Source organism: Maribacter orientalis (assembly GCF_900109345.1).
Taxonomy (GTDB): Bacteria; Bacteroidota; Bacteroidia; order Flavobacteriales; family Flavobacteriaceae; genus Maribacter; species Maribacter orientalis.
The window spans coordinates 1-57,671 of sequence record NZ_FNZN01000012.1 but is presented as its reverse complement, the minus strand read 5'-3'; the positions used below and the strand labels follow the sequence as shown (position 1 = coordinate 57,671).

Sequence of the window (57,671 nt, the reverse complement as noted above, 5' to 3'; positions counted from 1 at the left end):
TTTCATTACCACCATCAAAACCTAAAGAAACTCTACTTTGTGGAGCAATTCGAGTAAGTTCTTTGTACCAATTTGTTCCAGCTAAATTAGGTCGAATTAAGAATGTATTTTCAGGATCTGCTTCGTAAGCTGCTCTTACAGCAGCTAAATCAACGTCACCAGCACTTACTCCATTTTGGCCATTTGCATGCAAATAGTCAGGTATGGTAGGCGTTGCGTTAGTTCCATATTGAGGGTGGGTGTATTGTACGGCTGTACCATTGGCAGCTGCATTGTTCTCATAGCCAATATGAGTGTATCTTGCCATATCTAATGGACTAAGTTGATCAGGCGAACCAGCAACATTTGGATCCACAACACCACTATTTACGTTCAAGGTCATCGAAGTTTTTCTCTTCGACCTAGATCCTTGTTTAGTAGTATAGACAATTACACCGTTTGCTGCTCTTGCTCCATAAATGGACGCAGCTGCTGCATCTTTAAGTACTGTAGCAGTCTCAACATCGTCTGGGTTTATAAAGTCAACATTTCTTGTTGGTACACCATCTACAACATATAAAGGTGAGTTATCTCCAAAAGAGTTGAAACCACGTACCCTAATTTGACTAGTAGTTCCTGGTTGACCGTTTGTAAGAACAGTTACACCAGCTACCCTACCTTGTAATTGTTGTTCAATGTTACCAGAAGGTACTGCAGCTAAATCTTCAGCAGCTACTATAGATACTGCAGCTGTAGTTTCACGTTTTGTAAGTACTTGGTAACCTGTTACTACAACCTCGTCTAAAGCAGAAGCATCTTCGGCTAACGAAGTATTAACTACCGATTGACCATTAACAGCAACTTCTTTTCTTTGAAATCCTATATAACTAAATACCAATGTAGCACCCGGCTCTACATTTAAGGTATAGTTACCATCAAAATCTGTTTGAGTACCATTAGTAGTACCCTTTTCTACCACGTTTGTTCCCGGTAGTGGTGTTCCTAAATCATCTGTTACAGTACCTGTAACCGTTGATTGTACAGTTTTAACCTTTGCTTCAGTTGAAGTGTCAGTCATTTCATTTGCTTGGGCCAGTTGGGCTCCTAAGCAAACAAGCATCGATAAAATCCCTGATTTAAAAAAGGAAGACCTTTTTTTGGATTTGATCGACTTGTAATCACGTTTTTGACTCATAATCGTTGTTGTTTGTTAGTTTAAATTAATTTGCGAGATTCTGACCTTTCTTATCATTCTATAAAGCTGTCAAATGTTAAAAAAATCAAAATCCGGTATAATAATAGCAATTTTAACGCATATAGTAATAATTCAAATGCAATATTTTACGAGATCTTTAATTCTATTTGTTGAAATTGTATTTAAAATATTCTCTTTGAACAGCCGTAATCGTTGATATATCAATAATTTAGACCCGTTTTAATTCACATATTCCAATGTTAATAATTTTAACATCTTAAGCTTAAATTGTAGTAAAATAACACGATAAAATGTCTCTCTATATCGTTGTAGTGGTAAGCTGGATCGAGGATTGAATATTAATTTAAGAACTAAATATCTTAGCAAGTTATTCGAAGATTTGGGTGCAATTGATTACAATATGTTTTTGGTCTTTATTTGTCGTAAAAAATAAATAGGTATGTCCACCATCTTTAAGATTTAGTTTTTTTCTGATTTTTTCGACTGAATCAGGAAAATTTCTTGCTGTAATATTAGCCTTAGAAATATCTAGGTTCTTTAAAGATTTTTTACTGTAGTCAAGTATATTTAAAATTTTAAATACACGGCCTGGAAATGAAATTAATTTGTCTGAAGTATATAAGTGGGAGTTAGAATGTATTTTTTTTAAATTATAATACCTACCTACATATTCAAAGGAGCCAGATTTTAAAATAGCAGCGTTTGGCTCATACAAATATGCCAATGGTATAGAATATGTAGATATTGCAGACCGTTCTTGATTCAAATAAAAATCAAAGGTTTGTTTATTTTCATTCTTAAAGTTTATTGTCTTTATTAGTGGCTCTTCGCTATAATTTTTTTCTAAAAGCCATAGTACTTCTTTTACATCGTTACCAATAGCCACTATGTGTATTTCTTTTACACTTCTCAATTGTTTTAATCCGTTGTTTAAATCAAGCAATGGACCTGTTTTAATTAAAATGTTATTTGACTTAGTGAATAAGAAAATTAAATGCTCGTTTACATCAGGTTCACAATCAGATAAATAATATACTTTATTGTTATTCTTATCTCTTCTTGAGGGGTCTAGGTAGATCCAATCAAATGTTTGTGAATTATTCTTTAAAAAACATATTCCGTCCGCAGATATACACTCAATTTTCGTTGCTTCTAACTGAATGAAATTATGTTGTGCAATGGCAGATAATTCTTCATTCTTTTCAATATGAATTATTTTATTTATGTTTTTGCTAAAAGCAAAAGAATCAATTCCAAGACCAGCAGTAATATCGATTAGGGTTTTACCTTGTACTAAAGAAGATTTATAATGTGCTGCTACTTCGGATGATGTTTGTGAAAGATTAATTTTATTAGGGTAGAAGATGTTTTTTGTGGCAAACCAAGTTGGTAGCTTGTGTTTAGACTTTGACTTAGACTCTATTTGCTCTACAAGCTCCTTAGATGTTACTTCAGAAAAAGGTGAATTCTTTAAAAGAATCTTATGAATATCTGAAGCTAGATTTTCATTGATAAACTGTTGTACTTCATTAGATAAAATTTTAAGATTCACTTAAGTTTTATAGATTTTGGGTCAATGATTTAACGATTTGGTTCTCTGATAAAAACTCTTTCAAAATAACCTTTATGGCAGTATAACCTGGTACTGCGACAATCATACCTACTACACCGAAAAGTAAACCTGCAATAATGATGATCAAGAAAATCTCTAAAGGATGTGATTTTACGCTATTTGAAAATATAAAAGGTTGTGAGAAGAAATTATCGACCAATTGTCCGAGTAATAATCCTAAGAAAACATAACCTGTTTTAGGAAGAATTACTTCACTAAAATTAAATCCTAAGTTACTGGTCATGGTTAATGTCAGCATCATTACGCCACCGATAATTGGCCCTATATAGGGGATGATGTTAAAAAGTGCACAAAGAAATGCTATGACTACGGCATTTTCAATACCTACTATTAGCAGAACAATGGTGTAAATTAGAAAGAGAATGAATATTTGGAGCAGTAATCCAACAAAGTATCTAGATAACAAATTATTTATTTTTTCTATTGAATTTGTTGTACGCTGTTTTTTAGTTTGGGGAATAAATATTAAAAGGCCATGTTCAAAAAGCCTTCTGTCCTTTAGAAAGAAAAAAGAAATGAATAGAACTGAAAATAAACCAATACTTGCAGAACTTAAAACTGTTAAAAAAGAGTTTAAAAAGTCAGGAATAAACCCTATGTCTAAACCTTTCAAAATGTTTTTCTCTAGCGCAACATCGTCAATGACATCATCTACAATATGTGATGACAGGCCTAGGTAGTTCGTAATTTGATGGTATAGCGTGTTAAGGCTTTTTTGTAATTCCTCAATATCAAGAAGAGAAAGGTTTTTACTTTGCTCCGATAGAAGTGGGATGAATAAGGCAACTATGCCGGCTAAAACCCCAACCATAATTAACATTGTAGCAACAACAGCTAGAATATTTGGGAATTTAAGTTTCAACCTTAAGAACTTAACTAACGGTCTTCCAATTAAGGCCACAACTGCAGCGATGGCCAAATATGCCAATACTGAACGTACGGTAAATAGAAAATAAAGCAATAGGGCAACGCCAAGTATGAAGCCTATGGCTCTAAGAATGCCTTTTGAAATAGTCTTTGAAGTCATTACTTAACTTTTAAATACATAGGTGATAATGTTAGCGCCCATTTTTAGAGCTTTTTCTCGTATTTCGGCAGAATCGTTATGTACTGTGGGATCTTCCCAGCCATCTCCTAAATCTGATTCTGAGGTAAATAGCAATACAATTCTGTTATTAATTGTAATCGCGAAAGCTTGTGGGCGTTGACCATCATGCTCATGTATTTTAGGTAACCCTTGTGCAAAACGGTAGCTATTTGAAAATATAGGATGATCTGCTCCAAGTTCTTCTAGATTAGAATCTGGGAAAAGTCTTTTTATTTCCCTGGTGATATAAGGTTTCATTCCATAATTATCATCAATATGCAGAAACCCACCAGCTAAAAGATAGTTTCTTAAATTCTCTAGCTCTTCTTCAGAAAACACCACATTGCCATGGCCTGTCATATGTATAAATGGATATTGAAAAATAGAAGAACTGCCAACCTCTACAGTTTCAGGTTTATCGCTCAAAGTAGTGCCGATATTGTTATTGCAAAATTTAATTAAATTGGGTAATGCAGTTGGGTTCGCGTACCAATCACCACCGCCTTGATATTTTAAAATTGCAACTTCTTGCCCCTTTACTGAAAGGCTTGAAATTAAAATGCAAAAGAAGAGCAGGCGGATAAAATTTCTCATAATCAAATCTACGAAATTAGTAGATGAAAAATTATTGGAGTATTATTTTCAATTTGTTGTAAAGTCATCGATAGATATTTTATTTATCCATTATTGATGGAGGCAACAATGGTACATGCTACAATGGCTGCAGTTTCTGTTCTCAATCTAGTTTTGCCCATGGTAACTGGTGCGTACCCTTTTGCCATTGCACTTATAATTTCAGATGAGGTGAAATCACCTTCAGGACCAATTAAAATGGTTATATCTTGATCGGCAACAACTCTTCGCTTTAGTTCATGACGTTCGCTGTCTTCGCAATGGGCAATAAACTGTAAACCGGTAATAGGTTTTTCTAAAAAATCTGATAAACTTATTGGCTCATTTAATTTTGGTAAATACGTTTGAAGTGATTGCTTCATGGCAGATTCTATAACCCTTTGCATTCGGTCTAACTTAAGAATTTTACGTTCAGAACGATCACAGATTATTGGTGTGATTTCATCAACACCTATTTCTGTGGCCTTTTCTAAAAACCATTCAAAACGGTCATTCATTTTTGTAGGTGCTACCGCCATATGAAGCCAATATAATTTAGGATGTGTTTTTTTAGAAGACATGAGTTCAACCTCACATTTCTTAATAGAATCATCTATAATTTTGGCTCTAAATAAATAACCTTCACCATTTGTAATCCATAATTCATCACCTTTTCTCTTTCTAAGCACTTTGATAATATGTTTACTTTCATTAGTATCAAAAGTAAAATGGGTATCGTTAGTTTTTACATCAGAATTATAAAATAATTGCATATAATTTTTGGTTAAATCAAGAAATTAAATATCTGGCTTTTGCGGTCACATCTTGCTGCGCAAATACTTCATTTTTATATTTATAATACCCAACTATACCAATCATGGCAGCATTATCTGTGCAATATTCAAACTTAGGTACATAGGTTTTCCAACCGTATGTAGTTTGAGTATCCATTAAAGCTTTTCTAATGCCAGAATTTGCAGAAACCCCTCCACCTATAGCTATCTCTTTAATACCTGTTAGTTTAACCGCTTTTTTAAGTTTTTTCATTAAAATGGTTATAATGGTATATTGAATGGATGCGCAGATATCTTCAAGATTATTTTCTATAAAATGTGGGTCTATTTTGGTTTGTTTTTGAATGAAATACAGGATGCTGGTTTTTAATCCGCTGAAGCTAAAGTCGAGCTCTTTCACTTTTGGAATCGGGAATTCAAATTTATGCGAATTTCCAGTAGCGGCATATTTGTCAATTAAAGGTCCCCCAGGGTAGGGTAAACCTAAAATTTTCGCACTTTTATCAAAAGCTTCACCGACAGCATCATCTAAGGTTTGTCCTATAATTTTCATGTCAAAAAAATCATTGACCTGCACAATTTGAGTATGTCCACCACTTATTGTTAATGCCAAGAAAGGAAATTTAGGCGGCTTCATGCTATCATCGTTAATAAAGTGTGCCAAAACATGAGCTTTCATATGGTTAACCTCTATGAGAGGTATTTGTAAACCTAAGGACAATGACTTTGCGAATGAGGTGCCTACGAGAAGGGATCCCATTAACCCAGGTCCTCTTGTAAATGCTATGGCTGATAATTGTTTTTTATCGATATTTGCTCTGGCTATTGCTTGATCGACTACGGGGACTATGTTTTGTTGATGCGCTCTTGATGCCAGTTCTGGTACAACACCTCCGTATTCTTTGTGAATTGCTTGGGTGGCAACAACATTACTAAGCACTTTATCGTTCATTAAAACTGCCGCAGAAGTATCATCACAAGAAGATTCTATAGCAAGTATATAAATTGTTTCGTTTTCCAACATATTTGGAATAAAATTTGAATAACAAAGGTAAAACATATAGCCCTATCAAAAAACTTAGGAAAATATTGGTTAGAATAGTATTGGTGCTTTTGCTGATATGTGTTTTAGGTACCCTAATTTTTTCGTTGCCAGTAGTTCAAACTTTATTGGCACAATATGCTACGAAGAAAATTAATAAGCAGTATGGCACTCATATTAATATTAATCGTTTAAAACTTTCATTGATTTCTTGGGATACTGCATTAGAGGGTGTTTTTATCGAAGATTATAAAAAGGATACGCTTTTCTATTTAAATGAACTCAAAACATCTATTCTTAGTATTGGTAATTTGGCTCAAGGAAATTTAGAGTTTGGCGATATTTCTGTCGACGAATTGAATTTTAAATTGAAGACCTATTTTGGTGAAGAAAATACTAACCTTGAAGTCTTTGTAGATAAACTTGATGATGGAAAGCCTAGAGCACCTGGTACGCCCCCATTCAAGTTATCGTCTTCTCAAGTTGATATAAAAAAAAGTAGATTTAAATATATTGACGAGAATTTAGAAAAACCTACTATTTTAAATTTTGATAGTCTGAATATAAGCGCTGCTAACTTTCTTATTCTTGGACCAGAAGTGACTACTGATATTCGAGATATGTCGCTTTATAGTAATAGAGGTTTAAAGGTGAATAGGTTGGCCACTAATTTTAAGTATACGAAGCAGCAAATGCGTTTCGATTCCCTTAAAATAAAAACTCCTTTATCAGAATTAGATGGTAATCTGGTCTTTAATTATAATAGAGAAGATTTCCGTGATTTTTTGAACAAAGTAAATGTTGTTGCAGATTTTAAAGAGTCTAAGGTAGCTTTTGATGAGATTAATATGCTCTATAATGAGTTTGGAAAAGGTAAAGAGGTAACCTTCAGTGCTGATATAAACGGTGTTTTAAATGACCTTAACACAGATAATCTGTTTCTTTTTTCTGATAATACCGGTATTCGTGGAGACTTCAATTTTAAAAATCTATTTAGCAAGCAAAAACCTTTTAGCTTAAATGCTGAAATGAAAAATGTAACAAGTAGTTATTATCAATTAAATGCTTTATTACCTAATTTAATTGGTAATTCATTACCATCAACTTTTAGTAAGCTTGGTCAATTTACGATTCGTGGTAACGCATTAATTACGAATTCATCAATAGAGGCTAAAGTCAACTTAAATACAGCAATTGGTAGTAGTTATGCTGATATTGTATTAAGTAATTTCAATAATATAGATAATGCTACTTATAAAGGATTTATTTCTTTAATCGATTTTGATTTAGGCGATTTTGCTGAAAACAAAAGTTTAGGTAAAACTACCCTAGATTTTAATGTAGAAGGTAAGGGTTTCGTTAAGGAAAGATTGAATACCGAAGTTATAGGACAAGTATATTCAATCGAATTTAATAAATATAATTATCAAGATTTAAAAGTTTCGGGTATTTTAAAAGATCAATTATTCGATGGGTCTTTGATAAGTAATGATGAAAACTTAAAATTTAACTTTAAGGGTCTAGCCAACTTTGCCGAGACTAGGAATAATTTCAATTTTATTGCCTCAGTAGATTATGCCGATTTAAAGAAATTGAATTTCATTAACGATAGCGTTTCCATTTTTAAAGGTAACGTGAATATGGATATTACTGGTACAAGTTTAGATAATATTGTTGGGGACATTAAGTTCACGCAAACGAATTATCAAAATGTAAATGACACCTATTATTTCGAAGATTTTGCTATTACATCTAGTTTTGATGAAGAGAAAGCACGTATTATAAATATTAATTCTCCAGATATTATTACCGGTTTTATGAAAGGTAATTTTAAAGTTCGGGAATTAGGTAAGCTTGTTCAAAATTCATTAGGAAGTATATATACTAACTATAGGCCATTTCAAATTTCTGATGGTCAAAATCTTTCTTTTAATTTTAAAATTTATAATAAAATTGTAGATGTATTTTTTCCTGAAGTGCGATTTGACCCCAATACGTTTATAAAAGGAAATATTGTTGCCGATGAAGGTGATTTTAAACTCAATTTTGAATCTCCTAGTATTGAAGCTTTTGGTACTGTTGCAGATCATATAGAAGTACGTATAGATAATAAAAACCCGCTGTTCAATACATTTGTTTCGGTTGGGGAATTAGATACTCCTTATTATAACTTTAAAGACTTTAATTTAATAAATACTACTCTTAAAGATACCTTGTTTTTTAGGTCTGAATTTAAAGGAGGAAGTGATTTTAATGATTCTTATAACCTCAATTTCTACCACACGTTTAATAAAGAAAATAAATCGGTCATAGGTTTAAAAACATCCGATGTTAATTTTAAGGGGAATAAATGGGTTTTGAATAAAGATGGTGATTCTAAGAATAAGGTAATATTGAATAGAGCACTGGATAGTATTACAATTCAAGAAATTGTAATGAACAATGAGGAGAAGGAGCAAATTAGATTAAAAGGTCAATTGGCAGATTCTACGTATAAAGATCTTCAATTGCAGTTCAAAATAGTCTCTTTAGATAAAATTACCCCAGTCATTGATAGCCTAAAATTACAAGGTGAGGTAAACGGTACTTTAAATGTTTTGCAAAAAGATGGTATTTATTTACCCTCATCAAACTTAAACATCGAACACTTTGGTATAAATGATATTCCTTTGGGTGATTTGGCGATTAGTATTATAGGTAACAAAGATTTAACTGAATTTCAAGTTAATTCGCAACTCTCTGACAATGGTTTAGAAAAGTTTAGCGTTCTGGGTAGTATCGATAATAAAGGTGATATTCCTAAAGCCGATTTGTTAGCCACGTTCAATAATTTTAGTTTAGAGCCTTTTAGTCCTTTAGGTGAAGGGGTTATTGATAATATACGAGGTGATATTGATGGTCAGGTACGTATAATTGGTAATGTGGATAATCCGAGTTTTAATGGACTTCTTACTCTAGATAATGCCGGTATAGCTGTGCCTTATTTAAATGTTGATTATAGTTTTGCGCCACGTTCTAGAGTAGTGCTTTCTGACCAAACTTTCAATTTTGAAAATATTGCTTTGGAGGATGTAGCGAAAGGCACACGTGCAAATTTAGACGGAACAATCACTCACAGTTTCTTTGAAAATTGGGTGTTAGATTTAAATGTAGATACCAGCAATAACCGTTTCTTAATTTTGAATACCGAATTTAAAGAAGGCGAATTGTATTATGGTACGGGTTATTTAAATGGAACTGGTCGTATATATGGACCAACAACGGCTTTGAATATAACTGTTGACGGTGCAACTGCTAAGGGAACTTCTTTAAAAATTCCATTAAGTGATGTAGTTAGTGTAGGTGATTATTCATTTATAAACTTTATAGAAAAGAATGATAAACAAAGAATAGAAAGTCAACGCCAATTAAAAGATTACCAGGGTTTAGAATTAGAGTTTAACCTTGATGTTACGCCAGACGCAGAAGTTGAAATCGTGACCGACACCAAAACTGGTAGTTCTTTAAAAGGAACGGGAGATGGCATTATTTTGATTCAAATCAATACCAATGGAAAGTTTGAAATGTATGGCGATTTTGTAGTTGTTACTGGTGAGTACAATTATAAATTCGGCGGAATAATCGATAAGAAATTTAAGGTTAAATCTGGAGGTACTATTAATTGGGATCAGAAACCGTTAGAAGCTTTATTGAATATGGAAGCGGTCTATTCTCTTAATGCTAATCCAGCTCCTTTGTTAGATGATCCAGGTTTTACTAGACGAATTCCAACAGATGTTATAATACGTTTAACAGGAGAACTTCAAAGTCCAAATATTGACTTTGGAATAGATTTTCCGGGAACAAGTTCTATAGTACAATCAGAACTAGAGTATAGACTTCAAGATCCAACAGTAGAAGAGAAGAATGCCATATTTCTTTTAGCTCAAGGTACTTTTGTTAATTCACAAAGTGGTATTAGTCAGCAGGCAATTACCGGTAATTTGGTTCAAAGTGCATCAGGTATTTTAAATTCTATTTTAAGTGGGGGCAATGATAAGTTCAATCTAGGCCTTTCTTATGAGCAAGGTATACTAGATAGATCTGCTGATATTGAAACTGATGACCGAATCGGGGTAACAGTTTCAACACAAATTTCAGATAGGATATTATTCAATGGTAAGGTTGGTGTACCAGTAGGTGCTTCTAGTGAAACACTGGTGGCTGGTGATTTTGAAATACAGGTTTTATTGAATGAAGAAGGTACTTTAAGCGCTAAATTTTTTAGTAGACAAAGTGAAATTCAGGCATATTTATCTGACCAACAAGGCTCAACCCAAGGGGCTGGATTATCCTATGAGGTTGATTTTAATAATTTTAAAGAACTTTTTAGGAAAATCTTAGCTAAAAAGACAGAAATTGAAGAGCCCAATAAACAGAAAGAGACCCCTTCTTCGGTAATGGGAAATGATAGTTTAATTCGATTTTATGATAAACCAAAATCAATAAATTGATAACGTTGTGTGTGCTTGTTGTTAAGAAATGTGGAATTTTAAGAAGTATTGTAGTAAAATGTCACAACTAAAACGTTTTCTTTAATTTCTGTTGAAAATGCGGACATACATTATTTCTTTATTGTATTAAGATTTAGTAATTTCGTTGGCTTAAATTTTTCGATGTCTTCAGAAATAAAAAAAATAGCAGTACTGACTTCTGGTGGTGATTCTCCTGGCATGAATGCAGCCATAAGATCAGTTGTTCGTACCTGTGCCTATATGAAGGTAGATTGCGTTGCAATTTACAGAGGGTATCAAGGTATGATAGAAGGGGATTTTAAACCTATGGATGCCCGTAGTGTGAATAATATCATAAATAAAGGTGGTACTATACTTAAGTCTGCCAGATGTGATGATTTTAGAACACCAGAGGGTAGAAAGAAAGCACACAATGAGCTTATAAAAGCCGGTATTGATGCATTTGTTGTTATCGGTGGTGATGGTAGCTTTACAGGTGCGATGATATTTAATAGGGAGTTCAACTTTCCTGTAATAGGTATACCTGGTACAATTGACAACGATATTTTCGGAACCACATTTACTTTAGGTTTTGATACTGCTCTTAATACGGTGGTAGATTGTATCGATAAGATTAGAGATACGGCTAGTTCTCATAACAGACTATTCTTTGTAGAAGTTATGGGTAGAGATGTTGGCCATATTGCTTTAAATGCTGGGGTTGGTGCTGGTGCAGAGGAAATTTTAATCCCAGAAGAAAATCTTGGTCTTGACAGATTGTTAGAATCCTTGAAAAGAAGTAAGGAGTCTGGAAAATCTTCTAGTATCGTAATAGTTGCGGAAGGTGATAAATCTGGTAAAAATGTATTCGAACTTAAGGAGTATGTTGAAGAACATTTGCCAATCTATGATGTTAGGGTATCTGTTCTAGGTCATATGCAAAGAGGTGGTGCACCATCATGCTACGATAGAGTGCTTGCCAGTAGAATGGGTGTAAAGGCAGTGGAAGCTTTGCTTGAAGGAAAAACTAACCTGATGGTAGGTATTCAATGTAATAAGCTAACCTTAACGCCTATTAATAAGGCGATAAAAGGGCATACAAAAATTGATAAGGAACTGATTAGGGTTTCAGAAATAATGACAACATAATTTAAACGTTAAAAATAGAGAAAATGTCAAATTTAAAAGTAGGAATAAACGGTTTTGGTAGAATAGGTAGATTGGTCTTCAGAACAACGGTAAAGCGTGGTGATGTTGATGTAGTTGCCATTAATGACTTATTAGATGTAGAGCATTTAGCTTACCTTCTTAAGTATGATTCAGTTCATGGTGCTTTTGACGGAACCGTAGAGGTAAAGGATGGTCATTTAGTTGTAAATGGTAAAACTGTTCGTATAACTGCAGAAAGAGATCCTAAGAATTGTAAGTGGGATGAAGTAGGTGCAACAACTGTTGCTGAATGTACTGGTATTTTCACAACTTTAGAAACTGCTCAATATCATATCGATGGTGGTGCTAAAAAAGTAGTTATATCTGCGCCTTCTAAAGATGCTCCAATGTTTGTGATGGGAGTTAATCATAAAGATGCCAAATCAACTGATACTATCGTTTCTAATGCATCTTGTACAACCAACTGTTTAGCACCAATGGCTAAGGTTTTGAATGATAAATTCGGAATTGAAGAAGCGTTGATGACTACTGTTCATGCTACAACTGCAACTCAAATGACTGTTGATGGTCCTTCAAGAAAAGACTGGAGAGGTGGTAGAAGTGCTTTGTTGAATATTATACCTGCATCTACTGGTGCTGCTGTTGCGGTTACCAAAGTAATACCCGCTTTAAAAGGTAAACTTACAGGTATGGCTTTTAGAGTGCCAACTGCAGATGTTTCTGTTGTTGATTTAACTGTTCGTTTAGAAAAAGAAACTTCATACGAAGAAATTAAAAAAGCATTCAAAGAGGCTTCAGAAGGAGAATTGAAAGGGGTTTTAGGATACACAGAAGAAGCTGTAGTTTCTCAAGATTTTATTGGTGAAACTCACACAAGTGTTTTTGATGCTGGTGCAGGAATTGAATTAAATTCTAAGTTCTTTAAATTAATTTGCTGGTATGATAATGAAGCAGGTTTCTCCAACAAAATGGTAGACCTAATGCAGCATGTAAATACTTTATAACCAACATTTTGGTATAATCAAAAATATTTCCTGAAAATGAGGCATTTTTTCCTTATTTTCAGGTTTATTTTTTAAAGAGAGTCGGTATATGATTTTAATAGTAGATAGTGGCGCAACCAAGTCTGATTGGATTGCTTTGGATGAAAATGGCGAACAACTTTTTTTAACTCAAACTTTGGGTTTAAGTCCAGAGGTGCTGACAAAAGATGTAATAGAAGATCGCTTAGCTAATAACTTTGAACTTTCTAAAAACCGTGAAAAAGTAACTCACTTATATTTTTACGGTGCGGGTTGTGGAACGGATCGTATGAAAGCGTTTTTAAAAGCTATTTTTAAGGATTTCTTTCCTAATGCTAAGGCTGATGTAAAAGAAGATACCTATGCAGCAATATTTGCTACTACGAAAGTTGGTCATCAAGGTATTGTCTGTATACTTGGTACAGGTTCTAATTGTAGTTACTATGATGGTAATCAATTATTTCAAAAAGTAACATCTTTGGGTTATATTCCAATGGATGATGGGAGTGGTAATTTCTTTGGCCGTAAATTAATTAGGGATTATTATTTTCACAAAATGCCTGCAGATTTAGCGCATAAATTTGCCAAGCAACATGACCTAGATGCTGATGTGATTAAAGAGAACCTATATAAGCAACCTAACCCTAATACTTATCTTGCAACATTTGCTCGTTTCTTAATTGAGAATAAAGACCATCCTTATTCTAAAGGAGTAATAGATAAAGGTTTCCAACAATTTATCAATAATTATGTAATGCAATTTGAATTGGCTACTAAAGTGCCAATTAACTTTGTTGGAAGCATTGCCCATTATTTGCGAGATGAGCTAACTTCCGTATTATTAAGAAATGATCTAATTGTAGGTGTAATTCGACAAAGACCAATTGAAGGTTTGGTAGAATTTCACCAGGCAAATATGTAAAGTTTTACTTTACGGCAATCATGGAAATTTCAACATTTACAAATTTCGGTAAATTTGCTACTTCTACGGTTTCTCTTGCAGGTGCAGTTTCTGCATTAAAATAAGATGCATATACTTCGTTTACTTCGGTGAATTGTTTCATATCGCTAAGAAATATCGAAGATTTTACAACATTTTCAAAGGTCATTTCAGCTTCGGTTAATATGGCCTTTAAATTTTCCATAGACTGTTTAGTTTCCTTTTTTATATCGCCAGAAACCAATTCACCGCTCTTTGGATTCAATGGTATTTGACCAGAAATGTATAATGTACCATTGCTTAAAATAGCTTGGTTGTATGGTCCTATTGGTGCTGGAGCATTTGAAGTGTTAATTATCTTTTTCATATCGTAAATTGAATTTTATTAATTTCTAATGGGTTGACTTCGATTTTCCCATTTAAGATCTTTTAGTATAGATGAATCTATACCGATAAAGAAATACCATCTTTTATATTGTCCGAATGGGGTCCAGTTAAAACGCATCGTAAAACTCTTTAGGTCTCGTTGAAAACGGAGTTGAGTTAAAGTGAAACCTTGGTTTTTAAAATCATAACCAGATGAGCCACCTACCGACCATCTCGGAGCTAATTCGATATCACCAGAAAACATTAGTGAGTGGCTGCTAAACTCATTCTGTCTTGCAGAATTTGCATAACTGGCAGAATAAGCGAGTCTTAAGTTCCACGGTATTTTTGTGCCATATATAGGGTTTTCTACATCACTATTCTTATCATCTTTACGAACAGGATTGTCATTGAAATTATCGGCCCTACCAAAGAGATCATCATCCCTACCGCCACTTTGTGCTACATAATCGAAGGGGTCTTCCTCTTCTTCTTTTTCATCGTCATCTTTTTTGCCGAACATTTCACTACTAATGGAATATGATATGTTTGCATTTGCCCTTGTCAGTCTAAAAAGACTACCGCCATTGTCAATGTTCCACGTGTCAATTCTAGTACCATTATTGTCTATAGCATATGGGTCAAGACCTGCCGAAAAGTTAATAGACATTTTATTTTCGAGAATATTCGTACCACCGTTGACGGTTAAAGGATTTAAACGAAGCGAATCAGATTCAAAATTATACCCTGTTGAGATATTGAAGTTGCTTAATAAAGAAACTTTTTTAGGTTCTATTTTAGTGGAATCTTTATCTCTAACTTTAGCTTCTAGGGTGTTGGCTAAAGAAAAACCTAAACTATTAGATTTACCTAATGAAGGTGCGCCATTTAAAGTTCCTTGAAAACGACTAAATTGAATAACATCGCCATTACCATTAATATATTCATCATAAAACTGGTCAAAAGAGGGTGCGTAGCCATAACTAATTGATGGGCGCATGGTGTGCCGTATCGCTTGAATCTTTTTATCTTCTCCTAAATCAAAGGTTCCATATAGTGTTGTACCAACACTTGCACTAAAATTATATTTATTATAACGGTCAAAACCACTTATGGTATCTCGTACTATTGATTTCGTTTCTGCATCATAACTTTGGTTGTACGTTTCTAAAGTCCAAACATCTTCATAGTTACCACCAACACTAACGCTGAAAAATTTAGCTACTTTAAAGTTTGTTGTTAAAGGAATACGATGTCTTGCGCCAACTTTAGCATTATCGAACATTCTAGAAGTTAGAAAATCATCATCGTTAGTTGTTAACCTGTTTTGGGCATTAACATCATATTGAAAGTTTATATTGTCAATTATCCCTTTTTTGATACCATCTCTTTTTGCAAAAGGATAAATACGCTCCATACTTGCCTGAAAGGTAGGTAGGGTCATGTTAATGTTATCTGTCTCCGATGCGGTTGCGGTTGGCGATGTTAATTGTGAATGTGTAGCGGTCAAACTCATGTTTACTGACGGATATTCAGGAAATGTTTTAGAGTATGAGATAGACGATGATAAGGTGTTGTTTTGAGTATTAGGTAAATTTCGTTGTTGTAACGAATTTCTATAATATTCACTACTACCTAAGTTAACTGAGGCTGAAAACCTAGAGTTCGGGCTAGATTTTGGGTCTTGTGAGTGTGAGAATTGAATGTTATAATTTCTTGACAAGCTATAATCGCTAAAGCCTTTTTGACTACGAACTTGATTTTCATATCTCAGATTGACATTTCCCCTATATTTGTATCGTTTTGTATAGATCGAGGCTGTTCTAAAAGCATAACTTCCATTAGTGTAAAAATCTCCAGAAAGTGTTACGTCGGCGTAATCGCCTAATGGAACATAGTAGCCCATATCTTGAAGAAAGTACCCAGTATTAGGGTCGTTACCAAAAGAGGGCATTAAAATACCTGCAGATCTACCGACAGAAAGTGGGAAATAGGCAAATGGCATAGCAATAGGGGTAGGTACATCTGCAATGTATAAATTACTAAAACCTGCAATCACCTTCTTTTTGGGTACAAATTTTGCCTTTCTTACTCTGATATAATAGTCAGGATTTATGGTGTCCGTAGACGTAGTAAGTTTACCCTCACTTAAAAAGTATACCGAATCATTTTCCTTTTTTGTAATCTCGGCGTATACTTTCATGGCATCACTTCCTAATTGACCTGCAGCTGCTTGTTGTTCGGTCCGTGAATTCCAAATTAATGCTTTCTGGGTATCGAAATTAAATCGTATTGAATCAGGTATAACAATGTTTGAACCTTGTTTAAAATAGGGTAGTTGGGTATAATTGCCCAAAGAATCTTTCATTCTACCAGCGTAAACTTCGTTTTTTATATAATCCATTATGATTATACCTGCCTTTAATTCCGTATCCTGATAGTAAATTTCTGCCTCGTTGTAGAGGTATATTTTATTTTCTTTTTGACTTAATTTAACGTAATCTTTTGCCTTATAAGTTATTTTGTCTAATAATAAGGGGGGCTTTTTATTAATAGAATCAGCGGCTATTGAGTCTGCCGAAATAGAATCTCTAATGCTTCTGGATGGGAATAATGGGGCAGTAATAGAATCTTTCTCTACTTTAATGTTTAAAGGTGTAATTTTTCCTTCTTGTCCGAAGGCATAAAAAGCACCGGCAAAAACCACGAATAGGAAAAGTAAGTATTGTTTGTTTGATTGCAAGGCTATATATCCTATTTTTGTAAAGGTTTGGCTGTCCAATGAGCCAGTATTTAAGATGCCAAACTTACATATATTTTTTAATCCTAATGTAGGGTGTTACAATAAATTTAACCATTATCAGGGCTATATAATCCCTAGTACTTATGAAAATAAAATTCTTTTGCGTTTCACTAGTTTTAGCAATGTCATTTTTGCTTCAATCTTTTACAAGGTTGGATACGGAACAAAAGTCCGATGACCCTTTTATTGTTGTATTGGATGCTGGTCATGGTGGCCATGATCCAGGTAACTTGGGGAATGGTTATTTGGAAAAAAAAATTGCACTTAATATTGTTTTGAAAGTAGGTGAAATTTTATCTAAGAATAAAGATATAAAGATTATTTACACACGTAAAGATGATACTTTCATCGATTTATATGTAAGAGGTGAGGTAGCGAATAAGGCAAATGCCGATTTGTTTGTTTCAGTTCATTGTGATTCTCATACTTCAGATGCACATGGTGCAGGTACTTTTGTGCTTGGACTACATGCCAATAAGCAAAATTTTGAAATTGCCAAGAAAGAGAACTCCGTAATTTATTTAGAGGATAACTACGAAAATAGATATGCTGATTATGATATCAATTCACCGGAATCTGTAATTGGTCTTACGATAATGCAAGAAGAATTTTTAGATCAAAGTGTAGCTTTGGCTACCATGATTCAAGAGAATTTTTCAAGCTCTTTGAAGAGGACAGATAGACAAGTAAAGCAAGCTGGTTTCATCGTGTTACATCAAACCTTTATGCCTAGTGTTTTGGTTGAAACGGGGTTCTTGACCAACAAAGATGAAGGTGCCTATTTAAACTCAGGAAAAGGCCAAACCGAAATTGGTAATGCAATCGCCAAAGCAATATTACATTATAAAGAAGGTGTTAAACCAACCATAAAAACAGTAGAGAAAACCATCGAAAAACCAAAATCGCCACCAATTAAAGAAGAAGTTGCTGAAAAAATAGAACAGAATAAAGAAACGGTTATTGAATCATCTAAAGATGAAATCGCTGAACTAAAAAAGCAAGAACCTATTGTTGTTCCGGAAAAAGATAAAGATGTAATAGTAACGCCTGTAGTTGAAACAAAACCTAAAGAGGCTATTACTTCTAAAGAAGTTGCTGAATCGATTATGTTTAAGATTCAGTTAATGGCGAGTAGCAAGAATGTTCCACTTAGTTCTAATAATTTTAATGGTCTATCAAATTTATCGCAGGAACCATATAAAAACTTATATCGTTATATGTACGGGGAAACCAGGTCATATAGAGAAGCGAAAATGATGCAAACCTTAGCGCAAGAAAAAGGGTATAAGACAGCGTACATTGTTGCTTATAAATTAGGAGAAAGAATTCCTATTAAACAAGCATTGGAAGAGGTTTCTGAATTTACCCCTTAAAGTGTGAATATTATTCCTAATTTTGAGTATAACAAAAATATAATTGCTTGAAACTATCTAGAGAAGTAAAAACAGGAATTATTGTAATAGGAGGTATTCTTTTATTTATCATGGGATTCAGCTATTTGAAATCCACTCCTATTTTTGATAACAGTAAAACGTTCTATGCGGTTTATCCGAATGTTGGTGGACTTCAATCTGGTACTACCGTTTCAATTAACGGGTTTAGTGTTGGAAAAGTGAATGATATAAAGTTTTTAGATGAAAAAGGGAATTTATTAGTGACTTTTACCGTTGGTAATGATTTTAAATTCTCTAAAAATAGTCTGGTAGAACTTTATGATACCGGTATAATAGGAGGTAAGGGTTTACAGATTAGACCTGTTTTTGATGCTACCGGTATTGCGCAATCTGGTGATACGTTACAATCTGAGACAAGACCAGGTATTACAGATTTAGCACAACAAAAATTAACTCCTTTGGTGCGTAAGTTCGAATCTGCTATTTCTGGGGCTGATTCTGTTTTAGTTAATGTAAATTCTGTTTTAGATTCTAAGACAAAAAAGGAATTGAAAGAGGTTATAGGGGGTCTTAATATTTTGTTAACAAGTCTTAATAAGAGTGCTACATCACTAAATAGCGTATTAGAGGGCAATAGGGAAAAGTTAGATAATTCCTTTAAGAATTTTGAAGTGCTTACTTCCAATTTTGCTAAGCTTTCAGACTCCTTAAATTCTGCTGGTTTGGGGCGTACTTTGGCAAGTTTAGAATCTACAATGGCCAGTTTAGATCAAGTAGCCCAAAAAATTGAAAATGGCGATGGTACCTTAGGTTTATTGATGAACGATAAGGAGTTATACTCAAATTTGAATAGCAGTAGCAGAGAATTAGAGCTACTATTACAAGATTTCCGTTTAAACCCAAAACGCTATGTTAACGTTTCGGTCTTCGGTAAAAAACAAAAGGATTATACAGTTCCTGAAGAAGACCCAGCTGATAAAATAGAAGAATAAATTTATGCAGTATCTCCCTAATATTATTTTTATACTCTTACTGGTAGTTGGTGTGGGTTTCTTTGTAAAGAATATTTCAAAATTAAAACGAAATATTTTCCTTGGTAAGGAAGTATCTATAAATGACAATAAGCCACAACGGTGGAAAAACATGGCAAAGATTGCTTTAGGTCAATCTAAAATGGTCGTTCGTCCAATTGCAGGTTTTCTTCATATTATCGTTTACGTTGGTTTTGTTATAATAAATATAGAAGTATTTGAAATTATCTTAGATGGTGTTTTTGGTACACATAGAATGTTTTCGGTATTAGGTGGGTTATATGATTTTCTAATTGCATCGTTTGAGGTATTGGCATTATTAGTGATTATTGCAGTAGTTATTTTCTGGATAAGAAGAAATATTATTCGATTAAAAAGATTCTTTAAACCAGAAATGGTCGGTTGGCCAAAAAAAGACGGTAACCTTATTCTGTATATCGAATTGGTATTGATGTTTTTATTTCTAACCATGAATGCAGCAGATTATCAATTGCAACAAATGGGGGCAGAACATTATGCTAAAGCAGGGTCGTTTCCGATAAGTAGTTTTATAGCGCCATTATTCGAAAATTTATCTATATCAACTTTAATAATAGTTGAACGTACTGCTTGGTGGTTACATATTGCAGGAATTTTATTTTTCCTTAACTATTTGTACTATTCTAAGCACTTACATATACTTCTGGCGTTTCCGAATACTTATTATGGTAAACTAACTCCAAAAGGACAGTTTAAGAATTTGCAATCTGTCACAGATGAAGTGCGTATGATGATGGATCCTGATGCAGATCCGTATGCAGAACCTGCTGAAGATGCTGAAGTACCTGATAAATTTGGTGCTTCAGACGTTCAAGATTTAAGTTGGGTTCAATTATTAAATGCATATACCTGTACCGAATGTGGAAGGTGTACCAGTGAATGTCCGGCAAATCTAACAGGTAAAAAATTGTCTCCTCGTAAAATAATGATGGATACCCGTGACCGCCTAGAGGAAGTTGGTAAGAATATAGATGAGAATAATGGTGAGTTTAAAGATGATGGTAAACAATTATTAAACGATTTTATAAGTCCAGAAGAATTATGGGCTTGTACTTCTTGTAATGCTTGCGTAGAAGCATGCCCTATTAGCATCGACCCTCTTTCTATTATTATGGATATGCGACAATATTTAGTTATGGAACAATCTGCTGCTCCAACAGATTTGAATAACATGATGAGTAATATTGAAAATAATGGTGCACCTTGGCCATTTAACCAAATGGATCGTTTAAACTGGAGTAAAGAATCTTAAAAGAAGATATGATAAGTGAATTGAAAGTGCCTACAATGGCAGAATTTTTTGCTACGGGTACCGTTCCTGAGGTTTTATTTTGGGTAGGTTGTGCCGGTAGTTTTGATGACAGGGCAAAAAAGATAACAAAAGCTTTCGTTAAGATTTTGAACAAGGCCAATGTGTCATTTGCTGTTTTAGGTACAGAAGAAAGTTGTACAGGCGACCCTGCAAAACGTGCAGGAAATGAATTTTTGTTTCAAATGCAGGCAGTTACCAATATAGAAGTGCTCAATGCTTATGAAATAAAAAAGATAGTAACAGCTTGTCCTCATTGTTTTAATACCATTAAAAATGAGTACCCTGGTTTAGGGGGTAATTATGAAGTTGTTCACCATACACAGTTTTTAAAACAACTACTGACCGAAGGTAGAATTTCAATGGAAGGTGGTACGTTTAAAGGAAAACGAATCACTTTTCATGACCCTTGTTATTTAGGAAGGGCTAATGGTGTTTACGAAGCGCCAAGGGATTTAATTAGAAAATTGGATGCAGAGTTAGTTGAAATGAAAAGCTGTAAACAAAGAGGTCTTTGTTGTGGTGCAGGCGGTGCGCAGATGTTTAAAGAACCCGAAAAAGGGGATAAAGACGTGAATATTGAACGTACCGAGCAAGCGTTAGAAATAAAACCTGATATAATTGCAGCAGGTTGTCCCTTTTGTAATACCATGATGACTGACGGTGTTAAGAATAAGGAGAAAGAAGATTCAATCGCAGTTATGGATATTGCAGAGTTGATTGCTACCGCAGAAGATCTGTAAATTTTTCATTATTTAATTTTTTAATATCTAAATCATATAATTTGCTAGTAGAATTTAACACGTTACCAGAGACTGCAAGAGTTTGGATATATCAATGTAGCCGTTCATTTTCTGAAGATGAATTAGTTGATATAAGGTCAGAAATTGATGTGTTTTTACAAAATTGGACAGCTCATGGCAATGATTTAAATGCTGGGTATGAAATAAAGTACAAAAGATTCATAGTTATTGCATTAGATCAGAATTCACAAAGCGCTACGGGTTGTTCAATTGATGCATCGGTTCATTTTATTCAAGCATTGGAAAAGAAATACGATGTTTTGTTATTAGATAAAATGAATGTGTCTTATAAACAAGGGGACTTCGTAGCTTATAAAAGCTTACTTGACTTTAAGGCAATGGCGAAGCAAAAAGCAGTTTCAAAGAATACCATTGTATTCAATAACTTGGTAACCAATAAAGGAGAATATCTTGAACATTGGGAAGTACCAGCCTCTGAGAGTTGGCATGTTCGTTTTCTATAAAACGATTTCTTCTTAACGATCATTATTATTCGGTTTTATCGATGAAATGCAATAATTTCATACCATAATAGTTATCTCAGTACATACAATTTTATGCGCCTTATTTTAATAATTTTTTGTGGGTTATTTTGTTGTTCAGGTCTTCTTGCTCAAAATCCTTTAGTTACTAAAGATAGTCTAGCTCAAAAGACTTGGGTGGATAGACAATATGATAAAATGACCTTAAATGAAAAGTTGGGTCAATTATTTATGGTTAGCGTCGCATCAAATCAAAATAAACAAGCAACTGATCAAATTAAAAGTTTGATTATTAAAGAGAATTTAGGAGGAGTTATTTTTTCTAAAGGTGGTCCTGTTAGGCAAGCCATACTTACGAATGAATATCAGGCGGCATCAAAAGTTCCTTTATTAATTGGTATGGATGCCGAATGGGGACTATCCATGAGGTTAGATTCTACTTATGCCTTTCCATGGAATATGACTTTAGGTGCTATTCAAGACAGTACAATGGTTGAAAAGGTAGGCTATCAAATTGGTCAGCATGCAAAACGATTAGGAGTACATATCAATTTTGCTCCAGACCTAGATATTAATACCAATCCAAATAATCCAATAATAGGTAATCGTTCGTTTGGTGAGGATAGAGATAATGTAGTTGAAAAGGCAATCGCATTTGCAAAGGGTATGGAGCGTGCAGGCGTTTTGGCAAATGGTAAACATTTTCCAGGTCATGGGGATACTGAAGTAGATTCACATCATAACTTACCTATAATTCCTTTCTCAAGAAAACGGTTAGACAGTTTAGAATTATACCCATTTAAAAAATTAATTAAGTCTGGCTTAAGTAGTATAATGGTAGCCCATTTAGAGGTGCCTGCATTAGAAATAAAAAAGGGATTACCATCTTCTATTTCTGAGCAAATAATTTCAGGACTTTTAAAAGAGGATCTAGGTTATAAAGGTTTAATTTTTACCGATGCACTTAATATGAAAGGTGTTTCAACGACCGGTAATGATGGCAGTGTAGAATTAGCAGCATTTATGGCAGGTAATGATATGCTTCTAATGCCAGAAAATATAGTCGAATCTAAATTAAAATTGTCGGAAGCATACGGCAAAGGAAAGTTGACCGAAGAGCGTTTGGCCTATTCCGTTAAAAAGATTTTGCTCGCGAAATACAAAGCAGGGTTGAACAACTACGAGCCAATTGTCATTGATAATCTATATGATGATTTAAACAGTTTAGAAGACGATATCATTTATGAAGAGGCCATTGAGAATGCCATTACTATCGTAAAGAATAAGTTAGACTTATTGGCTATCAAAAATTTGGACAATAAGAAAATCGCCTATGTGAAGTTCGGTGATGCTTCTAATGATGCTTTTGTGAAAGGACTGAAAAATTATGCTAACGTAACAGTTGTAGATGCGAATGATATCAACACCTTAAAGGTGAAATTAAAAGAATTTAATCTTGTTATAATTGGCCATCATAAAAGTAATGAAAGCCCATGGAAAGGTTACAAATTTAGTGCAACCGAGCTAAATTGGTTGCAAGAGATTGCGACCGAAAGAACGTCTAATCTTATACTTTGTGTATTTGCTAAACCTTACGCTTTATCTGATATTAACTCATTTCAGAATATAGATGCGGTAGTTATGTCTTATCAGAATAGCGATATTGCTCAAGAGAAAACTGCCGAAGTTCTTTTTGGCGCGGTAGGAGCTTCAGGGAAATTACCGGTTAGTGCACACTCTGATTTTCCGGTCAATTCAGGAATTAAAACACAATCACTAAGTAGGCTTGGTTATAGTATACCTGAGCGAGTAGGTATGAGTTCGAAAGGCTTAGGGGATATTGACCGTATGGTGAATGATGGTTTGGATAGTTTAATGTTTCCGGGAGCGCAAATTTTGGTAGCAAGAAAAGGCAAAATTATATATCAAAAAAGTTTTGGGAAGCCTACTTATGATTCTAAAGAAAAAATAACGAATGATTATATCTATGATCTGGCTTCATTGACAAAAATATTGGCAACGTTGCCCATGGTAATGAAGATGGAAGAAGAAGGTAAAATTGGATTGAATGATACTTTTGAAGAATTGGTGCCAAATTATTCCGATACCGAAATTAAAAATGTTACCGTTTTAAAAGCCTTGTCTCATTACGGTCGCTTACCTGCATGGATACCTTTTTACATTAATACATTAGATGAAAATAGAAAGCCTTCTGGTGAGTTTTATCGAAATTCACTATTGCCAGGTTTTTCAACTAAAGTCTATGATAACCTTTATTTGGCAGATGCTTATAAAGATTCGATTTATAATAGAATTGGAAGGCAAGATTTAAAGTCTAATCGATATCGCTATAGTGATGTACCTTATTATGTGATGAAAAAGGTTATTGAGGAAAATTATAGTCAACCCTTAGATTATTTGACTAATAATTTTCTATATCGTCGGCTTGGTGCAAACCACACCTCCTATAATCCTTTAGAAAAGTTTGAAAAAAATATGATAGTACCTTCAGAGGAAGATGATTATTACAGATACGGTACCGTACAAGGTTATGTTCATGATATGGGAGCAGCAATGCAAGCAGGAGTAGGAGGACATGCCGGACTTTTTAGTAACTCAAATGATATAGCGAAGATTATGCAAATGTATCTTCAAAACGGATATTATGGCGGTACCAAATTTTTTGATTCCAGAACAGTCAAAAAATTTAATACCTGTTATTTTTGCGATAAGAATGTGCGTAGGGGAGTGGGTTTTGATAAACCACAATTAGAACATAGCGGACCAACCTGTGGTTGTGTTTCTAGAAAAAGTTTTGGTCATAGTGGTTTTACAGGTACCTATACTTGGGCCGACCCTGAAGAAGAAATTGTTTATGTGTTTTTATCTAACAGAACATATCCATCTGCATCTAATACCTTATTAGTTAAATCTGGGTTAAGAACTAGAATTCAACAAGTCATTTACGACTCAATTCTAAATTAAAAAGTTAGTTTTGTAGTAATGAAAATAGCAATAGTATGTTACCCTACTTTTGGTGGTAGTGGGGTTGTAGCAACAGAATTAGGAATCGCATTGGCCAATAGAGGTCATGAGATTCATTTTATAACCTACCGACAACCGGTACGTTTAGAGTTGTTAAGTAATAAAATATTCTTTCACGAAGTTCACGTTCCAGAATACCCACTCTTTCATTATCAACCTTACGAGCTGGCATTATCCAGTAAATTGGTAGATACTATAAAGCTTCATAAGATAGATTTATTACATGTGCATTATGCCATACCGCATGCATATGCGGGGTATATGGCTAAGAAAATGCTAGAGGAAGAAGGAATTTTTGTTCCTATGATTACAACACTTCATGGTACCGATATAACTCTAGTGGGTAAGCATCCTTTTTATAAACCTGCGGTCACTTTCAGTATAAACCAATCTGATGTAGTAACCTCAGTATCTGAGAGCTTAAAAAAGGGAACTTTAGAAATTTTTGATATTAAAGGCGAAATAGAAGTTATCCCTAATTTTATTGATGCCAAAAAATATAGTAAATCCTTTACCGATTGCCAACGTTCTAATATGGCTACTGAAGACGAGCGAATAGTTACGCATATCAGTAATTTTAGAAAGGTTAAACGAATTCCTGATGTAATCAAGGTATTTAGTAAAATACAAATTGAAATACCCTCTAAGCTTATTATGGTGGGCGAAGGTCCAGAAAAAGAAGGCGCTGAAAGACTTTGCGAGGAGTTAGGTATAGCTGATAAGGTTATCTTTTTAGGTAATAGTAATGAAATCGATAAAATTTTGTGTTTTTCAGATTTGTTTCTTTTACCGTCGGAAACAGAGAGTTTTGGTCTTGCTGCTTTAGAAGCTATGATAAATAAGGTACCTGTAATATCAAGTAATGCCGGTGGTATTCCTGAGGTAAACAAAGAAGGAGTAAGTGGCTTTCTTAGCGATGTTGGTGATATTGAAGATATGGCATCTAAAGCAATAACTATTTTAAAGAATGATGAAGTACTAGAAAGGTTTAAACTTAATGCGCTTAATGAAGCGCATAAATTTGATATACAGAAGGTTTTACCGCTTTACGAAGAAGTTTATGAGAGGGCATTTAAAGGTCGTTTCAAAAATGTATAAAAATTTCATTTTTTTTATTCTTATTTTATTGACACAGTTGGATGCTTGTAAAAGTACGGTTTCTAGTAGCTTACAGAATTCTAATGAAATGGGTATGCAGAATATCTTGAATGAAAATTATAGTGGTTTTGAAGAAGAAAAATATTTTTTAATTAGAAATCAAGAGGATTTAAATACTTTTTACGGAAAAATTAATAGAACAAGAAAACCAGGTTTAGTTCCTCCAGTAGTAGACTTTACTCAAAATATGCTTTTAGTTTGGTGTGGAGATAGTAAAACATCAAATTTTGTAGATTTAGAAATAAATGAGAGTGGTGATAGCTTAATAGTGCATAAACTTGAATCTAAGACTAAGAAACAAAACAATTTGATAGTTAGTCCTTTTAGTATTTACAAATTACGATTAAGTTCGAAATCTCTAAAGATTCAACAGTAATTCGTCGTTAATTTATCTACATTCAACTACCAATCGATTTTAATTACTTTATATAGTACTTATTTGCCTATTACCTTATCTACAATTAATTTTACAACTTAATAACCCAAATTTATAATTATGAAAACTATTAAAGTTATTGGCTTTTTGATGCTATTATTAGCTGCTAATTTAACTTTTGCTCAAGACGAGCTTCAAATCACGGCAAAGGATAGTATTGTTCAGAGTTCATGGATTTTTGGTGTTGGTTTCAATGCTGTTGATGATTCAGGAAACGTTTTTGATGGATTGTTTAATGTTGGAGATGAATGGAATATGGTTCCTTTTCCATCGAGAGTAAGTATTGGAAGGTATTTTAAAAATGGCTTAGGTATAGAAGCGATTGGGACTTACAATAAATACAAGGAAGGGAATATTATTGATGCGGTTATTAACCCTGTAGATATTAATTATTATGGTATTGACGGTAGAATAACCTATGATTTGAATAAAATAATTGGCCAGACAGGTTGGTTTGATCCTTATGTAGGCGTTGGCGCTGGATATTCAGATGCTAACAATTTAGGAAGAGGCACCTATAATGCGGTAGTAGGATTTAGAACGTGGTTTTCCGATAGATGGGGTCTCGATTTTAATTCTACGGGTAAATGGGCCATGAGTCAAGGTGATGGTGCTTCGAACCATATTCAGCATGCTGCAGGTGTAGTTTATCAATTTGGTATAGAAAAAGGTTTATCTAAAAGAGGAGAAGAAAAGTTGGAACTTTTGGCAGCTATCGAAAAAGAAAAACAACGTCAAACAGATTCTATTACAGAAGTTAATAGGCTAAAGGACGAAGCATTGCTGGCTGAAAGACTAGAAAAGGAAAGGAAAGAAGCTGTATTGGCTGCTGCTGAAAAAGCGAAATTAGACGCGCTTAACAAGAGAAAAGAGGAGATAAGGTCAAGAATTGAGAATTTAGGTTATGTGTATTTTGATTTGAATTCATCCACTATAAAAGGAAAATCTAAAACTATTTTGGATTCGTTATCAGTGATAATGAAAGAAATTCCAACCTTGAAACTGAAAATAAATTCTCATACCGATTCTAGAGGAGCCTCTACATATAACGATTGGCTATCGCAACGTAGAGTAGATAAAACTAATGAGTATCTCTTGTCAAAAGGTATTTCTGATGATAAATTAATTACAGAGGCTTATGGCGAAAGATTGTTATTAAATGAGTGTGACGACAATACGTATTGTTCTGAAGAAAAACATGCAGTTAACAGACGTTCTGAATTCGAAATAATCGAATTTTAAATAAGTGAGAATATTTTTAATTGCCCATTAGTCAGAATTGTGACTAATGGGCAATTTTGTTTTATATAAATAATCTTAAATTATCGAATTAGTCTATTGAATAAAGAAATAAACCCTAGCCAACGGTAAAAGTAAATACGGGTGATGTAGATTCGTTACCAACACTATCTTTAGTAACTATTTTCCAATAATAGGTTTTTCCTGCCACTACAGGTATATCATCAAATCTAGTTTCAATAATATCAATGCCATATAATTCAGGGTCTTTGGCTTCACCAAAATATAAGTCATGACCGACGATATCATTATCTAAATCTTCTGACTGCCAAATTAAATTAACGGTAGTACTAGTTCGAGAAATTGACGCTCCAGAAACAGGAGAAATAGCTGTTGCAGGAAAAGGAATTGTTGATTCAAGTCCAGGTCCTTCATTATAGAAACTCCAAACTTCGCTACTACTATTAATTTTTCCTGTAACGTACCATGAGTAAATAACACCTCGTTTAAGAGTAATGGCTACTTCTGTAGACTCACTTTCATATGATTCTGTCTGAGAGTTAGATATATTGGTTAAATGTAAGATATATGGAGCATTGTTATTTTCATCAATCCATTCAAAAATTAGTTCGCTCTCCGTATCGGAAACAACGATACCTTCAGTACATTCAGAATCATTCTCAGGGAAAACAAGGAATAAATTTATATTGTTTTTTGCGTATTCCAAAACATCCGAATCTACTCCACATGATTGGATTACAAGTGTTATGAAAATTAAAAACCCAATTTTTCTCACTGTTTTATAAGTTTGAAGGATTTATTTACGTTATCATTCATCACTCTTAAAAAATAAATACCTGAGCTTAGAGCACTTGTGTTTATTTCAATTTTAGAGCTTTTAACTAAATAAGTTTCAGAATGGATCAAAAGTCCTGCTTCTGTAAAAATAGCTATTTCAACGGTATCAGAAGTCAATGATTTTAAATCTATTGAAAGACTTTCGTTAACAGGGTTTGGATAGATTAATAATGAGTTCTTTAAAATAACAGTTTCTTCAAATTTCCCCTGACACGATTGATTTGTACTCACCCTTACATCATTGACTTCATCATACAATGGTAAGCTTATAAGTTGATTTTCGGTTTGCATACTTTTACCATTTATTTCTATAGTATATTCCTTAGCACCATTCATTTTCAAGGTAACACTATTGGTCAATGAATTGAAGTCTAATTGCACACTTAGGGGTAAAGGCTCTGTTATTATTATCTTAGAACAGGTTTCATAATTTGGAAATTCTATTGAAGAAATACAAAGATTATATTCTCCGATATCTAAGTCTTTTATCGTTAAAATATCAGTAAATGGTAATATGATATTTTCAGTAGCCCCCGTTATCGTTGCCAAGAAGTTTTCTTTTGTGATTGATTCAATTAAAATAGAACCATTATTCGAACCAATACATGACGTTCCAACAGAGGTGATTTTAAATTGATTGTTAGGATAAATTCTAAAAGCGCAACCATTTTCATCTACAGATGTGCCTTTTAATGTATTAGGGCATAAATCACGGGCATCAATAACACCATCGTCATCACTGTCAATTTCTTGTTCGGGACAACCATTGGAATTAACTATAGTACCATTCATAGTATTTGGGCAATCGTCTAAAGAATCCTTCACACCATCATTATCACTATCTAATTGGCTAATAGCGCATCCATTTGAATCAACAGATTCCCCAGATGGTGTGTTAGTACAATTATCATTTTCATCAAGTACACCATCATTGTCTTGATCAACTGCTACCGATGGTTGTACTGAAATTTCCAAATTTTCTATACAACCTTGGTTTGTTTCAATAGTATACATCCCCGATTGTTCAGAAGTTATACTTCCTAAACTATAATCACCATTTACCTTTGAGCCATTTGGTAAGGTGATTGAGAACGAAACGTTATTGGGTAACATGCTTATAACCAATTCATCACCTTCATTTACGGTAAGCGTATTGTTTCCACTTTCAAACACGCCATTTATTTGATATTCTGGAACAATACTATTTTCTTCACAGAAATTTTCACTCCAAATCGCTATATTGTTGGTATTGATATTACCCGCAGTAGTAAAATTACCACCAACTAAAAGTTCTGTGTTGTTATTGGTGAATGTCAATGAATTTACCCGAATGTCAACACCTACATTTGTATTTGGCCCTAAGGCCTCCCAACCATAATCGGCACTCCAACGGGCTAAACTATTTACTATTTTATCTACATTGCCATCATCACTAGCGGTGCTAAAACTTCCTCCTACATAAATATAATTTTCATTTGAGGTTATGGTATTTACATTTCCACTTAAACCATTACCAAGCCTTTCCCACGATTCATTGATTTTATTGAACCTAGCGATTCTGTTAACCGTTTTATCACCTGCAATAGAAAAATTCCCTCCGATATATAAGTAGTCTCCTATAGATTCTATAGCTTGAACAAAACCACTTGTACCAGATCCTAAGGCAGACCAATTTGTACCATTCCAACGGGCTATTCTAACGGCTGAAACTCCACCTGCCATGTCAAAATTCCCTCCTACATATAAATTATTGTTCTCGTCGAAAGCTATTGATCGTATTTCATTATTTGTGCCAGATACATTAGTAGCGTTATCGACAAGAGCACTCCATGTATTATTTTCCCATTTAGTTATATTATTTACAGTTATCCCGCCTGCTACAGAAAATACACCACTAATAAATAATGCTCCGGTTTCGCTAAGTTTAATTTTTAATATAGGGCCATTAGTTCCATCTCCTAAAGAGGACCAAGACGTACCATTCCACTTCGCGATGTTATTTGCAGGTACTCCTCCGATTGTGGTAAAGTCACCTGCAACATAAATTGTTCCATCTGGGGCTATGTCAATTGAATAAATAGTTCCATTGCTTCCATTTGAAAATACTTCCCATTCATTTGCCGAATTGATGCTAGTTAGGTTACTTACATTAAGGTCTCCTGCCGTGCTAAATGTGCCTCCAATATATGTTATGCCGGATGAAGAATTTGCAATTGTTTCAACAATGCCATTGGTGCCTGTTGATATCGATTTCCATTCACCAATTCCATTTACAGGGGTAGTTACTGGTCCTGTAATTGTTTCGGTTAATTTATATAGATTTACGTTAGAACCGTAATCTGAAAAATATAGCTCGCCGGCTTCATCTTCACCAAAGCTAGATATAAATTGGCCATTGGTCTTGAACAATAATTCACTAGAGGTACTGCCGTTGGCTGAGTTATAACTTAATGCCCAAACTCTACCGGAAACATAATCTCCATAAATATATTTGTTCTGTATTAAGGAACTAGATAAAGAACCTTGGTAAACATAGCCCCCGGTTATTGAATTATCTCCATTACTGTGATCATAAAAAAAGATGGGTTTTATATCAGGTGTAGTGGTTAAAGAAGTGCCAGATCCATAACTAGGTTCAGAATTTGCTTCTAATTTATTCCAGCCATAATTACCTCCTCTTGTAATTAAATTTATTTCTTCATAAATATTTTGACCTACATCTGCGCCCCATAAATTGCCTGAAGTATCGAAAGAAAATTTCCACGTATTTCTGATACCCCACGCGTATAATTCATCTAAACCCGATTGACCAACTCTAGGGTTGTTTGATGGTATTTCATACTTACCGTTTGGTAAATCGGCGTTAGTTTCTATTGGATTGCTACCATCTATATCTACATCAATTCGAAGTATACTGCCAAATACAGTAGTTAAGTTTTGTCCGTTACCTTGTGGGTCGCCACCACCGCCACCATCACCTATAGAAATATACAAAAATCCATCAGGACCAAATTCAATTTTACCACCATTATGGTTTGAATCAGATAGATTTTTGGTGAACTGTGCTATGATTACTCCCGAACTGGGATTAAGTAGATTCGAATTACTACTATCTACTTGATAACGCGCTATGTTAATTCTGTAGTTAGTAGGTTGGTCTATATAATAAACATATACATAGCCATTGGTTGAATAATTTGGGTGAAATGCCACGCCTAACAGCCCAATTTCTTGACCTGAACTATACGATACAATTGAAGAAATGTCTAAAAATGTCGTAAGCTCTCCTACTGTAGCGTCAGACTTATTTGGAAATACTTTTATTCTACCAGGCTGTTCAACTACAAATAAGCGGTTGGATCCATCGTTACTGCTTTGAATTTCAACAGGGAAGTTGAAATCTAAATTAGGGAAAGCGTTTTCATAGGAGACCTGACCCTTGCTTGAATATATTGAAAAAATAAGTAAGAAAATAATAAACACTAAGGTATTCTTCTTCGGGGACATGCGTGTTTTTTAGAACGGCAGCAAATATACTGTTCATTCTTTCATTTTCTTAACTTAGAACATTTAAAAATGGACTTTAAAAAACTTAATTATAGTTGTTGATAATTGTTAAATAAGGTTTGCTTGAAGTTTTTTAGCAAGAACATTACTGGACCAAATTATTCTTGCGCAATGTTCAAGGTGCCAAAAGATTTTATCTTCAATTTGGTTACCTGCCAACAGTGGTCCGGCAACAAATAGGTTTTCTGAGGCTTGCATATTTTCGTCCACTTTGAACCCGATTTTAGAGGGATTTGGCTTACAAAGTCCACTCTTAATAAGATCTTTAAAAAATGGTGATAAATCATTTGATGTTAAGTCTACGCTTCCAAGACAATTAATGACAATGTTAAAGGTTTCAGAGTCTTCGGTAGAATTTGGTGCATCATTATTTTTAAAAGTCATCGTCAAGCCATCTGAACTTTCAGTAAGTCCGTGAAAACGACCTTTAATATGCTCAAATCTTTCACGATTGGAAAGTTCTTCAACTACAGAAAGATAATGATTGCCAGCGCAACGTTGCCTTCTGCCTATTTGGTTTCCATGAAAACATGCAAAATTCAACAATTCTTCTTTGCTTAAATTGGGTAGCAATGCTCCAAAGCCTTTTGAAATAATTCCAACAGTTGTGGCAGCACCTAGGCCTTGTTTTTCAGCTTCATCAATATCTTTGTGAGCTGCTTCGGCAATGGCACTAGCGGTCAAGTCTTTCGTTTGGGAAAGTGATTGTAAATGTTTTGCACTAAATTGTTTTGCTTTAACTGCATCAAATGTTCCATCGGGCATTACTCCATGTGATGAAAGGGTTTTAAATGAGGTGTCATATTCATCAATGTTTAGTTTGTCACAGATTTTGTAAATCATTTCCAAACCACTTGCATTTGCGCCTAGAACAGCAATTTTTGTTTTGAGATTTTTTGATTTACGTCCATTTATGAAACTTGCAATTTGTCCCATATTTTTCTCCATACCTAAGCCATATGGTTCTTTAATATAAAGTGCGTTTTCATTGTTTCCTATAGTGTCATCGAATAACCTTTTATAGGGTAAGGAGCCTATAGAAAGCACTATTTTATCTGAAGAAATTGTGGTGTTGTCTTCAAAATTAATTTGAAAATTATTTGCTTCCTTGGTGATAGATACCGTCTCTTTTTGTATGTAAGTTAATGTTAATTTTTTAGCGTTAACCAGCTTATCAATTCGCCCTAACACCTCTTGGTTTATGTATTTTCCGAAGAAAAATCTAGGAATATATAAATCATCCCATTCTCCTTTTTTGTATAATGGACTGTTTATTTGCGCCCACTCCGTAGCATACATTCCACCATTATCAATGAATTCTTCTACAAGTTCAGTAAGGTTGGCATCTAACCAATTCTTAAAATGTGTTCTGTGTGGTTCTGTAATGAAATTCTTTAAATCCTGTATTAAAAGAACTGATTTTCCAGACCGACTACCATATGGCATGCCTTTAAAGAAATCATTGCTTTTGTCAATTATGAAAATTTCAATTTCACTGTTGTATTTTTCCTTTTCATAGCTTTCTAAAAAAGGAATCAAGGTATAACTTGTAGCTATTCCGGCACCAATAAATGCAATTTTTGCTGACATTTTTTTAATAAATATATTATATAAAGTTGACTAAATATTTTTGAAGTTCAATGACTTGTTTTTAAAATTTGACCAACTCGACAATATCATCGATTATCTGCTCTTGTGGGGTAATACCACTTCATGAGCTTCGGATAAAAAAAGCCCGTAATTAACGGGCTTTTTTAGCGGAGGAAGAAGGGATTCGAACCCTCGGAGGCGTTAACCTCAATAACAAAATACATTGCAATTTGCATTAGACCACTCTGCCATTCCTCCATTTCTATTTTGAAAACGCACTAGGTTTAATATTATTGTTAATAAGTACTTTTTTTTCCTGTAAAGTAGTTTCGTTGTATGCTACCGTTAAAGTAAATTTGCAGCGCTATGTATTAAACGTAATTTACTGCTTTTGAACGATATTAATATGTCGGTTAGGTTTATTGACCTTTTTTTGTAAGTGGAATTGGACGTGTTCAGTTTATAAAATTGCTAAAAATGAAAAAGAATTACCCCTTGAACTTAAATACTATTAAGAAACCGGCCTTAGTTGTGGCCATATCGGCATTTGTTTTAATGGCTATGAGTTTTGGACCCATGTTCTTGGGACCGGGCCTAACAGTTCCAAAACCATTTGCTCCTTTCGTGGACACAGCATTTTCAGATTTAGGTACAGCAACCCCAACATATGAAATAGCTTTTCCAAATCTAACATTTGATTCGCCTATAATATTTACTCCTGTACCTAATCAAACTAAAATAGTTGTAGGTCAGCTAGATGGTAATGTGTATTGGATTGAAGATGATAATAATACTGCAAATAGTCCTTTAATTGTAAATCTTTCAGATGAGGTCGGTGATCGTAACGAAGGTGAGGTTTGGGATGGTGGTTTTTTGGGTTTGTCCATTCATCCAGATTTTGGTACTGCGGGTAAAAATTACTTTTTTATATATTATACGACCTCAGGACCTAATAGCAATTTAGGAAATCCTGCTGGGTTCTTTTGCGGAGTTGAAACCTTTGCAGGTAACTATCTTAAATTAGAACGGTTTGAGGTAGACCCGACAACCATGACTATGGTTGATGGAACAAGGGTTACTATGATAAATAGAGAGCTTTACAATACTACACACCGTGGTGGTGGTATGGTGTTTGGGGATGACGGCTTCCTTTATCTTTCTACTGGAGATCAAGCTACATATTTAAATGCACAGAATATTTCTGAAAACTTAGATGGAGGAGTACTTCGTATCGATGTGGATATGATTGGAGGAGCCGTTAGTCACGCGCCGAGAAGATTCTTGCAAGACCCTGGTGTCGGTAATACCCATCCCAATACTGAGGGTTTAGAAATGTCTGGAGATTTCTATTACATTCCTGAAAATAATCCTTTTAACGACGCTAGCGGAGCAGTATTTGAAGAATACGTTTCTATAGGGAATAGAAGCCCCCACCGCATGACAAAGGATAAGGATACCGGTATTTTGTATATTGGTGAAGTAGGCGAGAACACCCATGAGGAAGTTAATGTTCTTGACCCTACTATATTAGATAAAAAAAATTATGGTTGGCCCTTTTATGAGGCTAATGCTCCCTTTAGTCCACCAACAAAGGCTGGAACTCCTTGTAATCCAATTTTTTATCCCGGTACTACTCATTCGCCCCCATTGACTCAATTCACACGTGCTGAAGCTACTTCCATAACGGGAGGCTATGTTTATCGTGGGTCTAATCTGCCTGGCTTAGTTGGAAAATACATCTGTGCTGATTATGGACAAACTGATGCCATCTATGAAATTGATATTAATACTGGATCTAAACAGTCATTAGGAACTTTTCTGCCACTAGATATTATTTCTTTTGGGCAGGATGACAGGGGTGAATTGTATTTGTTGCGATTAGGCAATAACAGTAATATTTACAGATTAAAAGCTTCGATTGATTTAGAAGATGCACCTGGGTTATTATCTCAAACAGGGGCATTTACAGATTTGACAAACTTAACTGTGGCCGATGGTTTTGTTCCTTATGAAATGATAGAGTCATTTTGGTCAGATGGAGCATTGAAAAAACGCTGGATTGGTATTCCAAACAATGGTACACATGATACGCCGGCTGAGCAGATAGAATTCTCTGAAAATGGTAATTGGATTTTCCCTGTTGGTTCTATAATCATAAAACATTTTGATTATTCCATTGATGACAACGATCCTACGATTACCCGTAAAATAGAAACACGGTTTTCAATAAAAGGTAGTGATGGTAATTTTTATTTCTTAACATACAAATGGCTTTCAGATGAAAGTGATGCTGTATTAGTAGACATGGAGGTAGGTGAGACTATTAGTATAGATATAGATAAAGTTGGTGGAGGTCAACGTCAAGAGGATTGGATGTATCCTTCAAATAGTCAATGTATTAGTTGTCATAACCCAGATTTGGGGGGTACCTTAGGTTTACGTACCCGTAATTTGAATAGTGAATATGATTATTCTTCGCATGATCCTAGTGGTATTCTAGCTAACCAATTGGTAACATTAGGTGAAGAAGGTTTGGGGATATTAAATATTAATATTAGTGATACGGATACCCCAGGGTATTTGACCCATGTTGCGATTGACGACCCTAATGGTACTCTAGATCAAAAAGCGCGTTCTTATTTAGATAATAATTGTGCCTATTGCCACCAACCGGATACAGGCAACAGAGCAAATTTTGACCTTCGGTTATTAAATACACTAGCGCAAACTGGGCTTTTAACAGCTGGGTATAATCAGGCAGTGCCTGATTTACCATCTAATCAAAGAATATTGATTCCCGGAGATGCAGCCAATTCACAAGTATATCATAGGGCACAAAGTTTAGTACCTGGTATCAAGATGCCGCCCTTATCAAAAAATGTAGTTGATACCGAGGGTGTTGCACTTATTCAAGCATGGATTGATGCCATGGAGCCAATAGCTCCTACTCCTAATTTAGACACTTATAGACTGGTGAACTATGCTACGAAAGCCACAATGCAGGTTGCTGATGCTAGTAATGTACAGGGTACGAACGTGCTACAAGGTGGGTATGAAGGATTAAATTACCAGCACTGGGCATTGGAAAATGCTACAGAATTGAATTATTTTAAGTTTAAGGCAATAAGTAGTAACCGATATCTTGATGTAACCGGTTTTGGAGATGGTAAAGGAGTGAATGTATGGCAGTGGTTAGATAACACAACAGTATCACAACAATGGCAAATCGTAGATGCGGGAAATAACACTTTTCATATCATAGCTAGAGTTAACGGCAATTTTCTCGGAATAGAGCCAAACGGTAATGTCGTTGTTGGAACCGATGATGGTAGCGATATTTACAGATGGGAATTTTTACCAACAAGTGCACCCTTTACTATAGGTATTGATATTCAGTCTAATTTAGTAGTGACATCTGAGGAAGGTACAACAGATGATTTTGATGTCGCTCTAAAATCGGCACCGGTAGATGATGTAGTCTTGCTTGTTTACGGAGCTGATGCAACGGATGAAGTTACGCTTTCAGTAACGGAACTTACTTTTACGGCTGCCAACTGGGATATTCCACAAACGGTTACTGCAACGGGTGTAGATGATGTTGATGTAGACGGGGTTCAATATTATAATATAGAAATAGCGGTGGATGGTTCACGTAGTGATGCCGCTTTCGCTGGCTTTATTGAAACTTTAGCGGGTTATAATGAAGATAATGATGGTGGAGCAGGGGCTCCTCCAGCTCCAGGAACGTATAGGCTTATCAATGTGGACAGTGGTCTATCGGCCGAGGTTGTGGATGCAGGAACAGTTAATGGTGTAAACATGGAACAGGGATTGTACCAAGGTGATGCCCATCAACAATTTGAGTTGGTGTATCGCGATAATGGACTGTATGCCTTGATTGCCCAGCATTCTGGAAAAGCGATGGATGTTGAACAGGGCAATGCCAATCGAGGTACTAACGTATGGCAATTTACCGCAAACGAGACGGTTTCTCAACTATGGACTATTCAGGATGCGGGGAATAACACTTACCATATAATAAGTGAACTGGGAGGACATTATTTGACCATAGATGCGAACGGAAATATTCTTGTAGATGTAGATAATGGAGCGGATGCCTATAGATGGCGTTTTGAAGATATCACAACCCTTGGTAACACGGGTATTAATGTGAGTCAGGACATATTGTTCACTAACGAAGATGGCGATACGGATACGTTTACGGTATCCCTTAAGGAAGCACCTACTGCACCGGTAACGGTTGGTATACAGGTCGTTGTCGGTGTTGCCGAGGCAAGTGTGAGTGTAGCCCAGCTAATTTTTGATGATACCAACTGGAATGTTTTACAGACGGTAACAGTTACTGGTCTAGACGATGTTACGCCAGATCTGGATGGCGCTCAGGATTTTGTTGTGGAAGCTGTTGTAATCGCACCATTTAATGATCCCAAATATAGTTCGGGCATTGGGGATACGGTTGCAGGTATAAATTATGATAATGATGGTGGTGATAATGGAGGTCCCGTAGCTGGTATTTATCAAATACGTAATGTAGGCAATCAACTGAATATGATGCCCGATGACGGCACGCTAGAGTGGCAGGTAAATATGGGTACGGGTATATATGATGCTTCTGAATATCAGCATTTTGAATTGATAGCCGAAGGAAATGGATTGTATAGTATTAGATTCACACAACAGGATGGTACAGGAAGAGATTTGTATTTGGATAATCAGGGAGGCAGCAATGCTCCAGGAACCAATATTTGGTCTTATATAGAAAGTATTGGTTCGGGTAGGATAGCACAGTTGTTCCAAATTGTTAATGCCGGTGATGGTTCGTATTTTATCATAAATGCTCTATTGCCACCTGCTCCAAATACGACAAACCATTTAACAGTAGAACCTAATGGCAACCTTATTGCGAATACAAATGTTGATAATAACGATTTCTTTAAATGGGAATTCTTGCCTACCGGGTTTGCACCGGAGGCTATAGCTACCGCTAGTACGAATGCAGGAAATGCTCCATTAGCTATTCAGTTCACTGGTAGTGCTTCTACCGATGACAAGAATAATATTGTAACTTATTTATGGGACTTTGGTAATGGTGATACTTCTACCGATGCAGATCCTAATTATAGCTTCACTCAAGGGGGTACATTTAACGTTACCTTGACAGTAACCGACGGTGATGGTTATGAAGATATAAGCGATCCGATAGAAATTGTTGTGAACGGTGCCCCTGAAGCCGTGGCGAGTGCGGATATTATAAACGGTATTGCCGCTTTAGAGGTCGCATTTACAGGTGATCAGTCTACTGATGCAGAAGGCCTTATAGCCTATGCATGGAACTTTGGCGATAGTGCAAATTCAACGGAAGCTAACCCGGTACATATTTTTGCCAGTGAGGGCACGTATAACGTTGTCTTAACGGTTACCGATGAAGGTGGACTTGAGGATACCGATACAATAACTATAGTAGTTACCCCTAATATGGCACCCGTAGCGGTAGCCAGTTCCGATGTTACGGATGGTGATGCACCTTTAGAAGTTAACTTTATTGGTGATCAGTCAACAGATGATGATGTTGTGGTGTCTTACAGTTGGAATTTTGGTGACGGTACAAGTTCTGTTATTGCCAATCCGGCACATACATTTAATGTTGACGGAACCTATGAAGTAGTATTGACAGTAACCGACGTGGGAGGTTTGGAAGACACGGAAACCTTAACTATCACCGCTAATCGGGCAAACGGAGCACCGGTAGCGATTGCTACTGCTGATGTTGAGCAAGGTGGAGCTCCACTAGAGGTAAGCTTTATTGGTGATCAATCTACTGATGATGTGGGTATTGTGACATATGCTTGGAATTTCAATGACGGAACAATTTCCTCGGAAGCAAATCCAGTACATACCTTTGTTAATGTAGGAACGTATGATGTGGTCTTAACGGTTACCGATTCAGATGGTTTATTGGATAATGAAACGGTGACCATAACGGTAACTACTGCAAATGAAGCCCCGGTTGCAATAGCCCAAGCGGATATTACACAAGGAGAGGCTCCTTTAGTGGTAAGCTTTTCTGGTAACCAATCTACGGACGATGTAGGTATTGTATCTTACAATTGGGATTTCGGGGATGGTATTAGTGTTACAGATGCAGATGCTGTTCATACATTTACTACTGTGGGTATTTTTGAGGTCATCTTAACTGTGACCGATGAAGGCGGACTTCAGGATACGGATGCAATTAGTATAACGGTAACCGATGGTTCAACCAATATGTCACCAGTAGCTGTAGTTAGTGCAAATGCTACTGAAGGTTTAGCGCCTTTGGAAGTGACCTTTACTGGGGATCAATCAACTGATGATGTTGGTATTACTGCCTATAATTGGGACTTTGGTGATGGAACCACATCGTCGGAAACAAACCCGGTTCATACCTTTAGTATTGTTGGTAGTTACGATGTAATGTTAACCGTTACAGATGATGGTGGACTTCAAAACACGGATGTAATTACTATAACCGTGACCGATAATTTAGATAATATGGCACCGGTAGCTGTAGCAAATGCTGATGTTATTGTTGGTGCAGCACCTTTAGAAGTGATATTTACAGGTGACAAATCAACTGACGATTTGGGTATTACTACCTATACTTGGGATTTTGGAGATGGAACTACATCTTCGGAAGTTAATCCACAACATGTTTTTGATGTTATAGGTGTGTTTGACGTACTATTGACTGTAACCGATGAACAGGGACTAGAATCAACAGCGAACATCACCATTACTGTGACCGAAGAACAACCTTCTTTTGAATTCATTTTGGCTCCAAACCCTTCAATTGAGTATGTTGAGGTTATCATGAAAGATAACTTCAATATGGATGAAATACTTGGTGTTATGATGCACGATAGTGCAGGTAGATTAATAAGACAATATATTGTTGATGATGTTCTACAAGATGGTAGGTTACGAATACCAACAGGTGCTTATAGAAACGAAGTCTATGTTATAACCTTAATGTTTAATAATAATGAACCAGTTTCGAAACGATTGATTATAAATTAAAGTGACAAAAATTTGCAGAAAAAAGGCTATTCCATTCGTTTGGATAGCCTTTTTTGTTTTTCGATTCATAAATTTAATACATATAATCAATCATTTTTCTTGAAAGATTTCAGAATACTTTAATAGCTTGAATGTATGTTTACCTTATATGTTATTCAAAATTATTTTAATTGTATAGCATAGTTGTTTTAGAGGGAAGAGCATACTTAATGTTTATTCTATTCGTTCTATATTTTAAGCTTAACTTTTAATTTTAAGACTTGAACGGGAAAATTGAAAATATCGATTTATTAAGATTATTTTTATTTTCTAGTAAAAATTAAAATTTACGATAAAAACATATTCATGATACCTAAAATTATTCATTATTGCTGGTTAAGTGGTGAAGAATTTCCACAAGAGATAAAAAGAAATATAGCTTCTTGGAAGGTCTTATTGCCAGATTATGAATTTATGTTATGGGACACTAAACGTTTCAACTTAGAAGAATGGCCCTTTGCAAAAGAAGCTTTTGAAAAGAAAAAGTATGCTTTTGCTTCTGATATAGTAAGGCTATATGCTGTGCAACAATACGGGGGTATTTATTTGGATACAGATGTTCAAATTCTTAAAAAGTTTGATGATCTATTACAACTTCCTTATTTTGTTGGTTTAGAATATGAAAATATTATAGAGGCAGCGATTTTTGGTGCAGAAAAAAATGCTGAATGGGTAACTTATTGTTTAAAGCATTATGATAATAGATTATTTGTAAAGGAGGATGGTACTTTTGACATTACTATAGCACCAACAATTCTAAAAAAACAGATACAAAAAATAAAACAAATTGTATCGATGACTACAGCGGAAGCAAAGGATGTAAAGAGTCTTATTAAAGATGACAGTAAGTTTTACTTATTTCCGTGTGAGTTTTTTAGCCCTAAAGATGTACAAACTGGTAAAATTCATAGTACTAAAAACACGTATACCATCCATCATTTTAATAGTTCTTGGTTACCCTATTTTTCTAAATTAAGAAGGAAAATAAAATTAGTACTTGGTGTAAATACCATTAATAAAATACTTAAAATTTCATTAGTTAGTAAAACTCTAAAGGTATTTAAAAAGATAGAAGCGAAGTTTGATACGAAATAATTGTTTTCTCGTGATTTTTAATTGCACTTAACTTCAATTTTTAGTTGAGTATAAAGACTTTTAACACATGGTTTAGTACAAGTACAAAAAGGTTAATTAAACTTGGCTTAGATCTTTTTTTAGGAAAGTCACAAATCATACTCAATACAAGTACTATTTTTTAAAAAGGCAGAGGGGAGAAGTACAGCTGTTTAATATCTTCTATTTTGCCTACCAATGCGATAGTACCAATAAAATGTTCTTCTATTTCAAAGCTTAACACCAACAAATTGGCGATATTATTTATTAGTTCTGGATTAATTAGATGCATACCGTCACAAGCAGGAATATGAATAAAATTATCTTCAATACCTTTTCCAGTTGCTTTGACGATAGCTTCTTTACGAGTCCAATATGTAAAGAACAATCGAACTTTATCACTAGTTATTGCTAAATTTTTAAGTTCTGCTTCACCAAATATTCGAGGTGCTGTTTCAGAATAATCCCATTCTCTATCTACATTTTCTACGTCAACACCAACTGGATTAGTGGAAATTGCAATTAAACCATATTCTACTATATGAGAGACATTAAAAAAAACTTTCGGATGTGATGGTAAATAGGGCTTTTTGTTTTCATCTGTGGCTATAACTATGTCCTTTGCCTCTAAACCTATATATTCTGACAATAGTAACCTTAGGAATGATCTACAGATAATAAACCTATTCTTATCTTTTTCAAAATGATAGCGTTCAGCCTTTTCTAACTCAGTAGTAGTAAGGTGCTCTTTGTATTTTGAAATGTTATTGTGATAGGAGGGTAGATGAACTTTATATATTTTTAATGCCGATTTCTCGTGAATAGATTTTTGAGAACCACTTATGAGTATCTTAACCGAACTACAAAATATACTACTGTACACTTTCTAAATTGTGATTATCTAGAACGTATTGAAGTTTAGTTGCAAATACCTCAACATTCGATTTATCAAACATATCTATATGATTACCTTGAACCATATGCCTTCTAACACCTTTTTTAGCGAATTTTTTCCATCCTAAGAATTTTTTATCATGGACTAAATTAATTTCCTCCTCTGCCTTAAACAAATCAATAACGATATCTTGTGGGCGAATGTAATAACTATCAGTAGCCTTTATATGATTTTGCTCCATTTTTAAAACTCGATGAAACTGCATTTCATGACTTTTTTCCTTACCGTATTTCAAACGTAAAAATATCCCTTTAATGTGAAGCATAAATAGACCAGTTCTTCGTTTAAAATTCTTTTTACTTGTTAACATATTTAGTAGTACATAACCAACTTTTACTATGGTATAACCAACGGATACTATTTTTTTCTTTATAGGGCTTTTAAAATAATAATCGGGGAATACATAAGTGTCAAACTCCGCAACTATTTTTACTTCTTTGCCTTGCTCCCTAAGTTGCCTGGCCATTTCAAAAGCTATAGTACCACCTAGTGAAAACCCTGCCAAACAATAAGGACCATTTGGATTTGTAATCTGAATTTCCTTAATATAATCTCTTGCCATATCGTGCATAGAGTCATGGGGTTCAGCAACACCATCTAAACCTCTTGCTTGAAGACCATAAACAGGTTGGTCTTCATCTAATTTTTGAGCTAATTCATTAAATATTAATACATTATGGTGTGCTCCATGCACAATGTATAATGGTGGTTTGCTTCCTTTTGGCTTTAAGGGTACTAATGAATCCCAAGTTACAAATTCACTATCCATGTAGGAAGCCAACTTTTTAATCGTTGGGTGTTTAAGTAAAGCTACAAGCGGTAATCTATTTCCGGTTTCATCCTCTAATAGCATCATTACCCTAACGGCAATTACAGAATGTCCTCCAAGTTCAAAAAAGTCGCTATTAACATCAATTTTATCAATTCCCAGACATTTTTGCCAAATGGTCAAAATAGTTGTTTCAGATGCTGTAGATGGTTCTGCAAATATTTTAGATGCTGTTTTATTGGGTAATAGGTTAAGTAAGCTTTTACGATCTATTTTACCATTAAGCGTAGTAGGGAATTCTTTAACAACATTAAAAATATGAGGTACCATGTGGGTTGGAAGTTGTTCACTTAGAATTTCTTTCCATTCACTAAATTGCTCAGTATAATCGCTTACCATATCTGAAACAATTAGGTTTGCAACCAAACGATCTTCATGGAGCAAAACGACAGAAGATTGTACCCCTTGTAAAGAATCTAAAGCCTCCTCAATTTCACCAAGTTCCACACGTTGGCCCCTAATTTTTATCTGTTGGTCTATTCGTCCAAGACATTGTACTTCGCCTGAAGGGAGTAATTTTGCTAAATCTCCTGTACGATATAAAACAGGCCCTAATTCTGTTTCAAAAGGGTTTTTTATAAATTTTTCATTAGTTAAATCCGAACGTTTCCAATACCCTTGTGCAACTCCATCTCCTGCAATGCATAGTTCTCCAATTCTACCAGGTTCTACTAAAAGCTCCTGCTCGTTCATAATATATAATTGGGTGTTGGCTATAGGATTTCCTATAGTTACCACATCATCAGACTTATGAACTTTTTTTATTGCCGACCAAATAGTTGTTTCCGTAGGACCATAAAGATTCCATAATTCATCAACCTTGCCCAAAATGTTTTTTGCTAAAACTATGGGTAAAGCTTCTCCGGTACAAAAAGCTTTTAGAGGTAAATGATTTTTCCAACCTGCATCTAATAACATTTGCCAAGTTGCAGGTGTAGCCTCCATTACTGTTATTTCTTCTTTTTTTAGTACTTCTAGTAATAGTCTAGGGTCTTTAGCAGTTTCTTCACTAGTTAAAATCAATTGAGCCCCTTTTAAAAGTGAAGCGTATAGTTCAAAACCAGCAATGTCAAAGGAAACTGTGGTTATTGAAATTACTTTATCGGTTTTTTGAATACCAGGTTTTTCTAAAACACTATATAATAAATTAACTAAGTTTTTATGGGTAACCGTAACCCCTTTTGGTTTGCCTGTTGATCCAGAAGTGTATAAGATATACGCTACTTGATTAGTATTAACGTCTAAATTTAGTGGTAGAGTTGAATAATTTACTAAATCTGAAAAAATAGATTCGATAAATAATTGTGATACGCCATCCTGTAAAGTTAATGAAGATGTTTCTGTTGTGATCAAGTATTTCGACCCAGAATCCTCTAACATAAACTCAAGTCGTTTACTTGGATAGTTAGGATCCAAGGGAAGGTAAGCAGCACCACTTTCCATTATAGCCAGTAAAATGGTAATTAATTCAATGGAGCGTGGTAAAGATACAGCGACATAATCCCCTGGAAGTACACCTTGTTCCTTCAAATAATGAGCTATTTGGTGAACTTGCTTTTCTAAATTTTCATATGATATTTCAGATGTACCAAATTTTATTGCTTGTTTAGAAGGGTCTATTTTACATTGTTGGGCAATTAATTCATGCAAAGGTAATTGTGGGTAAGATGCCTTTGTATTATTCAATTCTGAATAGGCTGAAGCATCTACTTTAATAATATTCCCTATTTCTACATGAGGATTAGCTACGATACCATGAAGCACTTTTTTAAATGAAGACATCATCTGCTCTATAGTTGCCGGTTTAAAAAGAGACGTATTGTATGACCACTCTAAGATAAGTTCATCTTCTGTTCCTGTAGCGTTTAAAAAAAGTTCAAATGTTTCGAATGCTCTAGGGTTGCTTTTTAGCTTATATTCTAATCCATTAAAAACCACATCATTAGCCATGCCCATATCAATGTTAAAGGTAATTGGGGCTAATGGCACTCTTGATGGATCTCTAGCAATGGCGAGTTTTTGAAGTAACTGGCCAAAACTTAACTGTTGATGTTCGTAAGCATCAAAAATTTCAGTTTTTCTATTTTTTAAATATTCATTGAACGGAATATTTGCTGAAAGTTTACTTTTTAACGGAAGTAAGTTAACACAATGTCCTACCAATTGAGTTTTACCACTTAATGATTGGCCAGCAGCTGGTAGACCTAAAACCAATTCATCTTGGCCGGTTTGTCTATACAGGAAGACTTCAAAGGCGGCCATTAGGGTAACAACAAAACTAGCTCCAGATTTAATCCCAACTTTTTTTAAATCGGATACTAGACTATTGTCAATTCCAAAATCTAAACGATTACTCTTGAAGGTTCTAAGTTGTGGTCTAGGAAAATCTGTAGGAAGTGAAACTACAGGAACTGAAGATTCATATTGTTTAAGCCAATACTGCTCAGTTTTTTTATATTCTTCACTTCCAATAAACTCTTGTTCTTCTTCGGCATAAGAGCTAAAGGTTTCAGGTTGAGCAATATTGGGTGTAGTACCTAGAATATGTGCGGAATATAAACCGCCTAATTCTTGTAATATAATACCCATAGACCAACCGTCGCATACAATATGGTGCCCTGTAATAATTAATTGATGTTCTAATTCTGAAAGTTTTAGTAAACCAATTTTAAGTAGTGGACCTTTATTTAAATCAAAGATAGTATTCGCATCTCCTTTCAAATAGTCTTTAATGGCATCATTTTTTTCAATGCTATCAAAATGAGAAAAATCTTGATAAGAGAGTTCTATTGGAAATTCTTCATAAACAGTCATAAAACGCCCATCGGGACTAAAGGTAGCTCTTAACGCTTCGTGTCTTTTTACTAATTTCGCAATAGCATCTTCTAAGGCAACTTTTTTTAAGTTGCCTTTCAAAACTAGTGAAACAGATTCGTTATAAGCCCTATTCGCATCTTCTCCTCCTAATTTACAGGCAATCCATATTTCAGACTGTGCTTGTATGATAGGAATGACTTTCTCAATCACAGGACCGGAAAATGGATTAAAAGTGACTTTCTCTTGCATTTATTCGTTGGTTATTTTTGAAAATTAATCCTTTTAGAAAAAGTTGAGTTATTTAAGGCTATAAATCATATTTGACATAGGAACCATTTTTATTTGCGTCCACTACAAACCAAGCAGGATTGCCAGATTCATCAACGCCAAGTTTAGCTCCTTCAACCGGAGGTGTGTTTAATGATTTAAATGATGATTTGTTACCATTTGCATACGAAACTTCAGGATTAGGGGTAGCGTTTAATACTTTGCTATTAAATATATTGACAGCAATAAGTTCATCAACACTAGTAACAAATGCATGTATAAGTTTATCTATATCTTCTGTTTTAAAAGCACTGGTTATAAAGCAAGGAAAGCCATCCCAAATGTGAAAACCTTTTTCACGCATTAAAACGAACAGTAATTCTGAATACGGTATTTCATCTAAGAACTTAAGTCTCCATAATGAACCAAAATATTTTATTTCCATTGGAAGTTCACGTTTAGAAAACTCCTTGTTTAAATCCTTTGCAAAATTTTCAGTTAATAAATTAAGGCCATTTTGAAGAGATTCACCTAATTCTCGCAAATGAATTAATGATGCCTTTGCAGCTGCTAATGCAAGGGGGTGACGTACAAAAGTACCTGCAAAGTAGGTAACCCCTATTTCTGGGTAAGAGTTATCGCCATATTGCCAGAACCCTCCGTCTAAGGCATCCATGTATTTTCTTTTGCCCACTATGGCACCAATAGAAATACCCCCTCCAATTACTTTTCCATAAGTGCCAATATCAGCCTTTATACCAAATAGAGCTTGCGCGCCACCTGGATGCATACGAAAACCAGTAATAACTTCATCAAAAATGAGTACTGTCTCTGTTGCCGAAGTTATTTCCCTTACCTTTTTAAGGAAATCTATTGGTTGGAACTCAGGTCTACGACTTTGAACTGGTTCCACAAGAACGGCCGCCAATTCATGAGATCGACTACGAATTATTTCTAAACTTTCGTCAGTACCATATTCTAGAACCAATACATTTTGAACTGATTCAGAGATAATACCGGCTGTGGCTGGGAAAGTTTTTAATTTTTTAGAACCTCTCACAAGACCTTCGTCATTAATACCATGGTAAGATCCAGTAAAGGTTACAATTAATGAACGGCCAGTTACGGTTCTAGCTATACGCATGGCACCTAAAACAGCTTCTGAGCCAGTATTACAAAGTGCTGCACGATCATGCCCTGTAAACTCACAAAGTAGTTCACAAACCTCACCTGCTAGGGGATGTTGTGGACCAACTTCATACCCACTATCAATTTGTTTTTTTAGAGCTTTGGTAATGAATTCTGGTTGATGACCAAATAGACAAGATCCAAATCCGTTTAATGTATCTATATACTCGTTCCCATCAATATCCCATAATCTGTTGCCAGATGATTTCTCAACTACAATTGGATATACTAGTTCTTTTGTAAGTGGTTTAAAGCCAGATACCACTCGTGGGTCTGACATATGAGAACGATGTTTTTGGGTATAAGCTTTACTAGCAGCTGTTTTTTTGTTGTAGCTGGTGGTTAATTTCTCTAAAAATAACTTTTGGTGTGATTGAATTTCGGTAGATTGCTTTTCTATCTTAGGAGAAGCTCCAAAAGGTTTTTTATGCTCCTTTATCTCATCCTCTGAAAGTATATCTAATGAAGCGGGAGGATTTAAATTTATAGTATTGTTTTGGAATTCTTGAACTGGTACAGGAGCAGGACTATTATCTTTTACCGTTCCAGAGTTACTATTATTTCCTTTTAGTAATTCTAATTGTCTTCCCAATATTTGAAGTTGCTGGGCAATTAGGTCTATCGCACTATTATTGTTATCATATGAAACAGCATATGATGTAGTTGTCTGTGTAGGTATATTTGCTGCTGTATGAGATACTGCAGGTGTTATTACAGATGCATTGGGTGCAATAGGTATAGTTGGTGCTTGTACAGCATAACGATCTGGCGGTAAAGTTTTGTCTAAATGGCTAGCTAAAAGATTTGGTGTGCTAAATTCACCATTTAACTGTCGAAAGGTAATTGGAGTTTTAAATTCATTTTTACAACTTATTGCCATTTGGGTTAAAACTAGTGAATCAAGGCCAAGTTCAAGGAAATTATGTTCATATTCAGAAGATTCTAATTCTATTCCTGAAGTATTCAAAATGATATCTGAAATTTTCTCCAGAATTTTTACTTTTCTGTCAGGTTGTATAACTGTATTCATTTCTGGTTGTATAAATTTATTAGTATTCTGATCAATTGAGGTATGGTTTTGTATACTAGGGTTTTGGTTTTTTATTGGCTCTATCCAGCAGAGTTTTTTGTCAAATACATACGCTGGTAATCTAACTTTTTGTCTAGATTGTCCCTTATAGAATTCTTTCCAATTGGGTTCAATACCATTTTGCCATAGTTGTCCTAAGGCAGATAAAACAGTATGATAAGAATTTTCGTTTTCATTAGGTAAAACTAAACTGGATATAGATATTACGGACTTGGCTTTCTTTTTTTGCTGAGATAAAGTAGTTAAAGCACGGCCAGGACCAACTTCCAACAATAAAATATCTTCTAATTCAAGAGCCGTTTCCATAGCATCTGAAAAACGAACGGTAGCTCGTAAATGATTTGTCCAGTATTTTGGATCAGTAGCTTCAGTTTCGCTAAGCCATGTACCTGTTACAGTTGAAATAATAGGTAAAAGAGGTGAATTCAATTCAATTTTTTTGACTTCCGCTTCAAACTTGGCTAAAACGGGGTCCATCATTGTAGAATGAAAGGCATGACTTGTTTTAAGTAACCTATTCGGAATTTCTTTTTGCTCTAATACTTTAGCAAATGCCTCTATAGGCTCATCTTCACCCGATACCACACATAACAAATCTGAGTTTACTGCAGCCATTGAAAGTGTTTCAGGCAGTAGTTCAGATAAATTTTTGAAGGTGGATCTTACCGATAACATGCTTCCGCCTGGAAGTTGACTTACTAATCTTCCGCGAATCGCAACTAAAATCAATGCATCTTTTAGGGTAAATACTCCAGCCAAATGTGCTGCTACAAATTCACCAACACTATGACCACAAAGAATTGTTGGTTCAATTCCCCAACTTATCCAAAGTTGAGAAAGGGCATACTCTACAACAAATAAAGCAGGTTGTGTAAATTGGGTATCCTTTAGAGCTTTTTCTGCCTCTAAAAAATTTTCTTTTGGATAAATTATATGTCGGATATCAAAATCAAATTCTTTAAGTAAAATTTCAGCGCATTGGTCTACTGCCTCTTTAAAAACATTTTCATGATCATAGAGCGCTTTTCCCATTTGTAAATATTGTGCACCTTGACCGGGAAAAAGAAATGCCAATTCACTAGGTACTGCTTTTAAATCAGATTTTTTAACTGTATTTTCATCTAGTAAAAGTTTACTAATTGTACTTTCTAAATCTGAATCTGAAGCTAAAACGAAACTTCTTTTATTAAAAGATTCTCTGGTATTACTTAGAGAGTAAGCTACATCTGCCAACTTTATGTCAGAAGAAGATTTTATAAAATCCCCTAAACTCGTCTTATAACCATCAAGACTTTTTTCAGTTTTTGCCGACCAAGTAAGAAGTTGTAAAGGTTTACTTTCTCCAGACTTTATGGGTTGTTTTTCAAACTCTTCAACAATTACATGAACGTTTGTTCCTCCCACCCCAAAAGAGCTTATTCCGGCACGACGAATATTTTCAGATTTCCATTCACGTAATATATTATTTACAAAAAATGGACTGTTTGTAAAATCAATTGCTGGATTAGGTTCTGAAAAACCTAAAGACGGCGGTATCTGTTGATGGTATAGGGACAAGATTGTTTTTATAAAGCCTGCAACACCAGCTGCAGCCGTAAGATGGCCCATGTTACTTTTTATTGATCCAACAGCGCAATATCCTTTTTTTGTTTGTTCGCCAAATGCATCGTGAAGACCTTCCATTTCAATAGGGTCACCAATTGGTGTGGCAGTTCCATGGGCTTCAATGTAACTAATTTCTGAGGGTGAAATATTGGCATCATTTATTGCTCGAACAATTGCACCGGATTGACCTTCAACACTGGGCGCAGTAAAACTACCTTTTCCACCACCATCGTTATTTATTCCAACACCTTTAATGACTCCAAATATTTGATCACCATCTTTTTTAGCAGCATCTAAACTTTTTAAAAGTACAACACCACAACCATCACTGAAAACTGTTCCTTTACCATCTTTGTCAAATGAGCGGCAATGTCCATCTGGACTAAACATAGAACCTTCTTGATAAAGATGACCACTATTAATTGGAGAGGTTATACTAGAACCACCAGCTAGAGCTACATCACATTGGCCACTCCTAATCGATTCAACAGCTTCTGCAATAGCGAGAAGTGAGGTTGAACAAGCGGAATGAACACTAACTGCCGGACCCTTTAAATTTAAATGATAGGCGGTTCTTGTTGAAATATAATCTTTTTCGTTTAATGTATTTGCTTGAAATTCACCAACTTGACTTAATACTTCTTTGTTTTCAAGAACATTATTTTTATAATATGTATTTGTACCGGTTCCTGCATAAACACCAATACTACCATTATAGTGCTTTGGTAGATGACCCGATTGCTCTAGTACTTCCCATGCTATTTCTAAAAATAGTCGTTGTTGCGGGTCCATTACTGAAGCTACTTTAGGATTTAAACCAAAAAATGAAGCGTCAAATTCTTTAGCTGAAGTTATTATACCTCGAGCTTTTACATACAGGGGGTCATTTTTTAAACGATCAGGAATGTTAGAATCCAATTCATCCTTAGAAAAAAATGATACGGTTTCTTTCCCATTTTTGAGAACATCCCATAATTCTTCAATGGTATTAGCTCCAGGAAACCTCCCAGCCATACCAATGACGGCGATATCTCTAGAGGAGTTCGAGCTTTTATTCTTTTTGATGAATTTTCTATTCTTACTTTTAGTACTTGATTCTAAATAATCAGATATTTCGGCGATATTAGGAAACTGATACAGTTTTGTTACCGGTAATTTATACTTATAATCCTTTAATAAAACAGCTACGACTTTTTGTGCTAATAATGAAGTCCCTCCAAATTCAAAGAAATTATCATTAATACCAATTTTAGGTACATGTAATAAATCTACAAATACTTTGGTTAGGTTTTTTTGAATTTTAGTGACTGCTTTTTTGTAGGGCGGCGCAGAGCTTGGTCTACTATATTTAGGTGGGGGTAAATTCTTTTTATCAATCTTTCCACTAGAAGTTCTAGGAAAATTTTCGATTAATATAAAATAAGACGGGATCATATATTCTGGCAGTAAATTCGTAATTTCTTTACGAATTTCATTTATATCCATATGTTCCTTATTCGGTTGCATGTAGGCAACTAGTTGTGTTTGTCCAGCCAAATGACTTGAAGCAATTACCACTGTTTGGTGAATACCTGATAAGGAATTAATGGCTAATTCAACTTCGGCCAGTTCTATTCTGTGCCCGCTAATTTTTACTTGGTCATCTTTACGACCTAGAAATTCAATATTACCATCAGGTAAATATTGTGCAATATCTCCAGTTCGGTAAATTCGAATTATTTTACCGTCGGTTGATTTCCAATTGACAAATTTTTCATTTGTTAATTGTTCATTATTTAAATAACCTTTAGCTAAACAAACTCCTGCAATACAAAGCTCACCAATACTACCATTGGGTACGAGTTGCTGATCTTTATCTATGATAAATATGGATGTATTACTAATAGGTTTACCAATTGTCGGTAAAGCAGGCCAATTTGCTGGCTTACCATCTAGTTTTAATTCAGTTACCACATGGCATTCTGTAGGTCCATATTGATTATAGAGTACACAATCGTTTAATTCATTAAAAAAGGTTCTTACTTGAGTGGTGATTTTGAGTTGCTCGCCCGCAGTCATTATTTCCTTAAGGGATTCAGGAAAAATATCGATACTGATAGCCGTTTCAGCTAAAGCTTGTAATGCAACGAAAGGTAGAAATAGTCTATTGACCTGTTGCTCTTTAATATAATTTAAAAGCGCAACCATATCAAGTCTCAATGCATTATTTATTAATACAAGCGTACCTCCATTACTTAAGGTTGACATAATTTCTTGAAAAGAAACATCAAAACTTAATGGAGCAAATTGTAAGGTACGTGAGTTACTCTTACATACAGAATTTTCGTTCTGCCAATTAATTAAATTAACCATTGCTTTTTCACCCATACAAACACCTTTAGGTTCGCCTGTTGAACCTGAGGTGTATAAAATATAAGTAGCTAAATCTTGGTCATTTTGCGCAATTTCATTATCGACAACGAATTGTGATTGGTCATTAACTAATAATGGCTTGAGCCCCATTTCAAATGCATTGGTTTCATCTATTTTTGTTGTTAAACAAAAAGAAACATTTGAATTAGTTTTTATGCTATCTAGTCTTTTTTTTGGATAACCAAAATCAATTGGAAGATAAGCCTTGCCTGCTTTTAATATTGCTAAGACAAAGATGATTTGTTCAATACATCTAGTTGTAGGAACCCCTATAAATTCTTCATTTTTAGCATTGAGTATAACTGCACTATAGGCTTTTTGAACCTCTTGTTCAACTTGCTTATACGTTACCTTGTTTTCTTCTAATATTATGCAATAGTTATCAGGATATAATTTTGCTGCTTTTTCAAAAAGAAGGTAAAGTTGATTAGGGTTACTCATTTTCTTGTAATTTTATTAAAGTGGTATTATTTAACTTCTCCAAGCTACGGTATATTTTAACATCATTTAAAAACGGATGTATACATTTTTTTGTAATGTCAACCATTTTAGCATCCTATATGACACATAAAATGATATAGAATGAAATTAGTATTTATGAAATTTTAAGGGGAATTTTTAAAATAAATTTAAAAAATAAAATGGCTTTAAAAACATAAAATAGGCAAGTTGTTTATTTTAACGTTTAAAACCAATTACATTGTTTTAAAACAATTAATAAAGGTCAAATATTACTTTTAAAAATTAAAATTAGATCATTAAAAAAAATATTTTTAAAATATTACTTTTCAAGTATTTTAGTGTGAGGCTTTTAGTTTTTAGCTCCAATAAATGTTTGATTATCAGTTCCTCCAAGCCATGGTTGTTGTGAAAAATGCCACAAATTAAAACCAGCATTTTTGAAAAGCCTTGGGTAGTTGTGTGAAAATGAGGGTTCATTTCCATAAAGTTGAGAACTAGGGTTCGTTTCAAAATCGTGATCACCACCATTTGGTTCTATAGCAACGAATATAGTTTTGCCTAATTGATTTATTTCTTTCAATAATTCTTGTAAACGTTCCTCAAGAAAATATTCTAATACACCTCTAGAAGATACAAAAATAGTATTGCTATGGCCATTTTCTTTAACCCAATCAAAAGCATCTTCGGCTACAAACTCAAGCTTTTTATTGTTTTTGAATTTTTTATTATTTAATTCAATTTGTTTTAAACTAAGGTCAATACCTACAAAATGGTCTATTTTAGGGAATTCTGTACTAAGATAATTTAGTACATCACCATTCCCAGTTCCAATTTCTACTAGTGTGTCAAATTTTTCCGGTTGATTTGATAATTCTTTCTTAAGTAAATCGAATATAAAGGTACAGTTTGGAAGAAAATCAGTTTCAAATCCATCCTCCGTTTCTGAAAATAACTCTGTAGCTGCATTGTCAACCCAAAAATTTCGATTTAATTTAGCTATGGTATCGTAATCTTCTATTTTATCAAGTTTTTTTACAAGTGCAGCACGCATTAACCTTTCGGGTATACTCATACTATTCTTGTTTTTGTGTATCAGAGTTATTCTATTCTCTGCAAGTTGGCGTGCTTTTTTTGGTTGAAGAAAGACAAGAATATTACCTAAAGTTCCTGCTATAAAAGAATATAGAATTGATTTTATTTTATTTTTCATATGTTAGAATGAATAGTAGTTGAAGAAGGTTTAATTAGTAATTAGGTCCAAACAATTATAACGATTATATTATAAACCAGTTCATTTATTAATCTTGATTTAATATGTATATACATCTAAACTTAATCGATTTATAAATTATGGTTGATAATCATATTATTGCTGTATACAAACATTTATGCTTAAATTTTCTTAGAAAAACATAATAAATTTAGCGAAATTTTATGATACTATTACGCTCATATGATCTTGAAACTTCTTTTAGAACTTGATGATTTTAATCTTTTACTTGGATTCATAAAATACATAAAGATTAACATTGTCAGAAAATATATAATTGCAAAAGATGTAAATGTAGAAACACCTCCTTTGGTTGGTGAGACTGATAAAATATTCAGAGTCATATTTAACATAAATTGCATGACCAATACAACAACGCCACTTTTAACACAACCATAAACTACAGCGCACATTCCTGCGATTCCCATCATAAAAATTGATAAAGGCCCTATTGGAATGCCTGGAAGAATACCTTCGCCATGATAAATTATTGGAATCCACCATATTGTCCAAAAAATTCCAACAAGTAGACTCGCATAAAATGGTTTTGTGATTTTTGATAATTCGCGAATGCAATAACTTACCCATACAACTTCACCGAGAAAAGCCCATATTAATAATACCAAACTACCCTTTAATGTTTGAGCAGCAAAATCAAATTTTAAAAACGAAAAATATTCACCTTCAAAATACATGCCTTTAAGCAATAGGGTAATAGAACCTACAGACATGGCAAAAAGTAAGCTAAATAGGTACCACTTAGGGTTAACTTTCCATTTTAACATAGGTCTAAATATTTCTTTAATGCCCTCATTGCCTCTCGTAAACTTCACGATAGCGAGTAATACCAATAAAAGAACACAAAAACGACCATGGATATATAGAAATCTAGGGATTATGTTTTGGATTCTAGCATAAACGAAAAGCGCATTAAGTATAGGGCCTATTACTAGAAATACCCAAATTTCATATTTTTTGATAAATTCACTCATTGTTTTTAACGTTAGAATTAGTAGGAAGCATCATTAGTAAATACGTCAGATGAACTAATGTTACCGTAAGAAATGGATCTAATATTTATATTTAATTATAAAATATTTGCTCAGCTTTTTAAATTTTTCAATTTAAGAATAATAGCAAATTTGATTTAATTCCATCCTAAACTTAGTTTTGATTAAATAGGTTGCAAATCAAATTTACAGATGAAAATATATATTGAAGAAAAAACAAAAGTATATTCTTTAAATAACTGGAAAACAGGGTTGAATAACTTATAATTTGCGGCGTTTAATTTAATTTATAGATTTTATAATAGCTTTTTATAAAATCCTTAAAAGGTATTTTTTTAATAAGCATGATACTTACCAACCTTATTGAATTGGCAAGTATCAAGTTTCTTTACTTTTTAGATAATGCTATTTTAATATAATTTTTTTTCTATAAACATCTTTCCCTCTATTTCTTGCATCCATTAGGTAGATGCCTTTTGGTAAACTTCGATTAAGCTGTAATTCAAAATTGTAAACACCATTTGCATTCCAAAATTTAGAAGAATGAACTAATTTTCCTTCAATACTATAGATAGTGACCATAACTTCTGTATCGGTAAGATTATTTGGTAAATGAAGAGTTACGATACGATTTTCACCTACTGGATTAGGAGAGAAGCTAAATTCATTTTCTTGAAAATCATTATGTATAGAATTAAATTTTGAAGTAAGGCTAATGATTTGTGTACTTTCAGGTACACATCCTAAAAGTTCAATTTCGGCCAACTGGGTCATTTCCACATCATCCTCATTTTTAGTAATTTCCAATCTATATGTTGAATAAGAGCCAGGAGCGTTCAGTTCAAAGGTCCTTGATTGGTATCGCTGGGCGAAGGTTTCACCGTTCCAACTTCCAACTTCAGTGAATGCACCTCCATTGGATGCCATCAGCCTGAAATCCATAGGGTCACGGCCATAATCATCATTGGCACTGGTAATTACTATACGCTCCACTCGTTTGGCCTCGCTTAAAGCCAATTGGATCCAGCTTGGATCGGCACTAGTAGGTATCCCGCCTGCATCCAGCCATTTGCTGAACGTGCCTTGTATAGCTTTATTATCGAATGCCTTGAACCTATCTTCCGCTGGTAAGAAATCGTTACGGGAAGTTATGGTTCCGCTGCCTACAGGCTCGGATATATCCGTGAGTATTCCGTTGCAGGTTCCATTGGCTGTCGTAGGCTCCGTTACGGTAACGGTCGCTGTCGCGGTATGGCCCCCGTCATTGGTCGTTACATATATAATTGCGGTGCCAATGCCCTGTGCGGTAATATTTCCGATACCGTCTACAGTTGCTATAGAAGGGTCGTTGCTTGACCAGCTTAGGGTCTTATCGGTTGCATTTATCGGTAATACGGTCGCCAGTAATTGGACCGTGGCGCCTGTTTCC

General features: G+C 34.5%; 32 protein-coding genes and 1 tRNA gene (1 of these 33 running past the window's edge). 15 read left to right on the top strand and 18 right to left on the bottom strand.

What is annotated here, in order from left to right:
* The 6 genes from BMY56_RS17350 to tsaD form a co-directional block, all read right to left on the bottom strand.
* A protein-coding gene (locus tag BMY56_RS17350) for a SusC/RagA family TonB-linked outer membrane protein (RefSeq protein WP_091627229.1) crosses the window boundary here: on the bottom strand, positions 1-1,174 show its 5' portion. 2,138 nt of this gene lie to the left of the window's left edge; the window shows 1,174 of its 3,312 coding nt (coding positions 1-1,174); it begins with the start codon at positions 1,172-1,174; the stop codon falls past the left edge of the window.
* A 388-nt stretch (positions 1,175-1,562) separates the two neighbouring features.
* Entirely contained in the window at positions 1,563-2,747 is a 1,185-nt protein-coding gene (locus tag BMY56_RS17345; RefSeq protein WP_091627226.1) for a THUMP-like domain-containing protein, read from the bottom strand.
* 7 nt (positions 2,748-2,754) lie between these two features.
* Positions 2,755-3,855, bottom strand: a complete 1,101-nt coding sequence (locus BMY56_RS17340) for an AI-2E family transporter (RefSeq protein ID WP_091627223.1) — start codon at positions 3,853-3,855, stop codon at positions 2,755-2,757.
* 3 nt (positions 3,856-3,858) lie between these two features.
* On the bottom strand, positions 3,859-4,509 hold the full coding sequence (locus tag BMY56_RS17335) for a DUF4159 domain-containing protein (RefSeq protein WP_091627220.1): 651 nt from the start codon (positions 4,507-4,509) through the stop codon (positions 3,859-3,861).
* Positions 4,510-4,592: 83 nt separating this feature from the next.
* Positions 4,593-5,300, bottom strand: coding sequence for a 16S rRNA (uracil(1498)-N(3))-methyltransferase (locus BMY56_RS17330; protein WP_091627218.1), 708 nt, complete (start codon positions 5,298-5,300; stop codon positions 4,593-4,595).
* 16 nt (positions 5,301-5,316) lie between these two features.
* Entirely contained in the window at positions 5,317-6,345 is a 1,029-nt protein-coding gene (gene tsaD, locus BMY56_RS17325; RefSeq protein WP_394332509.1) for a tRNA (adenosine(37)-N6)-threonylcarbamoyltransferase complex transferase subunit TsaD, read from the bottom strand.
* A 125-nt stretch (positions 6,346-6,470) separates the two neighbouring features.
* On the opposite strand from tsaD, the gene BMY56_RS17320 reads away from it, so the two are divergent.
* The 4 genes from BMY56_RS17320 (at position 6,471) to BMY56_RS17305 (ending at position 13,970) form a co-directional block, all read left to right on the top strand.
* Positions 6,471-10,856 carry a translocation/assembly module TamB domain-containing protein gene (locus tag BMY56_RS17320; protein ID WP_091627288.1) on the top strand — a complete coding sequence of 1,462 codons (4,386 nt, stop codon included), beginning with the start codon at positions 6,471-6,473 and terminating at the stop codon, positions 10,854-10,856.
* A gap of 162 nt (positions 10,857-11,018) precedes the next feature.
* On the top strand, positions 11,019-12,005 hold the full coding sequence (pfkA, locus tag BMY56_RS17315; RefSeq protein ID WP_091627216.1) for a 6-phosphofructokinase: 987 nt from the start codon (positions 11,019-11,021) through the stop codon (positions 12,003-12,005).
* A gap of 23 nt (positions 12,006-12,028) precedes the next feature.
* Positions 12,029-13,030, top strand: a complete 1,002-nt coding sequence (gene gap, locus BMY56_RS17310) for a type I glyceraldehyde-3-phosphate dehydrogenase (RefSeq protein ID WP_091627213.1) — start codon at positions 12,029-12,031, stop codon at positions 13,028-13,030.
* A gap of 88 nt (positions 13,031-13,118) precedes the next feature.
* Positions 13,119-13,970 carry an N-acetylglucosamine kinase gene (locus tag BMY56_RS17305; RefSeq protein WP_091627211.1) on the top strand — a complete coding sequence of 284 codons (852 nt, stop codon included), beginning with the start codon at positions 13,119-13,121 and terminating at the stop codon, positions 13,968-13,970.
* 4 nt (positions 13,971-13,974) lie between these two features.
* On the opposite strand, the gene BMY56_RS17300 is transcribed toward BMY56_RS17305, so the two are convergent.
* Together BMY56_RS17300 and BMY56_RS17295 are read right to left on the bottom strand one after the other, a co-directional pair.
* Positions 13,975-14,355: a RidA family protein gene (locus BMY56_RS17300; protein ID WP_091627208.1), complete on the bottom strand. Its 381-nt coding sequence runs from the start codon at positions 14,353-14,355 to the stop codon at positions 13,975-13,977.
* Between the two features lie 18 nt (positions 14,356-14,373).
* Positions 14,374-17,136 (bottom strand): putative LPS assembly protein LptD, encoded by a 2,763-nt coding sequence (locus BMY56_RS17295; RefSeq protein ID WP_245737275.1) that lies wholly within the window; start codon positions 17,134-17,136, stop codon positions 14,374-14,376.
* 104 nt (positions 17,137-17,240) lie between these two features.
* Between BMY56_RS17295 and BMY56_RS17290 the strand changes: the two genes are divergently transcribed.
* The 9 genes from BMY56_RS17290 (at position 17,241) to BMY56_RS17250 (ending at position 28,096) form a co-directional block, all read left to right on the top strand.
* Positions 17,241-18,530: an N-acetylmuramoyl-L-alanine amidase family protein gene (locus BMY56_RS17290; RefSeq protein ID WP_091627205.1), complete on the top strand. Its 1,290-nt coding sequence runs from the start codon at positions 17,241-17,243 to the stop codon at positions 18,528-18,530.
* A 47-nt stretch (positions 18,531-18,577) separates the two neighbouring features.
* A complete protein-coding gene (locus BMY56_RS17285; RefSeq protein ID WP_091627203.1) occupies positions 18,578-19,543 on the top strand; it encodes an MlaD family protein in 966 nt (321 codons plus the stop codon).
* Positions 19,544-19,547: 4 nt separating this feature from the next.
* Positions 19,548-20,873 carry a 4Fe-4S dicluster domain-containing protein gene (locus tag BMY56_RS17280; RefSeq protein WP_091627200.1) on the top strand — a complete coding sequence of 442 codons (1,326 nt, stop codon included), beginning with the start codon at positions 19,548-19,550 and terminating at the stop codon, positions 20,871-20,873.
* 8 nt (positions 20,874-20,881) lie between these two features.
* The gene (locus BMY56_RS17275; RefSeq protein ID WP_091627197.1) at positions 20,882-21,673 is read left to right on the top strand and encodes a (Fe-S)-binding protein; all 792 of its coding nucleotides are present in this window, start codon (positions 20,882-20,884) and stop codon (positions 21,671-21,673) included.
* Positions 21,674-21,714: 41 nt separating this feature from the next.
* Positions 21,715-22,197 carry an ABC transporter ATPase gene (locus tag BMY56_RS17270; protein WP_091627194.1) on the top strand — a complete coding sequence of 161 codons (483 nt, stop codon included), beginning with the start codon at positions 21,715-21,717 and terminating at the stop codon, positions 22,195-22,197.
* A gap of 93 nt (positions 22,198-22,290) precedes the next feature.
* On the top strand, positions 22,291-25,200 hold the full coding sequence (locus tag BMY56_RS17265; protein WP_091627191.1) for a serine hydrolase domain-containing protein: 2,910 nt from the start codon (positions 22,291-22,293) through the stop codon (positions 25,198-25,200).
* A gap of 18 nt (positions 25,201-25,218) precedes the next feature.
* Positions 25,219-26,358 (top strand): N-acetyl-alpha-D-glucosaminyl L-malate synthase BshA, encoded by a 1,140-nt coding sequence (gene bshA, locus BMY56_RS17260; RefSeq protein WP_091627189.1) that lies wholly within the window; start codon positions 25,219-25,221, stop codon positions 26,356-26,358.
* A complete protein-coding gene (locus BMY56_RS17255) occupies positions 26,351-26,794 on the top strand; it encodes a hypothetical protein (protein WP_091627186.1) in 444 nt (147 codons plus the stop codon). The genes bshA and BMY56_RS17255 overlap by 8 nt, the downstream gene beginning before the upstream one ends.
* Positions 26,795-26,914: 120 nt before the next feature.
* Entirely contained in the window at positions 26,915-28,096 is a 1,182-nt protein-coding gene (locus tag BMY56_RS17250) for an OmpA family protein (RefSeq protein WP_091627184.1), read from the top strand.
* Between the two features lie 115 nt (positions 28,097-28,211).
* Here BMY56_RS17250 and BMY56_RS17245 read toward each other — a convergent pair whose 3' ends face one another.
* The 4 genes from BMY56_RS17245 to BMY56_RS18720 form a co-directional block, all read right to left on the bottom strand.
* Positions 28,212-28,820: a hypothetical protein gene (locus tag BMY56_RS17245; RefSeq protein WP_218144578.1), complete on the bottom strand. Its 609-nt coding sequence runs from the start codon at positions 28,818-28,820 to the stop codon at positions 28,212-28,214.
* Between the two features lie 65 nt (positions 28,821-28,885).
* Complete coding sequence (locus BMY56_RS17240) at positions 28,886-32,458, bottom strand: PQQ-dependent sugar dehydrogenase (RefSeq protein WP_091627178.1); 3,573 nt, start codon at positions 32,456-32,458, stop codon at positions 28,886-28,888.
* A gap of 108 nt (positions 32,459-32,566) precedes the next feature.
* Positions 32,567-34,108 carry an FAD/NAD(P)-binding protein gene (locus tag BMY56_RS17235; RefSeq protein ID WP_091627177.1) on the bottom strand — a complete coding sequence of 514 codons (1,542 nt, stop codon included), beginning with the start codon at positions 34,106-34,108 and terminating at the stop codon, positions 32,567-32,569.
* 168 nt (positions 34,109-34,276) lie between these two features.
* Positions 34,277-34,366 (bottom strand) — tRNA-OTHER (locus BMY56_RS18720).
* Positions 34,367-34,585: 219 nt separating this feature from the next.
* Here BMY56_RS18720 and BMY56_RS17230 point away from each other — a divergent pair.
* Positions 34,586-41,185 (top strand): PKD domain-containing protein, encoded by a 6,600-nt coding sequence (locus BMY56_RS17230; RefSeq protein WP_091627174.1) that lies wholly within the window; start codon positions 34,586-34,588, stop codon positions 41,183-41,185.
* Between the two features lie 318 nt (positions 41,186-41,503).
* A complete protein-coding gene (locus BMY56_RS17225) occupies positions 41,504-42,319 on the top strand; it encodes a glycosyltransferase family 32 protein (protein ID WP_317040643.1) in 816 nt (271 codons plus the stop codon).
* A gap of 160 nt (positions 42,320-42,479) precedes the next feature.
* Here the strand turns inward: BMY56_RS17225 and BMY56_RS17220 are convergent, their stop codons facing one another.
* From BMY56_RS17220 to BMY56_RS17195, 6 genes are all read right to left on the bottom strand, one after another.
* Positions 42,480-43,220, bottom strand: a complete 741-nt coding sequence (locus tag BMY56_RS17220; RefSeq protein WP_091627169.1) for a 4'-phosphopantetheinyl transferase family protein — start codon at positions 43,218-43,220, stop codon at positions 42,480-42,482.
* Positions 43,210-47,187: a non-ribosomal peptide synthetase gene (locus BMY56_RS17215; RefSeq protein WP_091627166.1), complete on the bottom strand. Its 3,978-nt coding sequence runs from the start codon at positions 47,185-47,187 to the stop codon at positions 43,210-43,212. Before BMY56_RS17215 ends, BMY56_RS17220 begins: the two co-directional genes overlap by 11 nt.
* Positions 47,188-47,245: 58 nt before the next feature.
* On the bottom strand, positions 47,246-53,941 hold the full coding sequence (locus tag BMY56_RS17210; protein ID WP_091627164.1) for a type I polyketide synthase: 6,696 nt from the start codon (positions 53,939-53,941) through the stop codon (positions 47,246-47,248).
* A gap of 370 nt (positions 53,942-54,311) precedes the next feature.
* The gene (locus BMY56_RS17205) at positions 54,312-55,172 is read right to left on the bottom strand and encodes a class I SAM-dependent methyltransferase (protein ID WP_091627161.1); all 861 of its coding nucleotides are present in this window, start codon (positions 55,170-55,172) and stop codon (positions 54,312-54,314) included.
* Positions 55,173-55,411: 239 nt separating this feature from the next.
* The gene (locus BMY56_RS17200) at positions 55,412-56,224 is read right to left on the bottom strand and encodes a hypothetical protein (RefSeq protein ID WP_091627159.1); all 813 of its coding nucleotides are present in this window, start codon (positions 56,222-56,224) and stop codon (positions 55,412-55,414) included.
* Positions 56,225-56,647: 423 nt separating this feature from the next.
* A partial coding sequence (locus BMY56_RS17195) for an Ig-like domain-containing protein (RefSeq protein ID WP_143057841.1) occupies positions 56,648-57,671 on the bottom strand: 1,024 nt, incomplete at its 5' end.

Bases quoted from the DNA above. Each gene is read 5' to 3' on its own strand.
- BMY56_RS17200 (WP_091627159.1), bottom strand. From the start codon at position 56,224: ATGAGTGAATTTATCAAAAAATATGAAATTTGGGTATTTCTAGTAATA.
- BMY56_RS17230 (WP_091627174.1), top strand. From the start codon at position 34,586: ATGAAAAAGAATTACCCCTTGAACTTAAATACTATTAAGAAACCGGCC.
- tsaD (WP_394332509.1), bottom strand. From the start codon at position 6,345: ATGTTGGAAAACGAAACAATTTATATACTTGCTATAGAATCTTCTTGT.
- gap (WP_091627213.1), top strand. From the start codon at position 12,029: ATGTCAAATTTAAAAGTAGGAATAAACGGTTTTGGTAGAATAGGTAGA.
- BMY56_RS17275 (WP_091627197.1), top strand. From the start codon at position 20,882: ATGATAAGTGAATTGAAAGTGCCTACAATGGCAGAATTTTTTGCTACG.
- BMY56_RS17205 (WP_091627161.1), bottom strand. From the start codon at position 55,172: ATGAAAAATAAAATAAAATCAATTCTATATTCTTTTATAGCAGGAACT.
- BMY56_RS17235 (WP_091627177.1), bottom strand. From the start codon at position 34,108: ATGTCAGCAAAAATTGCATTTATTGGTGCCGGAATAGCTACAAGTTAT.
- BMY56_RS17255 (WP_091627186.1), top strand. From the start codon at position 26,351: ATGTATAAAAATTTCATTTTTTTTATTCTTATTTTATTGACACAGTTG.
- BMY56_RS17290 (WP_091627205.1), top strand. From the start codon at position 17,241: ATGAAAATAAAATTCTTTTGCGTTTCACTAGTTTTAGCAATGTCATTT.
- BMY56_RS17340 (WP_091627223.1), bottom strand. From the start codon at position 3,855: ATGACTTCAAAGACTATTTCAAAAGGCATTCTTAGAGCCATAGGCTTC.
- BMY56_RS17280 (WP_091627200.1), top strand. From the start codon at position 19,548: ATGCAGTATCTCCCTAATATTATTTTTATACTCTTACTGGTAGTTGGT.
- BMY56_RS17305 (WP_091627211.1), top strand. From the start codon at position 13,119: ATGATTTTAATAGTAGATAGTGGCGCAACCAAGTCTGATTGGATTGCT.
- BMY56_RS17300 (WP_091627208.1), bottom strand. From the start codon at position 14,355: ATGAAAAAGATAATTAACACTTCAAATGCTCCAGCACCAATAGGACCA.
- BMY56_RS17265 (WP_091627191.1), top strand. From the start codon at position 22,291: ATGCGCCTTATTTTAATAATTTTTTGTGGGTTATTTTGTTGTTCAGGT.
- BMY56_RS17240 (WP_091627178.1), bottom strand. From the start codon at position 32,458: ATGTCCCCGAAGAAGAATACCTTAGTGTTTATTATTTTCTTACTTATT.
- pfkA (WP_091627216.1), top strand. From the start codon at position 11,019: ATGTCTTCAGAAATAAAAAAAATAGCAGTACTGACTTCTGGTGGTGAT.
- bshA (WP_091627189.1), top strand. From the start codon at position 25,219: ATGAAAATAGCAATAGTATGTTACCCTACTTTTGGTGGTAGTGGGGTT.
- BMY56_RS17335 (WP_091627220.1), bottom strand. From the start codon at position 4,509: ATGAGAAATTTTATCCGCCTGCTCTTCTTTTGCATTTTAATTTCAAGC.
- BMY56_RS17210 (WP_091627164.1), bottom strand. From the start codon at position 53,941: ATGAGTAACCCTAATCAACTTTACCTTCTTTTTGAAAAAGCAGCAAAA.
- BMY56_RS17250 (WP_091627184.1), top strand. From the start codon at position 26,915: ATGAAAACTATTAAAGTTATTGGCTTTTTGATGCTATTATTAGCTGCT.
- BMY56_RS17330 (WP_091627218.1), bottom strand. From the start codon at position 5,300: ATGCAATTATTTTATAATTCTGATGTAAAAACTAACGATACCCATTTT.
- BMY56_RS17215 (WP_091627166.1), bottom strand. From the start codon at position 47,187: ATGCAAGAGAAAGTCACTTTTAATCCATTTTCCGGTCCTGTGATTGAG.